General features: G+C 68.0%; 56 protein-coding genes (2 of these 56 cut by a window edge). 26 read left to right on the forward strand and 30 right to left on the reverse strand.

Going from position 1 to position 54942, the window contains the following annotated elements; all coding sequences use genetic code 11:
• Positions 1–87, forward strand: the 3' end of a protein-coding gene (rnk, locus tag OCH7691_RS10640; RefSeq protein WP_085883340.1) for a nucleoside diphosphate kinase regulator. It extends 348 nt beyond the left edge of the window; 87 of the gene's 435 nt are visible here — the last part of the coding sequence; the start codon falls outside the window, past its left edge; its stop codon occupies positions 85–87.
• A 57-nt stretch (positions 88–144) separates the two neighbouring features.
• Here the strand turns inward: rnk and OCH7691_RS10645 are convergent, their stop codons facing one another.
• From OCH7691_RS10645 to bcp, 4 genes are all read right to left on the reverse strand, one after another.
• Positions 145–630, reverse strand: coding sequence for a bactofilin family protein (locus tag OCH7691_RS10645; protein WP_176244995.1), 486 nt, complete (start codon positions 628–630; stop codon positions 145–147).
• On the reverse strand, positions 599–2353 hold the full coding sequence (locus OCH7691_RS10650; RefSeq protein ID WP_085883342.1) for a M23 family metallopeptidase: 1755 nt from the start codon (positions 2351–2353) through the stop codon (positions 599–601). Before OCH7691_RS10650 ends, OCH7691_RS10645 begins: the two co-directional genes overlap by 32 nt.
• A 117-nt stretch (positions 2354–2470) precedes the next feature.
• Complete coding sequence (locus OCH7691_RS10655; protein ID WP_085883343.1) at positions 2471–3292, reverse strand: ferritin-like domain-containing protein; 822 nt, start codon at positions 3290–3292, stop codon at positions 2471–2473.
• A complete protein-coding gene (gene bcp / locus OCH7691_RS10660; protein WP_085883344.1) occupies positions 3289–3759 on the reverse strand; it encodes a thioredoxin-dependent thiol peroxidase in 471 nt (156 codons plus the stop codon). Before bcp ends, OCH7691_RS10655 begins: the two co-directional genes overlap by 4 nt.
• A gap of 218 nt (positions 3760–3977) precedes the next feature.
• Between bcp and OCH7691_RS10665 the strand changes: the two genes are divergently transcribed.
• Together OCH7691_RS10665 and OCH7691_RS10670 are read left to right on the forward strand one after the other, a co-directional pair.
• Positions 3978–4796 (forward strand): c-type cytochrome, encoded by an 819-nt coding sequence (locus tag OCH7691_RS10665; RefSeq protein WP_245826533.1) that lies wholly within the window; start codon positions 3978–3980, stop codon positions 4794–4796.
• A 106-nt stretch (positions 4797–4902) separates the two neighbouring features.
• Positions 4903–5280 carry a VOC family protein gene (locus OCH7691_RS10670; protein WP_085883606.1) on the forward strand — a complete coding sequence of 126 codons (378 nt, stop codon included), beginning with the start codon at positions 4903–4905 and terminating at the stop codon, positions 5278–5280.
• Between the two features lies 1 nt (position 5281).
• On the opposite strand, the gene OCH7691_RS10675 is transcribed toward OCH7691_RS10670, so the two are convergent.
• Entirely contained in the window at positions 5282–5914 is a 633-nt protein-coding gene (locus tag OCH7691_RS10675) for a cation efflux transmembrane domain-containing protein (RefSeq protein ID WP_085883346.1), read from the reverse strand.
• 133 nt (positions 5915–6047) lie between these two features.
• Here OCH7691_RS10675 and OCH7691_RS10680 point away from each other — a divergent pair, with 133 nt between their 5' ends.
• Together OCH7691_RS10680 and OCH7691_RS10685 are read left to right on the forward strand one after the other, a co-directional pair.
• On the forward strand, positions 6048–6515 hold the full coding sequence (locus OCH7691_RS10680; protein ID WP_085883347.1) for a MerR family transcriptional regulator: 468 nt from the start codon (positions 6048–6050) through the stop codon (positions 6513–6515).
• Between the two features lie 111 nt (positions 6516–6626).
• Positions 6627–8216 carry a GMC family oxidoreductase gene (locus OCH7691_RS10685; protein ID WP_085883348.1) on the forward strand — a complete coding sequence of 530 codons (1590 nt, stop codon included), beginning with the start codon at positions 6627–6629 and terminating at the stop codon, positions 8214–8216.
• Between the two features lie 6 nt (positions 8217–8222).
• Here OCH7691_RS10685 and OCH7691_RS10690 read toward each other — a convergent pair whose 3' ends face one another.
• Positions 8223–11201, reverse strand: coding sequence for a bifunctional [glutamine synthetase] adenylyltransferase/[glutamine synthetase]-adenylyl-L-tyrosine phosphorylase (locus OCH7691_RS10690; RefSeq protein WP_176244996.1), 2979 nt, complete (start codon positions 11199–11201; stop codon positions 8223–8225).
• Between the two features lie 103 nt (positions 11202–11304).
• Between OCH7691_RS10690 and OCH7691_RS10695 the strand changes: the two genes are divergently transcribed.
• Complete coding sequence (locus tag OCH7691_RS10695) at positions 11305–14466, forward strand: YhdP family protein (RefSeq protein ID WP_085883350.1); 3162 nt, start codon at positions 11305–11307, stop codon at positions 14464–14466.
• A gap of 6 nt (positions 14467–14472) precedes the next feature.
• Here the strand turns inward: OCH7691_RS10695 and tyrS are convergent, their stop codons facing one another.
• Positions 14473–15726, reverse strand: coding sequence for a tyrosine--tRNA ligase (gene tyrS, locus OCH7691_RS10700; protein ID WP_085883351.1), 1254 nt, complete (start codon positions 15724–15726; stop codon positions 14473–14475).
• 77 nt (positions 15727–15803) lie between these two features.
• Between tyrS and OCH7691_RS10705 the strand changes: the two genes are divergently transcribed.
• Positions 15804–16886, forward strand: a complete 1083-nt coding sequence (locus OCH7691_RS10705) for an anhydro-N-acetylmuramic acid kinase (protein ID WP_085883352.1) — start codon at positions 15804–15806, stop codon at positions 16884–16886.
• On the opposite strand, the gene OCH7691_RS10710 is transcribed toward OCH7691_RS10705, so the two are convergent.
• Positions 16883–17545 (reverse strand): alpha/beta hydrolase, encoded by a 663-nt coding sequence (locus tag OCH7691_RS10710; RefSeq protein WP_085883607.1) that lies wholly within the window; start codon positions 17543–17545, stop codon positions 16883–16885. The two genes, OCH7691_RS10705 and OCH7691_RS10710, sit on opposite strands and share 4 nt — an antisense overlap.
• Positions 17546–17760: 215 nt before the next feature.
• Here OCH7691_RS10710 and cysE point away from each other — a divergent pair, with 215 nt between their 5' ends.
• The 4 genes from cysE (at position 17761) to tenA (ending at position 20820) form a co-directional block, all read left to right on the forward strand.
• Positions 17761–18513, forward strand: coding sequence for a serine O-acetyltransferase (gene cysE, locus OCH7691_RS23760; RefSeq protein ID WP_085883353.1), 753 nt, complete (start codon positions 17761–17763; stop codon positions 18511–18513).
• Between the two features lie 52 nt (positions 18514–18565).
• Entirely contained in the window at positions 18566–19702 is a 1137-nt protein-coding gene (locus tag OCH7691_RS10720; protein WP_085883354.1) for a cysteine desulfurase family protein, read from the forward strand.
• A 98-nt stretch (positions 19703–19800) separates the two neighbouring features.
• Entirely contained in the window at positions 19801–20130 is a 330-nt protein-coding gene (locus OCH7691_RS10725) for a ferredoxin family 2Fe-2S iron-sulfur cluster binding protein (RefSeq protein WP_085883355.1), read from the forward strand.
• 6 nt (positions 20131–20136) lie between these two features.
• Positions 20137–20820 (forward strand): thiaminase II, encoded by a 684-nt coding sequence (gene tenA / locus OCH7691_RS10730; RefSeq protein WP_139839622.1) that lies wholly within the window; start codon positions 20137–20139, stop codon positions 20818–20820.
• A gap of 21 nt (positions 20821–20841) precedes the next feature.
• Here the strand turns inward: tenA and OCH7691_RS10735 are convergent, their stop codons facing one another.
• The 6 genes from OCH7691_RS10735 to paaX form a co-directional block, all read right to left on the reverse strand.
• Complete coding sequence (locus tag OCH7691_RS10735) at positions 20842–21924, reverse strand: serine hydrolase domain-containing protein (protein ID WP_085883356.1); 1083 nt, start codon at positions 21922–21924, stop codon at positions 20842–20844.
• 55 nt (positions 21925–21979) lie between these two features.
• Positions 21980–22738 (reverse strand): SDR family NAD(P)-dependent oxidoreductase, encoded by a 759-nt coding sequence (locus OCH7691_RS10740; protein ID WP_085883357.1) that lies wholly within the window; start codon positions 22736–22738, stop codon positions 21980–21982.
• 76 nt (positions 22739–22814) lie between these two features.
• A complete protein-coding gene (ppa, locus tag OCH7691_RS10745; protein ID WP_085883358.1) occupies positions 22815–23363 on the reverse strand; it encodes an inorganic diphosphatase in 549 nt (182 codons plus the stop codon).
• Positions 23364–23426: 63 nt separating this feature from the next.
• The gene (locus OCH7691_RS10750; protein ID WP_085883359.1) at positions 23427–24050 is read right to left on the reverse strand and encodes a DUF938 domain-containing protein; all 624 of its coding nucleotides are present in this window, start codon (positions 24048–24050) and stop codon (positions 23427–23429) included.
• Positions 24047–25336, reverse strand: a complete 1290-nt coding sequence (locus OCH7691_RS10755) for an FAD-dependent oxidoreductase (RefSeq protein WP_085883360.1) — start codon at positions 25334–25336, stop codon at positions 24047–24049. The genes OCH7691_RS10750 and OCH7691_RS10755 overlap by 4 nt, the downstream gene beginning before the upstream one ends.
• Positions 25333–26277: a phenylacetic acid degradation operon negative regulatory protein PaaX gene (gene paaX / locus OCH7691_RS10760; RefSeq protein ID WP_085883361.1), complete on the reverse strand. Its 945-nt coding sequence runs from the start codon at positions 26275–26277 to the stop codon at positions 25333–25335. Before paaX ends, OCH7691_RS10755 begins: the two co-directional genes overlap by 4 nt.
• A gap of 345 nt (positions 26278–26622) precedes the next feature.
• Here paaX and OCH7691_RS10765 point away from each other — a divergent pair, with 345 nt between their 5' ends.
• Positions 26623–27576 carry an MBL fold metallo-hydrolase gene (locus tag OCH7691_RS10765; protein ID WP_085883362.1) on the forward strand — a complete coding sequence of 318 codons (954 nt, stop codon included), beginning with the start codon at positions 26623–26625 and terminating at the stop codon, positions 27574–27576.
• 106 nt (positions 27577–27682) lie between these two features.
• On the opposite strand, the gene OCH7691_RS23250 is transcribed toward OCH7691_RS10765, so the two are convergent.
• Positions 27683–27838 carry a hypothetical protein gene (locus tag OCH7691_RS23250; protein ID WP_176244997.1) on the reverse strand — a complete coding sequence of 52 codons (156 nt, stop codon included), beginning with the start codon at positions 27836–27838 and terminating at the stop codon, positions 27683–27685.
• A gap of 242 nt (positions 27839–28080) precedes the next feature.
• Between OCH7691_RS23250 and OCH7691_RS10770 the strand changes: the two genes are divergently transcribed.
• Positions 28081–28797 (forward strand): Crp/Fnr family transcriptional regulator, encoded by a 717-nt coding sequence (locus OCH7691_RS10770; RefSeq protein ID WP_139839623.1) that lies wholly within the window; start codon positions 28081–28083, stop codon positions 28795–28797.
• Between the two features lie 32 nt (positions 28798–28829).
• Here the strand turns inward: OCH7691_RS10770 and OCH7691_RS10775 are convergent, their stop codons facing one another.
• On the reverse strand, positions 28830–29264 hold the full coding sequence (locus OCH7691_RS10775) for an SRPBCC family protein (RefSeq protein ID WP_085883364.1): 435 nt from the start codon (positions 29262–29264) through the stop codon (positions 28830–28832).
• Positions 29265–29474: 210 nt separating this feature from the next.
• Here OCH7691_RS10775 and OCH7691_RS10780 point away from each other — a divergent pair, with 210 nt between their 5' ends.
• The 7 genes from OCH7691_RS10780 (at position 29475) to OCH7691_RS10810 (ending at position 36906) form a co-directional block, all read left to right on the forward strand.
• Positions 29475–30980: a sigma-54 interaction domain-containing protein gene (locus OCH7691_RS10780; protein ID WP_085883365.1), complete on the forward strand. Its 1506-nt coding sequence runs from the start codon at positions 29475–29477 to the stop codon at positions 30978–30980.
• Between the two features lie 184 nt (positions 30981–31164).
• Positions 31165–32349 carry a substrate-binding domain-containing protein gene (locus OCH7691_RS10785; RefSeq protein ID WP_085883366.1) on the forward strand — a complete coding sequence of 395 codons (1185 nt, stop codon included), beginning with the start codon at positions 31165–31167 and terminating at the stop codon, positions 32347–32349.
• 131 nt (positions 32350–32480) lie between these two features.
• Complete coding sequence (locus OCH7691_RS10790; RefSeq protein ID WP_085883608.1) at positions 32481–33257, forward strand: ABC transporter ATP-binding protein; 777 nt, start codon at positions 32481–32483, stop codon at positions 33255–33257.
• A complete protein-coding gene (locus OCH7691_RS10795) occupies positions 33250–33975 on the forward strand; it encodes an ABC transporter ATP-binding protein (protein ID WP_085883367.1) in 726 nt (241 codons plus the stop codon). Before OCH7691_RS10790 ends, OCH7691_RS10795 begins: the two co-directional genes overlap by 8 nt.
• A gap of 34 nt (positions 33976–34009) precedes the next feature.
• A complete protein-coding gene (locus tag OCH7691_RS10800) occupies positions 34010–35041 on the forward strand; it encodes a branched-chain amino acid ABC transporter permease (protein ID WP_085883368.1) in 1032 nt (343 codons plus the stop codon).
• Positions 35042–35050: 9 nt separating this feature from the next.
• On the forward strand, positions 35051–36115 hold the full coding sequence (locus tag OCH7691_RS10805) for a branched-chain amino acid ABC transporter permease (protein WP_085883369.1): 1065 nt from the start codon (positions 35051–35053) through the stop codon (positions 36113–36115).
• A 71-nt stretch (positions 36116–36186) separates the two neighbouring features.
• The gene (locus tag OCH7691_RS10810) at positions 36187–36906 is read left to right on the forward strand and encodes a class I SAM-dependent methyltransferase (RefSeq protein ID WP_085883370.1); all 720 of its coding nucleotides are present in this window, start codon (positions 36187–36189) and stop codon (positions 36904–36906) included.
• Here the strand turns inward: OCH7691_RS10810 and OCH7691_RS10815 are convergent.
• Genes OCH7691_RS10815 through metC form a run of 5 tightly spaced genes read right to left on the reverse strand, consistent with a single transcriptional unit; the run spans position 36903 to position 40988 of the window.
• Positions 36903–37529: a glutathione S-transferase family protein gene (locus OCH7691_RS10815; RefSeq protein ID WP_085883371.1), complete on the reverse strand. Its 627-nt coding sequence runs from the start codon at positions 37527–37529 to the stop codon at positions 36903–36905. The genes OCH7691_RS10810 and OCH7691_RS10815 overlap by 4 nt on opposite strands.
• Before the next feature lie 37 nt (positions 37530–37566).
• Positions 37567–38673: a molybdenum ABC transporter ATP-binding protein gene (gene modC, locus OCH7691_RS10820; RefSeq protein WP_085883372.1), complete on the reverse strand. Its 1107-nt coding sequence runs from the start codon at positions 38671–38673 to the stop codon at positions 37567–37569.
• Positions 38674–38677: 4 nt separating this feature from the next.
• A complete protein-coding gene (gene modB / locus OCH7691_RS10825) occupies positions 38678–39361 on the reverse strand; it encodes a molybdate ABC transporter permease subunit (protein WP_085883373.1) in 684 nt (227 codons plus the stop codon).
• Between the two features lie 15 nt (positions 39362–39376).
• Positions 39377–39775 (reverse strand): phosphoribosyl-AMP cyclohydrolase, encoded by a 399-nt coding sequence (hisI, locus tag OCH7691_RS10830; protein ID WP_085883374.1) that lies wholly within the window; start codon positions 39773–39775, stop codon positions 39377–39379.
• Positions 39776–39812: 37 nt separating this feature from the next.
• Positions 39813–40988, reverse strand: coding sequence for a cystathionine beta-lyase (gene metC, locus OCH7691_RS10835; protein WP_085883375.1), 1176 nt, complete (start codon positions 40986–40988; stop codon positions 39813–39815).
• 262 nt (positions 40989–41250) lie between these two features.
• Between metC and OCH7691_RS10840 the strand changes: the two genes are divergently transcribed.
• The 4 genes from OCH7691_RS10840 to OCH7691_RS10855 all read left to right on the forward strand — a co-directional run bounded on the left by OCH7691_RS10840 (position 41251) and on the right by OCH7691_RS10855 (position 45464).
• Positions 41251–42267, forward strand: a complete 1017-nt coding sequence (locus tag OCH7691_RS10840; RefSeq protein WP_085883376.1) for an amino acid ABC transporter substrate-binding protein — start codon at positions 41251–41253, stop codon at positions 42265–42267.
• Positions 42268–42360: 93 nt separating this feature from the next.
• Positions 42361–43551 carry an amino acid ABC transporter permease gene (locus OCH7691_RS10845; RefSeq protein ID WP_085883377.1) on the forward strand — a complete coding sequence of 397 codons (1191 nt, stop codon included), beginning with the start codon at positions 42361–42363 and terminating at the stop codon, positions 43549–43551.
• A gap of 4 nt (positions 43552–43555) precedes the next feature.
• Complete coding sequence (locus OCH7691_RS10850) at positions 43556–44659, forward strand: amino acid ABC transporter permease (RefSeq protein WP_085883378.1); 1104 nt, start codon at positions 43556–43558, stop codon at positions 44657–44659.
• Positions 44660–44672: 13 nt separating this feature from the next.
• Complete coding sequence (locus OCH7691_RS10855; protein ID WP_085883379.1) at positions 44673–45464, forward strand: amino acid ABC transporter ATP-binding protein; 792 nt, start codon at positions 44673–44675, stop codon at positions 45462–45464.
• 78 nt (positions 45465–45542) lie between these two features.
• Here the strand turns inward: OCH7691_RS10855 and OCH7691_RS10860 are convergent, their stop codons facing one another.
• The 7 genes from OCH7691_RS10860 to OCH7691_RS10890 all read right to left on the reverse strand — a co-directional run bounded on the left by OCH7691_RS10860 (position 45543) and on the right by OCH7691_RS10890 (position 51619).
• The gene (locus tag OCH7691_RS10860; RefSeq protein ID WP_085883380.1) at positions 45543–46349 is read right to left on the reverse strand and encodes a hypothetical protein; all 807 of its coding nucleotides are present in this window, start codon (positions 46347–46349) and stop codon (positions 45543–45545) included.
• 150 nt (positions 46350–46499) lie between these two features.
• Positions 46500–47054, reverse strand: coding sequence for a GNAT family N-acetyltransferase (locus OCH7691_RS10865; protein ID WP_085883381.1), 555 nt, complete (start codon positions 47052–47054; stop codon positions 46500–46502).
• A complete protein-coding gene (gene sseA / locus OCH7691_RS10870; protein WP_085883382.1) occupies positions 47051–47905 on the reverse strand; it encodes a 3-mercaptopyruvate sulfurtransferase in 855 nt (284 codons plus the stop codon). Before sseA ends, OCH7691_RS10865 begins: the two co-directional genes overlap by 4 nt.
• A 13-nt stretch (positions 47906–47918) precedes the next feature.
• A complete protein-coding gene (locus OCH7691_RS10875; protein ID WP_085883383.1) occupies positions 47919–48647 on the reverse strand; it encodes an alanyl-tRNA editing protein in 729 nt (242 codons plus the stop codon).
• Positions 48644–49666 carry a cysteine synthase A gene (locus tag OCH7691_RS10880; RefSeq protein WP_085883384.1) on the reverse strand — a complete coding sequence of 341 codons (1023 nt, stop codon included), beginning with the start codon at positions 49664–49666 and terminating at the stop codon, positions 48644–48646. The genes OCH7691_RS10875 and OCH7691_RS10880 overlap by 4 nt, the downstream gene beginning before the upstream one ends.
• Positions 49667–49790: 124 nt before the next feature.
• On the reverse strand, positions 49791–50678 hold the full coding sequence (locus tag OCH7691_RS10885; RefSeq protein WP_217807901.1) for a DMT family transporter: 888 nt from the start codon (positions 50676–50678) through the stop codon (positions 49791–49793).
• A complete protein-coding gene (locus OCH7691_RS10890; protein WP_085883385.1) occupies positions 50675–51619 on the reverse strand; it encodes a bifunctional helix-turn-helix transcriptional regulator/GNAT family N-acetyltransferase in 945 nt (314 codons plus the stop codon). The genes OCH7691_RS10885 and OCH7691_RS10890 overlap by 4 nt, the downstream gene beginning before the upstream one ends.
• 188 nt (positions 51620–51807) lie before the next feature.
• Between OCH7691_RS10890 and OCH7691_RS10895 the strand changes: the two genes are divergently transcribed.
• A complete protein-coding gene (locus OCH7691_RS10895) occupies positions 51808–52257 on the forward strand; it encodes a DUF4864 domain-containing protein (protein WP_217807902.1) in 450 nt (149 codons plus the stop codon).
• A gap of 19 nt (positions 52258–52276) precedes the next feature.
• Here OCH7691_RS10895 and OCH7691_RS10900 read toward each other — a convergent pair whose 3' ends face one another.
• Both OCH7691_RS10900 and OCH7691_RS10905 read right to left on the reverse strand, forming a co-directional pair.
• Positions 52277–52918, reverse strand: a complete 642-nt coding sequence (locus tag OCH7691_RS10900; protein ID WP_085883386.1) for a response regulator — start codon at positions 52916–52918, stop codon at positions 52277–52279.
• 124 nt (positions 52919–53042) lie between these two features.
• Positions 53043–54152 carry an S-(hydroxymethyl)glutathione dehydrogenase/class III alcohol dehydrogenase gene (locus tag OCH7691_RS10905; RefSeq protein ID WP_085883387.1) on the reverse strand — a complete coding sequence of 370 codons (1110 nt, stop codon included), beginning with the start codon at positions 54150–54152 and terminating at the stop codon, positions 53043–53045.
• Between the two features lie 194 nt (positions 54153–54346).
• Here OCH7691_RS10905 and OCH7691_RS10910 point away from each other — a divergent pair, with 194 nt between their 5' ends.
• On the forward strand, positions 54347–54942 hold the 5' portion of the coding sequence (locus tag OCH7691_RS10910) for a GlxA family transcriptional regulator (protein ID WP_085883388.1). 370 nt of this gene lie beyond the right edge of the window; the window shows 596 of its 966 coding nt (coding positions 1–596); its start codon is at positions 54347–54349; its stop codon lies beyond the right edge, outside the window.

Below are 54942 nucleotides of genomic sequence, written 5' to 3' on the forward strand. Positions count from 1 at the left end.
TGGACGACACGGGACGGCCGTTCCAAGGAACTGACCGTCGTCAAGGTTGTCTACCAGCCAGAGGCGGACGGCCGCTTCGATCTCTGAAACGGTCGCTGGCCGGCTTCGCAGGCGCGTCGCGATCGCGGCGTCCCGGCGGGCCGGTCAGATCCGCGCGGCGATCGAATCCTTCGCGGCGAGCCCGTTGCCGGCGTCGTCCTGCGCCGCCGGCCTGTCCGCACCGTCGGCCGGCTTCGACGGCTGCGGCGCCTCGATACGCTTGGTCTCGGCGGCCTTCTGCGAGTTGCGGCAATGACCGTCAAGCGTCGCGCCTGCCTCGATCGCGAGGCTCTCGTGATGGATGTCGCCGGTGATCCGCGCGGTCTTCGTGAGCGCGACCCGGCCCGCGCGGACGCAGCCCCGGACCTCGCCATGGATGGTCACGTCGTCGGCGCGAACCTCGCCCCGGACACAGGCTGTCTGCCCGATGGTCAGCTTGCGCGCGGCGATGTCGCCGTCGACCTCGCCATCGACATGGAGCTCGCCATCGGTCTCGAGATTGCCGAGGACCTTCAGGTTGGCGCTGATGATGGACGGCGGCGCGTTGCTCGTCGTCCGTCTAGCCGTCGTCTTTTCCGCCTTTGAAAACATAGCGTCCTGCCTCGAAAAAGTCGGATGGGTCGTAATTCTTGCCCTGGAAGAGGACCTCGTAATGGACATGCGACCCGGTGCTCCGCCCGGTCGATCCCATGAGTCCGATTTTCTGCCGGAACTGCACCTTCTCCCCGCGCTTCACGAGGGTCTTGTAAAGATGCGCGTAGCGGGTCTTGAAGCCGGCCCCGTGGTCGATCTCGACCAGCCGACCGTAGGGACCCTTGCTGCCGACATAGGTGACCGTGCCGGCCGACGTGGCCAGTACCGGGGTCTTCTTCGGTGCCGCGATATCGACACCCGAATGGTAGGCCTTGCGCTTAGTGAACGGATCGCGCCGCTTGCCGAACAGCGACGAGATGTAGCCATTGTCCGAGGGGCGGGCGAGCGGCATCTGCGACAGCGCCGCCTGCAGGCCGCTCCAGCGGGCAAGGATCAGCTCGATCTGCCCGGCATCCGACATGACGCTGCCGAGATCGTCCGCGGCACCGGCCGACACGCCGGTCAGGGTCAGCGGCCCGCCCTGGCCGATCGTTTCCGCCGGCGGTTCGGTCACGAAACTGTCGGGGTCAAGCCCGGCCAGCCGGATCGCGTCCTCAAGGACCGCGACCCCGGCCAGGGTCTGTTCCTGCACCCGGGCGAGCAGATTGGTCTGCGAGCGGCGGATGATATCGACGGTATCCTCGAGCTCGGCGACGGCGCGACGCAGCCGGTCGCGTTCCTGCAGGATGCCTTCCTGGCGCGCCCGCTCGGCGGCGAGCCGGCTCTGGTTCGCATGCAGCGCGTCGCGCGCCAGCGCCGCCGTCTCGGTGGTCCGGGCGAGTTGGGTCAGAAGCTCCGACGCCCGGCTGCTGACATCGCTGCTGGTATCGGCGAGCCGGTCGCGCTGGGCGATGACGCCGGCCAGGGTCGCCTCGCGCTCGGTCAGCTCGGCGGTCAGCGCGGCGCTCTTCCGCTTGGCGGACTCGTAGGCGGCTTCCAGGTTCGCCAGCCGGCTGCGCAGGCGCTCGCCGGCGGCCGCCTCTTGCGCGGCGAGGCTGCGCTTGGCTTCCAGTTCGCCGGCCAGCGTGGCCAGCCGGGCATCGCGCCGCCGGTTGTCGGCAAGCGCCGTCTGCAGCTTGTCGCGCAGTTCGGTGAGGTCGCGGAGCGAGGCGGCGAGCCTGTTCCGTGTCGTGTCGCGATCCTCGCCGGCGGCCGCGACCTCCAGCTCGAGTTTCGCGAGCTTGCGGGCGAGGTCGGCGGACCGTTGCTCGGCCGCCTGCAGCTTGCGGCGGAGCGTCGCGTTGTCGGAGGCGAGCCGCCCGCCGCGCTGCTCGGCCTTCTGCCGGCGCGCCGTTTCTGCCTCGAGGATGCTCGATGTGGCATCCAGGTCGGAACGGAGTTTCGACCTGAATTCAATGAGTTCCTGCAATTTGCTGTAGCCGGAGGCGAGCTCGTCGTTGGCCCGGACAAGCTCCTGCCGGGTGGTGTCGAGCGAGTCGGCAAGATGGTGCCGCTCGGTCCGGAGGATCTCGATCTCGATCCCGCGCGCGTCGAGCAGGCTGTCCTGGAAGACCACCTCGTAGGCACCACGGGCAAGCCCGGCGAGGCCGAGTACGAGCAGGGCGACAAGGCCGATCTGGTGACCCAGGCGTAGTGTCAGGAAGCGCACGCGCCCCCTGCTGCGCAGGTAGATCTGGCGCTCGGGAAAGAATCGCTCGCGCCAGTTTGGCCGCTGGTTCACCGTCCTCGCCCCCCAGGGTTCCGCTTCGGCTATGGACGCCGAAAGATGTGAAGAAATCGGTAATGCCGATTATGCGAAAGCGCGGCCAAGAGTCCATCGCGCTGCACGCGAGCCCGGTCAGGATGCCGCCGGCGGCCCCCAGAAGCGTTCGGGGAAACCGGCGCGATCGCGGGCCTCGGCGTTGAACGGCGGCTTCAGGCCGCCCCGGAAACGTTCGCGGACGAGGGCCTGCCAGGTCTCTTCGGGCGGCAGACCGCGATGGCCGGCAATCACTTCGAACCAGTGCCGTCCGGCCGCGACATGGCCGATCTCGTCCTCGTAGATCACCCTGAGCACCGCCGCGCTCCCGGTATCGCCGGCGGCATCGAGGCGTCGGATCATGTCGGGCGTGACGTCGAGGCCGCGCGCCTCCAGCACCATCGGGACGATGGCGAGCCGGGCCAGCAGGTCGTCGGCGGTCGATGCCGCCGCTTCCCACAGGCCGTCGTGGGCCGGCAGGTCGCCATAGCCGCCACCGAGCGCCCTGAGTCGGGATTCGACCAGCATGAAATGCCGCGCCTCGTCGTCACCGACGGCGATCCAGTCGGCAAAGAAGCGATCCGGCAGCCCGCCGTCGGCAAAACGCCCGACCAGGTCCCAGGCGAGATCGATGGCGTTGAACTCGATATGGGCGACCGCGTGAAGCAGGGCGAAACGGCCGGCCCGCCCCCGGCCGATCCGCCGTCGCGGCATCCGGCCGGGCGGCAACAGTTCCGGGCGTTCCGGCCGGGCAGGGCGGTCCGGCATCGGCGGCCCGCCGTTCTCGACGGCCAGCTCGCCGGCCCGCCACAGCGACGCCATGCGGCGGGAGCGCTCCGCCTTGGTCGCGGGCTCGGCACTGCCGAGGACCGCGGCGGCGGCCTCGGTGACGGTACGGACCGGCCCGAGGTCTCCGCTCAAAGCGCCTTCGCCGCGGCCAGCACCGCGTCGACATGGCCCTTGACCTTGACCTTGCGCCAGACCTCGCGGATCACGCCGCCGCCGTCGACGAGAAAGCTCGCCCGCTCGATGCCCATGTATTTGCGGCCGTACATGGATTTCTCGACCCAGACCCCGAATGCCTCGCAGGTGCTGCCGTCCTCGTCGGCGGCAAGCGTCACGGCAAGGCCGTGCTTGGCCTTGAAGCGGTCATGCTTGGCGACGCTGTCCTTCGAGCAGCCGATCACGGTGACACCGAGGGCGGCGAAATCGGCCGCCCTGGCGGTGAAGTCGATCGCCTCGGTGGTGCAGCCCGGGGTGTCGTCCTTGGGGTAGAAATAGAGCACGAACGGCGTGCCCTTCAGGGCCTCGAGGCTGACGTTGCCGCCGCCATCGGTCGGCATGGAGAAGCGGGGCGCGGGATCGCCCGCGCCGGGAGCAGCAGTCATGGATCGGTCATTCCTTCTCGTCTGGCCATCTTGTCGGGAGGGCGCGTTCTGTGAACGCGCTCACAAAACAGGGTAAAGACGCGTGTTTCCCTGTCAATCCGCGCGATTCCGAGGATTGCCGGGGGCACGATCTGCGGCTAGCGTCTTGCGCGATAAAGTCTCTCCTCATGGAGGCAGCCATGCGCGCAGCTCCCGTATTAATCGCGTTGTTGTTGTCTGTGTACCCGTTTGCCGGGTCGGCTTCCGAAACGCCGCTCGAGCGCGGAACCTACCTGGTGCGGGCGATCGTCGCCTGCGGAAACTGTCATACCCCGCAAGGACCGGACGGGCCCGTCGCGGGCCAGGAACTGGCCGGCCAGCTGGTCATCGATTTCCCGGAATTCACCGCCTACGCGCCGAACATCACGTCCGATCCGGTGTCCGGCATCGGCAACTGGACCGACGAGCAGATCATCGCCGCAATTCGCGAGGGCATCCGCCCGGACGGTACGATCATCGGCCCGCCGATGCCGATCGATCTCTATCGCGGCATGTCGGACGAGGACGTCCGGGCGATCGTCGCCTATCTGCGCACTGTCGCGCCGGTCCGGAACGAGGTCCCGAAGTCTGTCTACCGGATTCCCCTGCCGCCGAGCTGGGGCCCTCCGGTCGGCACCGTTGCCACGCCGTCGCGTGAGGACAAGGTGGCCTACGGCGCCTATCTCGCCGGGCCGCTCGGCCATTGCGTGGAATGCCATTCGACCTTCGTGAACGGGGTTCCGGATACCAAGGGCCATCTTGGCGCCGGCGGCAATCGCTTCGAGGGGCCGTGGGGAATCAGCGTGTCGGCCAACATCACGCCGCACGCGGACGGCATCGGCCATTACAGCGACGCCGACCTCCGCACGATCTTCAAGACGGGCGCGCGCCCGGACGGCACGCCGATCATGCCGCCGATGGGAACGGCATATTACCGCAACATGACGGACGCCGATATCGACGCGCTGATCGCCTATCTGCGCAGTCTGCCGCCGCTGCCCTCTCCGGCAGGCGACTGACGGCAAGACATTCCGTCATTATCGGGCTATACCGGTTTCCGGCCGAATACAAACCGTGAACATGTACGTCGGCCGGAACCGGTTCCGCCATCAGGAGAAGGGAAACATGCACAAGAGCCGCCTCGGCGCCATCGTCATCGATTGCCGGTCCGACGATATCGACCGCGAAGCCGCCTTCTGGACGGAAGCGCTCGGTCTCTCGCTCGCGCCGGGCAGCGATGATCGCTACCGGGCGCTTGTCGGCCCGGACGACGAGGTCAAGGTCCTGCTGCAGAAAGTCGAGCATGAAAGCCGCGTCCATCTCGACATCGAGAGCGACGATATCGCGGCCGAGGTCGCGCGGCTGGAGAAGCTGGGCGCGAAGCCTGTCGGCGAGGTCAAGCGCTGGGTGGTGATGGAGGCGCCGAGCGGTCACCGCTTCTGCGTCGTCCGCCCGCAGCGCAAGGATTTCGCGGCCCGGGCCAGGGCCTGGAACGACGCCTGAACTATTCCGCGGGAGCGGTCGTTCTGGCCTGCGCGATCTCGTCCATCGCCTGGCCGATGATCCGCACGGCTGACCAGAGGAACAGGCTCGCCATCACCGCCGCGACGATCAGGTCGGGCCATGCCGATCCGGCGGCGAAGACGCCGGTCGCCGCGATCACGACGGCGACGTTGCCGATCGCGTCGTTGCGGCTGCACAGCCAGACCGAGCGGACGTTGGCATCGCCGTTCCGGAAGCGCAGCAGCAGCAGCGCCGAGGCCACGTTGGCGACGAAGGCGAGCGTGCCGATCGTGCCCATGCTGAGCGCATCCGGCGTTTCCAGTATGAAGACCCGGTAGAGCGTCGAGCCGAGCACCCAGCAGCCGAGCAGGCCGAGCGAGACGCCCTTGAACAGCGCCGCCCGGGCACGCACGGCGAGGGCCCGGCCGATGACCGCCAGGGACAGCGCGTAGGTCAGACTGTCGCCGAGAAAGTCCAGCGCATCGGCCTGCAGCGCCATCGAGCCGGCACTGATCCCGGCGACAAGCTCGACCACGAACATCGTCGCATTGATCGCGATGACGGCGAACAGCACGCGCCGGTAGGCGGTCGAGGCCCCGTCGAAACTTCCGTGATCGTGATGGCAGCCGGCCATAAAAGTACTCTCTGTCTGGTTGCATTCCGAAGGCGTATCTTGTCCCTCGCCATCAAGGTAGTATCTACAAGGCTTGTAGCTTCAAGAGGTATTCGCCGATTCTCCGTCGGCCGGTACCGGGACCGGAGAAACGATGGCAAAGAATTACTCGATCGGCGCGCTGGCCAGGCGGACCGGGGCGAGCGTCCAGACGATCCGCTACTACGAGGAACAGGGACTGATGCCGCCCGCCGAACGCACGGCCGGCAACCAGCGCCGCTACGACGAGCGCACCCTGGACCGGCTCGGTTTCATCCGCCATGCCCGGGAACTGGGCTTCCCGCTCGAGCGGATCCGGATCATGCTGGATCTCGCCGATGAACCGGATCGGAGTTGCGCCGATGTCGATCGAATCGCCGGTCGCCAGCTTGCCGACGTCGAGGCGCGGATCGCCCGTCTCGAGGCCTTGCGGGCGGAACTTCAGCGGATGGTCCGGCAATGCCAGGGCGGCCGGGTTGCCAACTGCCGGATTATCGAGGTCCTGAAGGATGCCCGGCACGGCCATTGCCTGGACGCGGATCATGGTCGTCCGACCGCCGTCGCCGAGGATTCCATTGCCTGACGCAATGATTGTATAAAGACGCTATAAAACACCAATAAGAGAAACCGGTCGGAGGTGCAGGGACTGCCGCCGCGTCGGCGATGCCGGCGCGGGGCGATCGGGAGGGGACACATGTTCGACTTTGACTACGTGATCGTCGGCGCGGGTTCGGCGGGTTGCGTTCTGGCGAACCGGTTGAGCGAGGATGGCAGCCGGCGCGTCTGCCTCATCGAGGCCGGCAAGAGCGACGACAGCCTGCTGGTCCGGATGCCGGTCGGCGTCGCGGCCATTCTGCCGACGAGGATTCGCAACTGGGCCTTCCAGACATTACCGCAGCCGGGGCTCGGCGGACGCCGGGGATACCAGCCGCGCGGCAAGATGCTCGGCGGCTCGAGCTCGATGAACGCGATGATCTATATCCGCGGCCAGCGCGAGGATTACGACGGCTGGGCGGCTGGCGGCTGCACCGGCTGGGGCTGGCACGACGTGCTGCCCTATTTCCGCAAGGCCGAGCATCAGGAGCGCGGCGACGACGACTTCCATGCCGTCGGCGGCCCGCTCAACGTCGCCGACCTTCGGAGCCCAAACCCGCTCTCCCGGGCCTTCGTCGAGGCAGCCCGGGAACTCCAGGTGCCGGTCAATCCGGATTTCAACGGACCGGTCCAGGAAGGCGCCGGTTTATACCAGGTCACCCAGAAGGACGGCGAGCGGTGCAGTGCCGCCCGCGCCTATTTGGCGCCGGTGCATGACCGTGCCAACCTGCGCGTGATCACCGGCGCCCGGGTCTCGCGAATCCTCTTCGACGGTCGCCGCGCGGTCGGCGTCGCCTATCGCCACGGTGGCACCACCCGCGTGATCCGGGTCGGCGCCGAGGTCATCCTCGCGGCCGGCGCCTTGCAGTCGCCGCAGCTCCTCCAGCTGTCGGGCATCGGCGACGGCGCAATGCTGCGTCGCCACGGAATCGAGGTGTTTCACGACCTGCCGTCGGTCGGGCAGCATCTGCAGGATCATATCGACTATGTCACGTCCTACCGCTGCCGGACCCGGGATGCCTTCGGTATCTCCCTTGGCGGAATGCCGATCCTGCTTCGCGCGATCGGCGAGTACCGGCGCGAGCGCAAGGGCCTGCTGACCAGCAATTTCGCCGAGGCCGGGGCCTTCCTCCGGAGCGATCTCGCCATCGAGCGGCCGGACCTGCAGCTGCATTTCGTGGTCGGGATCGTCGACGACCACAGCCGGAAGCTCCATCTCGGGCACGGCTACAGCTGCCATGTCTGCCTGCTGCGGCCGAAGAGCGAGGGGTCCGTGTATCTGCAGAGCGCCGATCCCTTCTCGGCGCCGGCGATCGACCCGAACTATCTGGGCGAGGAGGAGGATCTCGACACCCTCGTCAAGGGCTTCCGGATCATGCGCCGGATTCTCGAGGCGCCGGCCCTGGCGCCCTACCGGGGGCGCGAGTTCTATACCGCCGACGTTCAGGACGACGCGGCGATCCGGGCTGCGATCCGGGCCCGCGCCGACACCGTCTATCATCCGGTCGGCAGTTGCCGGATGGGCACGGGCGAGGACGCGGTGGTCGATCCGGAACTGAAGGTCTGGGGGGTCGAGCGACTGCGCGTGGTCGACGCCTCGGTCATGCCGCGGATCGTGTCGGGCAACACCAACGCGCCGACGATCATGATCGCGGAGAAGGCGGCCGAGATGATCCGCGTCGCCGCCTGAACGGCCTCAGGTTCCGTCGCCGGCCGACGCCGAGGCGGTCTCGGCCGCGGCCGCCGCTTCGGCCGGCACGGTGATGATATCCTCGAAGATCTCCCGCACTTCGCCCTCGGCGCGCAGCAGCGCGTCGGTCAGGCCGGCGAAATCGGTCGCGCCGCCGGCCCGGACCAGCTTGTTGCGCAGCGCCAGCGGCGAATTCTCTTCCGAGAAGCGCCCGATCTGGCCGGTCTGCAACAGGAACTGGAGATTGCGGTAGAGGGTGAGCGCCCGCAGCAGGAGCCTGGCGCTGCCTTTGGCGAGCACGCCGGCATCGCGCAGCGCGGACAGCACGTCGGCGGTGTTGCGCTTGCGGCATTCGGGATGCCTGGACAGATGGACGAGCTGCAGATACTGGCAGACGAATTCGATGTCGATCAGGCCGCCCGGCACCAACTTGATGTTCCACGGATCGTTGCTGCCCTTGCCGGCGGCGATGCGCCGCCGCATGTCGGCGATATCGACGGCGACCCGGCCGGCGTCGCGTGGCAGGGCGAGAACCTCGTCGATGATCGTCTCTAGGCGCTCCCGGAGCGGCTGCGGCGCGACCACGACCCGGGCCCGGGTCAGCGCCATATGCTCCCAGGTCCAGGCGTCGCTGCGCTGGTAGCTGTCGAAGCGCTCGACATGGACGGCGACCGGGCCGGCATTGCCCGACGGTCGCAGGCGCATGTCGACCTCGTAGAGCGCGCCTTCGCCGGTGAGCGAGGAGATCGCTCCGATGATGCGCTGTCCGAGGCGGGCGAAATAGGGGCCGGGCGCCAGCGGCCGCGGGCCGTCCGACTGTTCGGCTTCGGGGTCGCAGTCATAGACGAAGATCAGGTCGAGGTCGGAGCCCGGGGCCATTTCCCGGCTGCCGAGGCGGCCGAGCGCGATCACCGCGAGCGCGCCGCCGGCGACCCGGCCATGGGCCTCGGCGAAACTCGCCTCGACATGGGGCAGCAGCCGGCCGAGCACCGCGTCGGCGAGATCGGACAGGGCGCCGCCGAGCGTTCCGGCCCGTTCCGGCGCGTCGAGGATCTGGGCGCCTATCTGGAATTTCCGGTCGTTGGCGAAGCGGCGGCAGATATCGAGCACGTCCTGGTAGTCGCGGGCGAGCGCGAGGTCCTCGTCGAGCTCGGCAGCGAGCGCCTCCCGGTCGCCCAGCGGCTCGAAGAAGCCGGATTCGAGAACCCGGTCGAGCAGCAGCGTGTTGCGGCTGAGCTTCGCCGCGAGCTTCGGCGCGGAACCCATTATTTCCGCGACCAGTTCGAGAAGTTCCGGATGGCTCTTGAAGAGCGAGAAAAGCTGGATGCCGGCCGGCAGCTTGCTGAGGAAATCGTCGAAGCGGATGAAGGCGACGTCGGGGCTGACGGTCTGCCCGAAGGTTTCCAGCAGACGGGGCATGAGCTCGGTCAGCAACTCGCGCGCCCGCTTCGACTGGGTCGCCCGATGGCGGCCGTGATGCCAGCCGCGCACGATCGTCGAGACCTTCGCCGGTTCGGCGAAGCCGATCGTCGCCAGGGTCTCGATGGTCGCCGGGTCGTCGTCGCCGCCGGTGAAGACCAGCCGGCCATGGGCGCTGCCGAGCGCCGGCGAGGCCTCGAAGAGCTGGTCGTAATGGCCCTGGACCGTCTTGAGCACGGTTTCCAGCGCGTCCCGGAAGGCGTCCGCGTCGGCTGCCCCGAAGAAGATCGCCAGATGTCGGAACGGCTCCGGATCGGCGGGCAGGGTCTGGGTCTGCTCGTCGTTGATCATCTGCAGCCGATGCTCGAGCCGGCGGAGGAATTCATAGGCCTCGATCATCGCGGTTTCGACCGTGCCGTCGATGCGCCCGGTTTCGGCGAGCGCCCGGATCGCGTCGCAGGTCCGCGGTTCGCGCAAGTTGGCGTCGCGGCCGCCCGCGATGAGCTGCTGGGTCTGGGCGAAGAACTCGATCTCGCGGATGCCGCCGCGGCCGAGCTTGATGTTGTGTCCTTCGAGACGGATTTCGCCGAAGCCCTTGTGGGCATGGATCTGGCGCTTGATCGACTGGATGTCCTCGATCGCCGCGAAATCGAGATACTTGCGCCAGATGAACGGGCGCAGTTCGGCGAGAAAGGCGTTGCCCGCCTCGAGGTCGCCGGCCGAGGCGCGGGCCTTGATCATCGCCGCCCGTTCCCAGTTCTGGCCCATGCTCTCGTAATAATGCATGGCGGCGAGCGTCGAGATTGCCAGCGGCGTCGAGGCCGGGTCCGGTCGCAGCCGCAGGTCGGTGCGGAAGACGTAGCCGTCGGCGGTCCGTTCCTGCAGCAGCTTCACGAGGTCTCGAGCGATGCGCACGAAGATCTCGCCGGGATGGCGGTCGCCGAGGCATCGCGTCCGCTCCGGATCGTAAAGCAGGATGATGTCGATATCGCTGGAATAGTTCAGCTCGCGTGCGCCGAGCTTGCCCATTCCGAGAATAGCGAGGCCGGATTGCCGGCCCGGCTCGTCGCCGTCGGGCAGTTCGATCTGGCCTCGTGACGCCGCCTGGGCGAGCAGGAAGGCCGCGCCCCGGTCGAGCGCCAGGTCGGCGAGGTCGGAGAGCGCGCCGGTGACCTGGTCGAGCGCCCAGACCCCGGCAATGTCGTAGATCGCCGCCGCCAGTGCGACCCGACGCTTGGCGATGCGCAATGCCCGCATGACCGCGGCCTGGCTGTCGGCGGCGCGGATCTCGCGGTCGGCCTCGGCCAGGAAGGCCCCGGCGTCCGCCGGCACCGGGTCGGCGGCAAGGCGGGCGACGAAGGCGATCTCGCGGAGCGCCGCGTGGCTGAGAAACGGGCTGTTACCGAACAGCGCACGGAGCAGGCGCTGCCCGGTCGCGTCGCCGGCGAGCGCCAGCGCCGCCTCGCGCGCCGCGCCCTCGAGGTTGTCTGCCCCCTCGCGCCAGCGGGTCAGGCCGTCGGTGGCGCGTTCCCCGTCATGGGCTTCGGGAATTCCATCGGTTTGCACTAGCAGCGAGGCTTCGGGCATTGATATTAGTGGTCCCAGTTGGTCAACATCCGTTGGCGATGCCGTGCCCGGGCGATCGCGATGAAGGTGGCAGTGTAAGCGCGTGATCCTCTCCTTTGCCAAGTTCTTCCTGCGCATGCTCGGCGGCGTCCTCGCCGGCATCATGATCGCCGCGATGCTGATCGGCGTTCGCCTGGCGCTTGGACCGATCGAGGTCGACTTCCTCGGGCCCTATCTCGAGGAAGCGCTGACCGAGAACGGCTCGCCCTTCCAGGTCGCGCTGGGCCAGACCAGCCTCGGCTGGGAGCCGGGCGAACGCGCGCTCGTGGTCGAGGCCGGCGACGTCGCGGTGCGCGACGATCACGGCCAACCCGTTCTGCAGGTGCCGAAATTCTCGGTATCGCTGGCCGCCTCCGGCCTCATGCGCGGCCGGATCGTGCCGCGGAGCGCCGCCCTGGTCGGGCTCGATCTCAACCTGCTGCGCGACCGCGAAGGGCGAATCGCCGTTGCCGTCGCCGGGTCGGGGCGGCGCGCCGATTTCGCCAGAGGCGCCGATGACGGGGCGGACGGGGACGATGCCACGGCGTTCCTGCGCGAACTGGTCGGGATCCGCGGCGACGGAAGCCTCGGGCCGGGCCTCGAGCGGCTCTCGATCCTGGAGAGCCGCGTGACCTTCACCGACCAGGCGAGCGAGAGCGTCATCTCGGCGCCGCAGGCCGACCTCCGCTTCCTCCGCGCCGGCGACGCGCTGCGGCTCGGCCTCGATGCGGAAATCGAGGCGGGCGCCGGGCTGGTGCCGTTCCGCGCGGACGCGGCCTGGGTGGCGGGCGAAAGCCACTATGACGTGACGCTGGCCTTCGGCGAGATCCGGCCGTCGGTTCTGCCGTTCGCGGATGCCCTCCCGGCGGTCGTCGCCGGCATCGATGTGCCGGTCTCCGGCGACCTGCGCTTCGCGATCGACCTTGACGGCCGCGTGGAAAGCATTGATTTCGCGGCCCACTCCGGCGCCGGGACGCTGTATCTCGAAACCCTCTATCCCGATCCGGTCACGATCCGGAACGCGAGCATCACCGGCCGCCTGTCCGGTGGCGGCACGTCGCTTCATGTCGCCCGCGCGGTGCTGGCGCTCGATGGTCCCCGGATCGCCTTTTCCGGCGACGTCGGGTTCGACGGCGACCGCTCGCCCTCGATCCGGATGGAGGCGACCGCCGACCGGGTCACGATCGACGAGGTGAAACGTTACTGGCCACCCGACGTGTCCCGCGACGGGCGCGACTGGGTGGTGGGCCATCTCGACGCCGGCGCTGCGCACAACGTGGTGCTGAAACTCGATCTGCCGGCCGGCGCCATCGACGACCCGCAATCGCTCGCGCCCGACGCGGTCGCGCTCGATTTCGATTTCGACGGTATCGCCGCGCGCTATTTCGACCCGCTGCCGCCGATCGAGCAGGGCCGCGGCCATGGCCGGCTCGATATCGACCGGCTGGTCCTCGCCGTCGCCGGCGCGACGGCCGGCGGGCTCGAGGTCGGCGAGAGTGAGGTGGTGATCCGCGATTTCCGGCGCGAGGACCAGCGTGCTGTGATCCGCGTCCAGGTCGCCGGACCGGTGGAGACCATGCTGGCCGCGCTCGACCGGCCGCCGCTCGGCCTGCCGTCCCGGATCGGCCTGGAGGCCGGCATCGTCACCGGCCGGGGCGCGGTGACGGTCAATCTCGATTTCCCGCTGATCGACGAACTGACCGACGAGATGCTCGGCATTTCGGCGACCGCGACGCTCGAGGGCATCGATGCGAAGGGCGTCGCGCTCGGCCACGATATCGCCGACGGCGCCTTCACGCTGGACATCGGGGCGAGCCGTATCGGCCTCTCGGGACGGGCCGCCATCCTCGGCGTGCCGATGGACATCGTCTGGGAACAGCCCTTCGTCGCGACCGGCGAGGTGGCCGCGCATTACCGGCTTGCCGGCGAGGTGCCGACCGATCGCTTCGCGGCCTTCGGGTTGCCGCTCGCCCCCTATGCGGGCGGTTCCGTCGGCCTCACGACCAGTATCGACGACCGGGTCGACGGCAATGTCGCTGTGACGGTCGATCTGGATCTCGCGAATACCGTTCTTGCGGTCGACCAGGCCGGCTGGGGCAAGCCCGCGGGCACCCCGGGCAAGGCGGCATTCTCGCTGTTGCGGACGCCTGACGGGGCGCTCGCCGTCGAGGGGCTCGCCGTCGAGGCCGGCGACCTTCAGGCCGAGGGCCGCTTCCGGGTCGAGGATGCGACGCTGGTGATGATGCAGCTTCCGAAACTCCGTTTCGGTGGCTCCGACCTGGCCGTCGACCTGATCCGCAAGAACGACGCCTACGTGATCGACGCCGCCGGCGCGCGGCTTGACCTGAAGCCGGTATTTGGGCCGGACGAAGGCGGCGAGGCGGCCAGCCCGCCCGCGGCGGAAGAGCCGGCCGGCGACGGCCCCCGCTATCTCCTCGCGGGACGCTTCGCGCGCGTCGGACTGGCCGAGGATATCGACGTCACGGCGCTCGACGTGGTGCTGCACGGACAAGGCGAGATCATCGATTATGCGCGCGTCCGGGGCACGCTGGAGGGTGGCGCCGAGGTCGCGCTGGGCGTCGTCTCACGGGACGGCAAGCGCTATCTGAACATCGATTCGGGGGACGGCGGCGGCGTGCTCAAGGCAATCGGCGTCGCCGAGAACGTGGTCGAGGGGCGGCTCCGTCTTCGCGCCGTCAAGGACGATACGGCGCCGGAAGAGCCGCTGACCGGCCGGCTCGAGATCAAGGATTTCCGCGTCGTGAAGGCGCCGGTGCTGGCGCAGGTCCTGACCGTGGCGAGCCTCGGCGGCATCGCCGACCTGGTGAACGGGGACGGCGCCCGGTTCCGCATCGCCGAGGTGCCGTTCAGCTATGGCGACGGGGTCATCACCGTCAACGACGCGCGCGCGGTCGGCTCGATCGGGATCACCGCCAAGGGGACCTTCACCCGCGACGGCCAGCGGCTCGCCATCGAGGGCACGATCATTCCGTCCTACACGCTCAATTCGGTGCTGGGTGCCATCCCGCTGATCGGCGACCTGCTGGTCGGCCGCCAGGGCGAGGGCATCTTCGGCATCACCTACGTGGTGAACGGGACGGCCGACAACCCGGAGATCGAGGTCAACCCCCTGTCCGCGCTGGCGCCCGGCATCCTGCGGCGGATGTTCTTCGAGCCTCGCGACGGCAAGATCGTCGAGCCGCCGACCCTGCAGCAGCGCAACTGACGGCCGTCAGACCGGGCGGATCAGGACGTGCCGCTTCTTGCCGGCGGAGAGCTTGATCACGCCGTCGCCGGTGACGTCGTCGAGGCTGACCGCCTGCAGTTCGTCCTCGATCCGGCGGTCGTTGAGGCGCGCGCCGCCGCCCTTGATCAGGCGCCGGGCCTCGGAGTTCGAGGCGGCGAGGCCGGCCTCGACCATCAGCACGAAGGCCACCGCTCCGTCGCGAAGCTGGTCGGTCGGGATCTCGATGGTCGGCAGGCCGGCCGCCAGCGCGCCCTGCTCGAAGGTCTGGGCCGCGGTTTCCGCCGCCGCCGCCGCCGCCTTGTCGCCGTGGCAGAGCCGGGTCGCCTCGGTGGCGAGGATCTTCTTGGCCTCGTTCAGCTCCTGGCCCTGCAGCGTTTCCAGCCTGGCAATCTCGTCGAGCGGCAGGGTGGTGAAGAGCTTCAGGAAGCGGCCCACGTCGGCGTCTTCGGTATTCCGCCAGTACTGCCAGTAGTCGTAGGGCGAGAGCCGCTCGGCATCGAGCCAGACGGCGCCGGACGCGGTCTTGCCCATCTTGGCGCCCGACGCGCTCTGCAGGAGCGGCGTGGTCAGCCCGAAGATCTGCCGGCTCTCGACCCGGCGGGCCAGTTCGACGCCGTTGACGATATTGCCCCACTGGTCGGAACCGCCCATCTGCAGCCGGCAGTCGTAGCGGCGCAGCAGCTCCACGAAGTCGTAGGCCTGGAGGATCATGTAGTTGAATTCGAGGAAGGTGAGCGGCTGCTCGCGGTCGAGACGGAGCTTCACGCTGTCGAAGGAGAGCATGCGGTTGACGGAGAAATGGCGGCCGAAATCGCGCAGGAAGGGGATGTACTGAATGGCGCTCAGCCAGTCGTCGTTGTTGACCATGACGGCATCGGTCTTGCCGTCGCCGAACGTGACGAAGCGGTCGAACACCTTGCGGATACCCGCCATGTTGGTGGCGATCGTCGCGTCGTCGAGCAGCGGCCGGCTCTCGTCCTTGAACGAGGGGTCACCGATCTTCGTGGTGCCGCCGCCCATCAGGACGATCGGGCGGTGCCCGGTCTGCTGCAGGTGATGCAGCATCATGATCTGGATCAGGCTGCCGGCATGCAGGCTGGTGCTGGTGCAGTCGAAGCCGATATAAGCGGTGAGCGGACCCGCCATCAGCGCCTCGTCGAGCGCCTCCAGGTCGGTGCACTGGTGCAGGTAACCGCGTTCGGTGATCACGCGCAGGAATTCGGAGCGAATCTTGGACATCGACAGGACTGCAGTCTTGACAGGGGAAATGAGCCGGTCGTGTAGCACAAAGACCCTTCTCGCGGAAGGCTCGCACGATGGCTGAGCGGGAGAGCCAGGTCCGGGTCGCCATGGGGTTGATGAGCGGGACCTCCATGGACGGCATCGATGCGGCGATCCTGGTCACCGACGGGGAGCGCATCGTCGAGCGCGGCCCGACCCTCGGCCGCCCTTATGACGACGACTTTCGCGACAGTCTGCGCGCGGTGCTCGGCGCCCGCGGCGATGTCGGCGACGCCGGCCGGCTGCTCACCCTCCGCCATGCCGAGGTGGTGGACGAATTGCGTCAGGTCGCGGCGGGCCGCTTCCCCGACATCGACGTCGTCGGCTTTCACGGTCATACGGTGCTGCATCGCCCGGACGAGCGGCGGACCCTGCAGATCGGCGATCCCGACCTGCTCGCGCGCCTGACCGGGATCGACGTGGTCGGCGACTTTCGCCTCGCCGACGTCGCCGCCGGCGGCCAGGGCGCGCCCTTCGCGCCGCTCTATCACGCGGCGCTGGCCCGGGAGCTGCCGCACCCGCTCGCGGTGCTCAATCTGGGCGGTGTCGGCAATGTCACCTGGATCGGCCGGGACGGGGCGATGCTCGCCTTCGACACGGGGCCGGGCAACGCGCTCATCGACGACTGGGTCGCCGCCCATGGCGCCGGCCGCATGGACGCCGACGGCAAGCTCGCCGCGGCCGGCCGGATCGACCGGACGATCGTCGACGGCTATCTCGACAAGCCCTATTTCGAGGCGCCGCCGCCGAAAAGCCTCGATCGCGACGATTTCGACATCGCCGCCTGCCGGGGCCTGGGGCTGGCCGATGGCGCGGCGACGCTCGCCGCCGTCACGGCAACGACGGTGGCGCGCGCTCTCGAGCATTTCCCGGCTCCGCCGACACGCTGGCTGGTGAGCGGCGGTGGGCGGAAAAATCCCTTCATTCTCAAAATGCTGCGGGAAAAACTTCGGGTTCCGGTCGATCCTGTCGAGGCGGTCGGCTGGGCCGGTGACGATGTCGAGGCCGAGGCCTTCGCCTTCCTTGCCGTGCGCTCGCTTCGCGGCCTGCCGCTCAGCCTGCCCGGCACCACCGGGGTGCCGGAGCCGATGCCGGGCGGCAGGCTCTATCGCGCCTAGGCTTCGACCGGCGGCTCGGCGCGGGCGTTGCGGCGATCGAGATAGCCGATGACCGTGCGCACCAGTTCGTCCTGCTGCTTCTCGAAGAAGTGATTGGCCCCCTCGATGCGCTGGTAGGTGATCTCGATCCCCTTCTGGGTCTTCAGCCGCTCGGCGAGCTTCACCGCGTCGGCTTCCGGCACATGCTGGTCCTTGTTGCCCTGGATGATGATGCCGGAGGACGGGCAGGGGGCGAGGAACGAGAAATCGTACATGTTGGCGGGCGGCGCGATCGAGATGAAGCCCTCGATCTCCGGCCGGCGCATCAGCAGCTGCATGCCGATCCAGGCGCCGAAGGAGAAGCCGCCGACCCAGCAGCTCGGCGCGTTGGGGTTGTGCATCTGCATCCAGTCGAGCGCGGCGGCGGCATCGGAAAGCTCGCCGACACCGTTGTCGAACTCGCCCTGGCTGCGCCCGACGCCGCGGAAATTGAAGCGGAGTACGGAATAGCCGCGCGCCTTGAAGATGCTGAAGACGTTGTAGACGATCTTGTTGTTCATGGTGCCGCCATATTGCGGATGCGGGTGCAGCACCAGGGCGATCGGGGCATTCGGGACGCTCGAATGAAAGTAGCGTCCTTCGAGCCGTCCGTCGGGGCCGTTGAAGATTACGTCGGGCATGGGGAACTCGTCTTCCACTTGGTTGGCGGCATGGACCGCGGCCGGCAATTGAAGCCTCTGGGCGCAAGGCTCCCGTGTCGTATCAGGTCAGGCGTCCGGGCGCCCGCCGCTTGACTGTATTTCGCTTCCCTCTATATGAAACTTCTCGGGGCGCAAAACAGGACCCAATCTCGCGGTGCCGCAGAGGGCCGGGAGAATACAGAAATGGTGCGCGAATGTTCAAGCATATCCGCGACGATCTCGACGCCGTCATGGAACGCGACCCCGCAGCGCGATCACGCTTCGAGGTCGCCTGCCTCTATCCCGGCTTCCACGCGATCGCCTTTCATCGCCTCGCCAACGGGCTCTGGCGCCGGAATCTCCGCTTTCTCGGACGGCTGGTTTCGCAGATTGCCCGCTTCGTGACGGGTATCGAGATCCATCCGGGCGCGACCATCGGCCGTCGTTTCTTCATCGATCACGGCAACGGCGTGGTGATCGGCGAGACCGCCGAGATCGGCGACGGCGTCACGCTGTACCAGAACGTCACCCTCGGCGGTGTCGCGCCCTCGGTCGATTCAGCCAGCCAGATCAACGTCAAACGCCACCCGACGCTCAGGGACAACGTGATCGTCGGTTCCGGCGCCCAGGTGCTCGGACCGATCACCGTCAATCGCTGCGCCCGGATCGGTGCCAACGCTGTCGTCGTGAAGGACGTCGCGGAAGGCGTCACGATGGTCGGCGTCGCCGCCCGCGAGGCCGGCCGCAAGCTCAGCGAGACCGAGCGCGAGCGGTTCGCCGCATACGGCATCGGGGCGAATGATCTGTCCGACCCGGTGACCCGCATGATCGATGCGCTGATGGACAAGGTGCAGAGCCTGTCGATGCGTGTCGAGGAGCTGGAGCGGGAGCACGAAGACCCGGAAGTCGGCGATTCGGCCGAGAACGGCGCGGGCGAAAGCGAATCGCGGACCCGTATCCCGTTCTGATCCGACCGGCGCCGCCGGCAGCCCTTTCCGAAACCCGAGCGACGACCCTCTCATGAGTTCGACCAGGCGGGTTTATCTCGATTACAACGCCACCGCGCCGATCCGGCCGGAAGCGGCGGCCGCCGTCGCCGAGGCACTCGGAGCTGTCGGCAACCCCTCTTCGGTCCATGGCGAGGGGCGGGCGGCGCGCGCCAGGCTGGAAGCGGCCCGCCGCGCGATCGCCGCCTCGGTCGGCGCCGAGGCCCGCCATCTTCTGTTCACCTCGGGCGGCACCGAGGCCGATCACCTGGCCCTTGCCGGACCGGCGCGGGAACGCCTGCTGGTTTCGGCGATCGAACATGACGCGGTGCTCGCGCCGGCGACGCGCCTCGATCCCGACGTCGAACGGATTCCCGTGACGGCGGACGGGGTGATCGATCTCGCCGCGCTCGAACGGTCCCTCGATGCCGCGGACGGGGTCCGGGTGCTGGTCTCGGTGATGCTCGCCAACAACGAGACCGGGGTCATCCAGCCGGTCGCCGAGGTCGCCAGGCTGGCGAAGGCGCGCGGCGCGCTCGTCCATTGCGACGCGGTGCAGGCCTTCGGCAAGATCGCGATCGATATCGGCGCGCTCGGCGTCGACCTGCTGTCGCTCTCGGCGCACAAGATCGGCGGCCCGCAGGGCGTCGGCGCGCTCGTGCTCGGCGGCGATCTCGATCTCGCGCCGCTGCAGGTCGGCGGCGGCCAGGAGTTTCGCCGCCGCGCGGGAACGGAAAACCTGCCCGGGATTGCCGGTTTCGCCGCCGCGGCCGGGGCCGCCCAGGGCGATCTCGACCGCATGGCCCGGATCGCCGGGATCCGCGACGATCTGGAGGCCCGCCTGCGGCGTCTCGACCCGGCGCTGCCGATCTTCGGCGAAACGGCCGAACGCCTGCCCAATACCACCGCCTTCGCGCTCGCCGGCATGCCGTCGGCGACCCAGATCATGGCCCTCGACCTCGACGGCATCGCGGTCAGCGCGGGCGCCGCCTGTTCGTCCGGCAAGGTGCAGTCGAGCCATGTCCTGGAGGCGATGGGGGTCGATCCGGAACTCGCCGCGTCGGCGATCCGGGTTTCCTTCGGCTGGGCGAGCGAGCCCGGCGATGCCGCCCGGCTGGCCGAGGCCTGGGGCGCGCTCCGCGAGCGGACGGGCCGCCGGGGCGCGGCATGAGCGCGGCGCCCCCGTTGATCGGCGGCACTGGACAGGGGGCGTTCCGGACGATAGGAAAGCCCGTTTCCGATCCCTTCATTACCGGATAGCAGCGCGTCATGCCCAAGGTCACCTTCGTCACCCCGCAAGGCAAGCATATCGAGGTCGTGGCCCAGCTCGGCGAGACCCTGCTGGAGCTCGCGCATCGCAGCAATATTGATATCGAGGGCGCCTGCGAGGGCTGCCTCGCCTGTTCGACCTGCCATGTCATCGTCGCCGCAGACGATTACGACCGCCTGCCCGAGCCGTCCGAGGACGAGGAGGACATGCTGGATCTCGCCTTCGGGCTGACCCCGACCTCGCGGCTCGGCTGCCAGATCGTGGTGACCGAGGAGATCGACGGCCTCGTCGTGAACCTGCCGACCGAAGTCCACAACATGATGGCCTGAGCGGCCATGGCCGGTCCTTCGACGCATGGCCTGTTCGCCCGTCTGAAAGCGGCCGCGGCAGACGACTGGCGGGCCTATGTCGAGCATGATTTCGTGCGCGCGCTCGCCGACGGCACGCTCGCCGAGGCCTCCTTCCGCCATTATCTGGAGCAGGATTACCTGTTCCTCATCCAGTTCGCCCGGGCCTATTCGCTGGCCGCCTACAAGGCCGATGACCTGGCCGGCATGCGGGCCGCCACGGCGATCGCCGACGGCCTGCTGAATGTCGAGATGCGCCTCCATGTGGACTATTGCGCGGGCTGGGGTGTATCGGCCGCCGCGCTGGAGGCATTGCCGGAGGCAACGGCGACCATCGCCTATACCCGCTATGTCCTCGACAGGGGGCAGTCGGGCGACCTGCTCGACCTGATGGCGGCACTGGCGCCCTGCGTCGTCGGCTATGGCGAGATCGGCGCCCGGCTGGCCGCCGACCCGGCGACGAAGCGTGACGGCAATCCCTACCTGCCCTGGATCGAGATGTATTCCGGCGCCGACTATGGCCCGGTCGCCGAGGCGGCGGTCGCCGAGCTCAACCGGCTCGGCGAACAGCGCGCCACCGGGCCCCGGATGCCGGCGCTGGTCAGGACCTTCCGCACCGCGACCCGGCTGGAAGCGGGCTTCTGGCAGATGGGCCTCGACCGCGCGATGTGAGGCGGGTGCCGGGCGCGGGCGTTATTGGGCGCCCAGTCTCTTCTCGATTGCCGGCACGACATGTTCCTCGATCAGTTTCACCGGCAGGCGCCAGCCGTCGGGATCGTTGTAGTTTCCGGCGAACACGACGATCGTCAGGTCGATTGCCGGCTGCACGGTCAGGCGTTGCCCGCCGTTGCCGAAGCCGGCCGCCCAGGCTGGCGGCTGACCCCACGGCGCGAGCCAGAACAGGTAACCGTATCGGAGGCCGTCGCCGAGCGTGGCGCGCGGCGTGAATGTACGCTCCAGCCAGTCGGCGGGCACGACCTGGCGACCGTCGAATCGACCGTTCCCGTTGAGCATGCGGCCGATCCGGGCGAGATCGCCGATCCGGAGCCTGAGCCCCGAGGCGGCGGACGGCACGCCATCCGCGCCCTTGACCCACTCGAACGCGGTGATGCCGAGCGGCCGGAAGAGTTTCTCGCGGGCATATGCGTCGAGCGCCATGCCGGTTCCATCGGCGATCAGCCTGCCGATGATGGCGACGGCGCCGCCATTGTAGCGCCAGGCGGCTCCCGGGGCATCGACCATCGGCCGGTCCAGCACGAAGCGATAGCGATCGGCGGCCCGTTCCATGGCGATCTCGCTGTTCCGCGGATCGCTGTAGGGCAGATCCTCGTTCCACGCGGTGCCCATCGTCATCGAGAGCGCATGCCGGATCAGGATATCCCGGCGTCCGGGCTGGTCGGCGAGGTCGGTGTATTCGGGAAACTGCGCGATCAACGGCTGGTCGACTTCCGGCACCTTGCCCTCTGCGAGCGCGATGCCATAGAGCAGGCCGACGATCGGCTTTGTCACAGAGCGCAGATCGTGCAGGGAGTCCGGGTCGAGCGTTCGGTTGCCGAGTGGCTCGCCCCAGCGCTCGTCGGCGCCCTCGAAAAAGGCCTCGGCAAGGGTCTCGCCGCGATGGATGACGACGATGCCATGCAGCCCGGCAAGCTCGCCGGCGGCGAAGGCCGCGTTCAACCCGCCGTTCAGCACCGGTTCCTCACCGTGTACCGTGTCCGTGCCGAGGGCGAACGGCAGGAGTGCCGTTGCGACCGGGATCCTGAAAGCTCCGGACATGGTGAGCGCCCTTTCGAGAGGCCGGTGAATTCGCGGCGCGGTCCGCGCGCCGGCGCTACAGCATCACCGTGCCGCCGTCGACGGCGATGGTCTGGCCGGTGACGAAGGCGGAACCGGGCCCGGCGAGATAGAGCACGGTACCGACCAGGTCCTCGGTCGTCAGGTTCTTCTGCAATGTCTGGTTGCCGGCGATGGCGCCGAGCGCCTTCTCGTACTTGTCGCCGAAGAATTCCCGCGTGCCCTCGGTCAGCACGGCCGAGGGGGCGATCGCGTTGACGCGGATGTTGTCGCGGCCGAGTTCCCGGGCAAGGCCCCGGGTAAGGCCGATCACCGCGCCCTTCGACGTCGTGTAATGCAGCGCATAGGCGAGCCCGTATGTCGCCGCCAGCGAGGCGATGTTGATGATCGAGCCGCCGCCCTTCTCGCGCATCAGCGGCACCGTCGCCTTGCAGGCGTTCCAGATGCCGGTGACGTTGACCGCCATGCAGCGGTTCCAGTCGTCCTCGGATATGGCGTCGAAGCGGCCGCCCTTGAGCCCGCCATAGAGCGCGGCATTGTTGACGAGGATGTCGGCGCCGCCGAACCGCTCCCGGACCGCCGCCGCCATGGCCGCGGTCGAGGCGGCGTCGGCGACGTTGCAATGGAGCGCCAGGCATTCGCCGCCGGCCTCGGCGACCAGGGCGGCGGTGTCCGCGCAATCGGCGACGTCGGTCGCCACCACGTTCGCGCCGGCGCCGGCGAAGGCGACGGCATAGGCCTGCCCGAGGCCGCGCGCGGCCCCCGTGACGATGGCGGTCTTGTCCTTGAGACTCATGGCGGCTCCCCCGAACTCCTGTCTGGTTGTCCGGGGAGTCTAGAGCAGCTTCCGGGCGATTGGAATCGCCCGGCGGTCAGGCCGAGGTCGCGGCCCGGACCTTCGCTTCCGCCTCCATCGCCGTGCGGATCATCTCCTCTGCCTCGCCGGATTCGCCCCAGCGCAGGATCTTGACCCACTTGTCCTTCTCGAGATCCTTGTAGTGCTCGAAGAAGTGCGAGATCTGCTGCAGCAGGATCTCCGGCAGGTCCCGGTAGCTCCCGACGTTGGTGTAGTAGGGGTGGAGCTTGTCCACCGGCACCGTCATCAGCTTCTCGTCGCGGCCGGCCTCGTCCTCCATGATCAGCACGCCGATCGGCCGGGCCCGGATGATGCAGCCCGGCACCACCGGCGTCGAGCCGGCGACCAGCACGTCGACCGGATCGCCGTCATCGGCGAGCGTGTGCGGAATGAAGCCGTAGTTGCACGGATAGAACATCGCCGTATGCAGGAAACGGTCGACGAACATGGCACCGGAGGCCTTGTCGACCTCGTATTTGACCGGCATGCCGCCGAGCGGGATCTCGATGACGACATTGACGTCCCACGGCGGGTTCATGCCGACCGGGATGGCGTCGAGGTTCATGGTATTGCCTCGGTTACGGGGGTATCTGGAAGTGCCGGCACTATGACCGCCGACGCCCAAATATCAAGACGCTTTCCGGAAAACCACGATCGAATTGTTCGCCGGCATGGCGATATCCGCCTCCGGCACCAGGCCCGCCGCGCGCGCCGCCGCCGTGACGTCGGCAAGATCGCGAACGCCCCATTCGGCATCCTGTGCCCGCAGGCTGGCGTCGAAACGGGCGTTGCTCTCGGCCGTATGACGGCCATCGCGCCTGTAGGGGCCATAGAGAACCACAAGGCCGCCTTCGCGCAGTTGCCGGCCGGCGCCGGCCATGATCCCCTCGCAGACCCGCCAGGGCGCGATATGGATGACGTTGGCCGCGAAGACGGCGGCCAGCCCGGCCGTTTCCGCCGGCCATTGCGGCGCCGCCGCGTCGAGCAGGATCGGTGGCCGCAGATTGTCGGCCGGCTGTTCGGCGATCCAGGCGGCGACGCTCGCGTTCAGCGCCGGGTCCGGATTGCTCGGCTGCCAGACCAGGCCGGGCAGGCGGGGGGCGAAATAGACCGCGTGCTCGCCGCTGCCGCTGCCGATCTCGAGGACCGTCCCGTTCGCCGGCAGCGTGCGCGCGAGCACCTCGAGGATCGCCTCGCGGTTCCGCAGCGTCGCCGGTGCGTGGCGTCTGTCCGTTTCGTTCGCCCCGCTCATGGCGCCCTGTCCCCGGCCTCGCGGGCCGCTGCCAGCATGGCCCTGGGATCGGTGAGCTTCCGCCGTGGCGCGCCCTCCGGCGCCCCGGCGGTCTCGGCCCGGTCGATGGCCCGCCAGCCGTCGCGGCCGACGATCTCGACGCCACGGCCGGCCAGAAGGCCGTCGAGGCCGTCGGGCCCCGACGCGCCACGGCCGGCGTCGATGGTGGCCAGCAGACGCTCGACGACCGCCTGCGAATCCGCCCGGTTGGTCGGGATCGTGCCCGACGGGCCGCGCCTGGCCCAGCCGACCACATAGAGGTTGTCGGCGATCCGACCGCCGTCGTTGGCGTAGATCCCTGCCGCGTCGGGGATGACCCCGTCCAGCGGTGGCGCAGAATAGCCGATGCAGGTGACGACGAGGCCGCAGGCGAGATCGACGGTGCCGCTGCCGGCCGCGAGGCGGAGGCCGGTGACCCGGTCGGTGCCGAGGATCGCAACCGGGCTGGCATGGAAGCGGAAATCGATGACCTTGCCGGCGGGCGAGGCGGTCCGGCCGGCGAATTCCCGAAGCGTCGCCAGGTTGGCCTCCTTCACCCGGCGCTCGGGTTCCGCGACCGCGCCGATCCCGGCCGGCAGGTCGGCCCTGTCGACGCGCGGCGAGGCGCCTTCGAGGCGGCCGAGTTCCGCCAGTTCCGAGTTGGTGAAGCTTGCCTCGACCGGGCCGCGCCGGCCGATCATGTGCAGGCGCCGGAGCGGGCTCGCGGCGATCCGCGCCCGGGCGTCGTCGGCGATGTCGGAAGCGGCCAGCTCGGCCGGCGTGCGGGCGAGCACCCGGACCACGTCGATCGCGACATTGCCATTGCCGATGACCGCGGCCGCCTCGACGTCGAGATCCGGCGCGTGCCCGGCGTGGTCCGGATGACCGTTATACCAGCCGACGAAGGCGCCGGAACCGTGGACGCCGGGCAGATCCTCGCCCGGGATGCCGAGCCGGCGATCGGTGGGGGCGCCGGTGGCGAGGATCACCGCGTCGTAGAGCGTGCGAAGCTCGTCCAGCGCGAGATCGCGGCCGAGCGCCACGTTGCCGAGGAAGCGGACGCCGGGCTTGTCCAGCACGCGTTCGAAGACACGGCTGACCGCCTTGGTTCCCTGGTGGTCGGGGGCGACACCGGCCCGCACCAGGCCGTGCGGCGTCGGCAGCCGGTCGATGATGTCGACGGTGACGCCCGGGGCCTTTCGCAGCAGGCCGTCGGCGGCATAGAAGCCGGCCGGGCCGGCGCCGACGATGGCGATGGTGGGACTCATACGGCCTTCTGCTCCCTCGCTTCGTCCAGCAGCCCGCCGAAACGGTCGTAGACGCTCTCGTCGGCCGGCGGCAGTGGACCGTCGGCGGTTTCCAGCACCCGCATCAGATAGTGCTCCGAGGCCGGCCAGGTGAGCCGGTACAGGTTCCGGCAGAGCAGGCGCACCGCCGCGCCGCTCCAGTTGTGCGGCAGCAGTTCGTCCGGCAGGCCCGGATCGCGCAGCAGGACGCGACGATAGTCATGTACCAGCAGGCCGCGGATGACGAAAGCGGTCTCCGGGTCGAGACGCGCGGTCTTCTCGAGCGTCCGGTAGACCGGCCGGAAGCGGGCGAGGAACTGCTGGTAGGCCTCGTCGAGGGCATCGACGTCCCACGACTGCCGCACCAGCGCGCGCAGCGCCGCCGGATCGTCGTCCGTCGCGGCGTCGGTGAAGACGACGCTGTCGGCGGCAACCCCGGCCTCGCTCAGCAGGTTGCGCAGCGCACCCTCGTCCGGGCCCGGATGGGCGTGCACGCCGGGCGCCAGTGTGCCGAAGCCCTGCAGGGTGAATTCCCGTTTCAGCCGTTCGCGGGCAGCCGGCTTCAGCGGCGCCGCGCTGGTCACGACGATGCGCCAGCGGCCGTCCCAGGCCGGCGGCCGGTCGGCATAGATCCGGCGGCTCGCCTCGGCCACCCGGCGCAGGCCCGCCGCGCTCAGGCTGTAGTAGCTGCGCCGCCCGACCTGTTGCGAGGTCAGCCATGAATCCTTCTGCAGGCGGAAGACCGAGGTCCGGACGACCCGCTCGCCGAGGCCGAGGGGGGCCATCAGGGCGATCAGGCTGCCGAGCCAGACGGTGCCGCCATGGGCGGTGATCGCATCGCCCCAGACGGTGACGATCAGCGATTTCGCGCGCAGTTCGAGCGTCTCAAGCAGGCTCGCCGCGAGCGCGGCCTGTCCGCTCATGCGGCGCCCGACCGGTTTCGTCGCCTGGCCGGGTCCGCGAGCCCGCCCGGTGGCCGCTCGCCGGCCCGTCGTTCCTGCACTTCCGTCATCGTCGTACCCGGTACCGAATTCCCACCGACTGCTTCCGAACTGTAACATATCCGGGACCGGCCTGGGCAGGCGGAGCGGGCCAACCGGCCCGGGTGCCGGATGGTTGCGTTCCGCTTTCCCGATCGGCCGGGCAATATCTGTATCGCGATACCCCGCCGTCGCCGGGGCCCGCCGGGCTTTCCGCTTGGTGGACCTGCCGGGGTCGGCTATGAAACAGGGAACTGGTTGCAGACGAAACTGATCGGGAGAGCCGTGATGAGCAGGCAATTCGCTTCCAAGGGCGATCTGGCGCCGAAGAAGGTGACCTTCGAGAAGCTGACCGATAATGCCTATTCCTACAGCGCCGAAGGCGATCCGACCTCCGGCGTGATCGTCGGTGACGATGGCGTGATGGTGGTCGACACCCGCTCGACGCCGGTCGCGGCGGAGGACCTGATCGCGCGTGTCCGCACGGTGACCGACAAGCCGGTCCGCTACGTCGTGCTGACCCATTATCACGCCGTCCGCGTGCTCGGGGCGAGCGCCTACGGGGCGGAGCAGGTCATTGCCTCGGAAATGACCCGCGAGATGATCGCCGAGCGCGGCGAGGCCGACTACAAGTCCGAGGTCGAGCGCTTCCCGCGGCTGTTCGAGGGGGTCGAATCGGTGCCGGGCCTGACTTGGCCGACGATCACCTTCCGCGACCGCATGACGATCTGGCTGGGCGGGCTGGAGGTGCAGTTGATGCATCTCGGGCGCGGCCATACGAAAGGCGATATCGTCGCCTGGCTGCCGGAGAGCCGGGTGCTGTTCTCAGGCGACCTGGTCGAGAACGGCGCGACGCCCTACACTGGCGACGCGCATCTCAAGGACTGGCCGGGGACGCTCGCCCGGGTCCGCGCCCTGAAGCCCAAGTTCCTGATCCCGGGCCGCGGCGACGCGCTGAAGGGCGCGGCCGCTTGCGAGGCGGCGATCGCCGGCACACAGGGGTTCCTCGAGCAGCTCTACAGCACCGCCGAGGCCGGGGTCGCGGAAAAGGCGAGCCTGAAGGAGGTCTACGGGCGGGTGACCGGCGCGCTCCGGCCGAAATACGGCCACTGGGCGATCTTCGATCATTGCATGCCCTTCGACGTCGCCCGTGCCTATGACGAGGCGAGCGGCATCGACCATCCGCGAATCTGGACCGCCGAGCGCGACATCCAGATGTGGAAGGACCTGGAAGGCGCCTGAGCGGTTCCCGATCCGGCAAAAAAACGCCCCGGCGTTGAGGCCGGGGCGAAGTTGCGATCGTCATCGCGATCACAGGGAGGGAAACCCGAAAGGGCATGAGACACATCTAGGGCGCCGCCGCCCCGGCAGTAGTGATCGCGATCACTACCGGGCTCTCGCCGGGCTGGCCTGTGACAGCGGTCACCCGCCGGTGCCGCCCGGCGCCCGGCGTCGCGGCGAAGGTGACGCCGGTCACTGCCGGACGGCGCGGAACCGTCATCATGGGCTCATCCGATAACGGAGGAGGAACGACAATGATGATGCGGATCGAACGAAGCGGCCTTGTGGATCTTCTCTCGCTCGTCATGAATGCCGGGATCGCGGTCGCGATCGCGCTCACCGTCCTCGGCTGACCGACGCTCTCCACGCCCCGCCGGCGGCCGGCGCCAGCAATACGTTGCCGGATGCCGCAATTAGTCACTAATATTCGCCCCCGAATGCAACGGATCGGGAAGTGGGGTGGATGTGAGCGCGGCAACCGGGGACACTCTCGACAGGATCGACGTCCTGAAGGCGCTGGACCAGGGCGAGCGAACGGAACTCGCCAAGCAATGCGGCTGGCGGCGCTATGGCGCCGGCGAGCAGATAATCGCCCGCAGCAGTACCGCCCGGGACGCCATCTTCGTCGTCACGGGCAGTGTCGCGATCGTCAATCACGCCCCGAACGGCCGCGAGATCGCCTATGCGACGGTCCGCGAGGGCGGCTATTTCGGCGAGCTGGCCGCGATCGACGGTGAGCCGCGCTCGGCCACCGCGGTGGCGCTCGAGAAATGCCTCGTCGCGACGATGTCGCCCCAGGTCTTCCGTCGCCTGCTGCTCGCCCACCCGGAAATCACCATCCAGATCGTCGAGCGGCTGGCCCGCATCATCCGCACCTGCGACGACCGGATCATGGACCTGTCGACGCTCAGCGCCGTGCAGCGGGTCTGCCGGGAAGTCCTCCGGCTTTCCACGCCCGATCCGCTCAACGCCGGTTCCTGGATGATCTATCCGGTGCCGACCCAGGCGCAGATCGCCGCCCGGGCCTCGACGACCCGCGAGACCGTCGCCCGGGTGCTCGGCCAGCTCGGCCAGGACGAACTCGTCCATCGCAAGGGCAAGACCCTCTATCTGCGCAACAAGCAGGCGCTCGAACTGCTGACCGAACAGCTCAATTCCGGCAGCCAGGGCGACGCCCGCTAGGCGGCACGCTGCCGGGGAAGGGACGAGGGGCGTCAGCCGTCCTTGCGGATGGCTTTCTCCATGACGGCGAGGCCGCCGCGGAACATGCTGTCGATGATCTCGATGGCCTTTTCCTCGGGGACACCGTCGGCGGGGTCGAACTCGGCCGACCAGGTGACCGTCGTGCTGTTCGGCCCGGCGGGCTCGGCGCCAAGTCGGCCGACGTAGTTCTGTACCGGAAGCGGCGCCTCGACGATGCTGTAGCGGTAGGCGCGGCCGGCATTGTCCTCGGCCTCGAGCCGCTCGCTGATGCTGCCGCCGTTGGCGAGCGTGAGGACGCGGATGGCGCCAACGCCTTCGCCGTCCATGCGGCTCTCGCTGACGCGCGGATTCCACCGGGGCAGATCGTTGAAACCGCCGATGAGCCCCCACACGGTGTCCACGTCCGCCGGCATCACCGCCGTCACCGAAACCTTTGCCGTCGCCATGGACTTGCCTCCCTGTGCATTCTTAGATGTCGAAAATACCGGTTTTGACACGAACCGTTCCGTCGCGCCACGGGAAATTGCGGCGCTCCGGGGCTGCCGCGGCCGTCATGGACTGTCCGGAAATCTGGACAGCGCGCGAAAGGCTGATACCCTTCCGCCACCGAAAGGCGCCGGTCAAGGCGCCGGCGGCGGGAGGGCGCGGTCGCGATCATGAGCGGCGATCTACTCGAATTCGGTGGTGAGGCGGCGATCCGCAGCCAGGCGCAGCGGACGCTGGTCACGCTGTTCGACAGCCTCTACGAGGGGGCGGTCGTCATCGATCGCGCCGGGCGCGTCGTCTGGATGAACGACAAGTACAAGGCGCTGATCGGCTGGAACGGCCTCGAACGCCTGGAAGGCCGCCCGGTCGAGGAGGTGTTGCCCGAGAGCCAGATGCGCCGGGTCGTGGAAAGCGGCAAGGCGGACCTGCTCGACATCTTCCGCATCGGCGAGCGTGACATGGTCGTCTCGCGGTTGCCCCTGTTCGACGACGGCGGGACGGTGACCGGGGCGCTCGGTGTCATTCTCTACGACCGGATCCAGGCGCTCCGGCCGATCGTCACCCGCTTCCAGACCATGCAGCGCGATCTCAACCGGGCGCGCAAGGAACTGGCCGAGCAGCGGCGCGCGAAATACAGCTTCAGCCAGTTCGTCGGGGCCTCGCGTACGGTCATCGAGCTCAAGGCCCGGGCCCGCCGGGCGGCCGCCAGCGAGGCGACGGTGCTGCTGCTCGGCGAGACCGGGACCGGCAAGGAGCTGCTGGCGCATGCGATCCACGCGACCAGTCCGCGTGCCGCCGGACCGATGGTCCGGGTCAACGCGGCGGCGATCCCCGAGGCGCTGCTCGAAGCCGAGCTGTTCGGTGCCGCGCCGGGCGCCTATACCGGCGCGGCGAAGGGCGGTCGCGTCGGCAAGTTCCAGCTTGCCGACCGGGGCACCCTGTTCCTCGACGAGGTCGGCGACATGCCGCTGTCGCTTCAGGTCAAGCTGCTCCGGGTGCTGGAGGAGAAGGAACTCGAGGCGCTCGGTTCCGACCGGCTGGTCCCGGTCGATGTGCGGGTCATCGCCGCGACCAGCCGCGACCTGCCGGCGATGGTCGAGGCCGGCGCGTTCCGCGCCGACCTGTTCTATCGCCTGAACGTGCTGCCGCTCGAGATCCCGCCGCTGCGCGAGCGGCTGGAGGACCTGCCGCTGCTTTGCGAGTCGCTGCTCGAACGCCAGTCGCACGAAAGCGGCCAGCCGCAGAAGGATATCGCCGCCGCCGCGCTTGTCCGGCTCGCCGGACATGACTGGCCCGGCAACGTGCGCGAGCTCGCCAACATCCTGCAGCAGGCGACGGCGATGAACGAGAGCCCGACGCTGCGGGTTGCCCATTTCGAGCCCTTGCTGCCGGAGCAGGGCGATGCCGGCAGGGGCGGGGCGGCACAGCCGTTCAGGCCGCTCCGCGCGCGTCTGGCCGAGGCCGAGGCGACGATCATTGCCGAGGCGCTGGCGGCAAGCGGCGGGGTCAAGACGCGGGCCGCGAAACTGCTCGGGATCAGCCGGGCGCAGCTCTACGAGAAGCTTGCCGCCTATCACATGCTGTCCGGGGATCCGGACAGTTCGGCCGATGTCCGGAAATCCGGACAGCATGAAAAGCGTAATCAAAACAGCCTGTTGCGGCGGTTCCGCGCCTGATTTGTCCGGAAAGTCGGACATTTTCCGGCCGGAGCGCGCCGGCGATCCATGCGTGATGCCGCGAAAGGCCGCGGAAACCCGGGCCTTTTCGTCGCTGGCACGGCGATTGCTAATGTTGTGGACGGGAGCTTGCCGCCGGCAATCGCAAGGACCGGACGGCGAACGTCAAGGAAGGGAACGCATCATGAAGTTCACATTTGGCGCGGCCGCCGTCGCGCTCGGCGTGCTGCTGGCCGGCGGCGCGCAGGCGGCGGATCCGATCAAGATCGCCCACGTCTATGGCAAGACGGGGCCGTACGAGGCTTATGCCAAGCAGAGCCATGTCGGCCTGATGCTCGGTCTCGAGTATGCGACCAACGGCACGATGGAGATCGGCGGCCGCAAGATCGAGGTCATCGAGAAGGACACCCAGCTGAAGCCGGACCAGGGCCGCGCCCTGCTGGCCGAGGCCTATGGCGACGACAATGTCGACCTGGCGATCGGCCCGGTATCCTCGGGCGTCGCGCTCGCCATGCTGCCGATCGCCCAGGAATACGAGAAGGTGCTGATCGTCGAGCCGGCGGTCGCCGATTCGATCACCGGCGAGAACTTCAACCGCTACATTTTCCGCACCGGGCGGAATTCCTCGCAGGACGCGATCTCCAACGCCGTCGCGATCGGCGCCAAGGGGACCTATGTCGCGACCCTGGCGCAGGACTATGCCTTCGGCCGTGACGGCGTCGCCGCCTTCAAGGAGGCGCTGGCAGGAACCGGGGCCGAGCTCGTCTTCGAGGAATATGCCCCGGCCGACACCAAGGATTTCACCGCCTCGGCGCAGCGGCTGTTCGACGCCCTGAAGGACAAGCCCGGGCGCAAGATCATCTGGGTGATCTGGGCCGGCGGCGGCAACCCGATGAGCAAGGTCAACGACCTGGAACCGTCGCGCTACGGCATCGAGCTGTCGACCGGCGGCAATATCCTGCCGGCGCTGGTCGCCTACAAGGCCTTCCCGGGCATGGAGGGCGCGACCTATTACTACTACGAGATCCCCAAGAACCCGGTGAACGACTGGCTGGTCAAGGTCCACCAGGAGCGTTACCAGGGCCCGCCGGACTTTTTCACGGCCGGCGGCATGGCCGCGGGGATCGCCGCCGTGCGGGCGATCGAGAAGGCCGGCTCGACCGACACCGAGAAGCTGATCTCGGCGATGGAGGGGATGTCCTTCGAGACCCCGAAGGGCACGATGATGTTCCGCAAGGAGGATCACCAGGCGCTGCAGTCGATGTATCATTTCAAGGTCCGCGTCGACCCGAAGGTCGACTGGGCGGTGCTTGATCTCGTGCGCGAGCTCAAGATCGAGGACATGAACATTCCGATCCGCACAAAGTAAGTCCGGGTGAACGGGCCGTGCCGGCATCGTCCGGCGCGGCCCCGCTTCGGGGCAGGCGATCCTTCCTGCCGCCGGTCGGCCGCGCATGGCGGCCGGATCCGGACGGCGCCGGGCTCGCGCAGAGCGGAGAAATGATGATGCAGGGCGACGCTGCGCTCGCGACCGAGGGGCTGACGATCCGCTTCGGCGGCCATGTCGCGGTCAACAACGTGACCTGTTCGTTCCGGCCGGGCACGCTGACCGCGATCGTCGGTCCGAACGGGGCCGGCAAGACGACCTATTTCAACCTGATTTCGGGCCAGCTCCGGGCAAGCGCCGGACGGGTGCTGCTGAACGGCCGGGACGTCACCCGCGAGGGGGCGGCCGCGCGCACGCAGGCCGGCATCGGCCGGGCCTTCCAGCTCACCAACCTGTTCCCGGAACTGAGCGTGCGCGAGAATATCCGCCTCGCCGTGCAGGCCCGCCATCGCCGCGGCCTCAACCTGCTGTCGATGGCCGAATCCCATGGCGACCTGATCGCCGAGGCGGACGGTTACCTGGAGGCGGTCTCCATGGCGCATCGGGCGGATGCCACCGTCGCCCTGCTGCCGCACGGCGACCAGCGCAAGCTCGAGGTCGGGCTGCTGCTCGCGCTCGAACCCGAGGTCATGATGTTCGACGAGCCGACCGCCGGGATGAGCGTCGACGAGGTGCCGGTGATCCTCGACCTGATCGCCCGGATCCGCGCCGAGGGGAAACGCACGGTCCTGCTGGTCGAACACAAGATGGACGTCGTGCGCTCGCTCGCCGACCGGATCGTCGTCCTGCACAACGGATACCTTGTCGCCGACGGCGATCCGGCCGAGGTCATCGCCTCGCCGATCGTGCAGGAGGCCTACCTGGGCGTCGGAGCCTCGCAACATGTCTGAGCCGCTGCTGACGCTCGACGGCGTCCATACCCATATCGGCCACTACCACATCCTCCAGGGCGTCGATTTCAGCGTGCCGCGCGGCGGCCTGACGATGCTGATCGGGCGGAACGGCGCCGGCAAGACGACGACCATGCGGACCATCATGGGGCTGTGGCGGGCGAGCCGGGGCGCGATCACGCTCGACGGCCGGGACATCACCGGCCTGGCCACGCCGGACATCGCGCAGGCGAATGTCGCCTACGTGCCCGAGGACATGGGGATCTTCTCCGATCTCACCGTCCGCGAGAACATGATCCTCGCGGCCCGCGACGGCGAGCCGAAGGACGACCGGCTGCGCTGGATCTTCAGGCTGTTCCCGGCCCTGGAGAAGTTCTGGAGCCTCGAGGCCGGCGCGCTGTCCGGCGGGCAGAAGCAGATGCTGGCGATCGCCCGGGCGATGATCGAGCCGCGCAAGCTGCTGCTCGTCGACGAGCCGACCAAGGGGCTCGCGCCGGCCATCGTCGGCGCCCTGATCGAGGCCTTCGGCGAGCTCAAGAAGACCGACACGACGATCCTGCTGGTCGAGCAGAATTTCCATTTCGCCCGCGCCCTCGGCGACGACGTCGTGGTGATGGATGACGGGCGGATCGTGCATCGCGGCCTGATGGCCGATCTCGCCGCCGACGAGGAACTGCAGCAGAACCTGCTCGGCCTCAGCCTGGAGATGCACCAGTGAGCCGCCAGGCCGCCTTGATGGGGGAGAGAACCAGATGAGCCCGGTTCCCGAACGCAGTGCCGGCACCGGCCTGTCCCACCCGCTGGTCGAGCGCCTGCGGGCCGCCGCGCCGATCCTGACCGTGCCGGTCCTGATGCTGCTGGCGCTGCCCGCGACCGGCGATCCGTCGGCCTGGGTGACGCTGACGCTCGCCGGGCTCGCCATGGGCATGATGATCTTCGTCATGGCGTCCGGCCTGACCCTCGTCTTCGGTCTGATGGACGTCCTGAACTTCGGCCATGGCGCCTTCGTCTCGATCGGCGCCTTCGTCGGCGCGAGCGTCATGCTCTGGCTCTCGGGCCTGCTCGATCCGGGCGGGGTGACGCTGCACCTGGCGGCGATCCTGCCGGCGATGATCGCGGCGATGGTGGTGACCGGAGCGCTCGGCGTCGGCTTCGAGAAGATCATCATCCGCCCGGTCTACGGCCAGCATCTGAAGCAGATCCTGATCACCATGGGTGGGCTCATCGTCGCCGAGCAGCTCATCTATGTCTTCTGGGGACCGGACGAGATCCCGCTGCCCCGGCCCGACGCGCTGCGCGGCGCACTCGTCTTCGGCGACGTCGCGGTCGAGAAGTACCGGCTCTTCGCGGTGGTTCTCGGGCTGGCGATCTTCCTCGCCATGCATCTCCTGCTGGCACGCACCAAGATCGGCCTGCTGATCCGCGCCGGCGTCGAGAACGGCGAGATGGTCGAGGCGCTCGGCTATCGCATCAAGCGGCTGTTCGTCGGCGTCTTCGTCGTCGGCTCGGCGCTCGCCGGCCTCGGCGGCGTGATGTGGGGTCTCTACCAGGAAGTGATTACCGCCCAGATGGGCATGGAGATCATGGTGCTGGTCTTCATCGTCGTCATCATCGGCGGGCTCGGCTCGGTCGAGGGCTGCTTCCTCGGCGCCCTGCTGGTCGGGCTGATGGCCAACTACACCGGCTTCCTGGTGCCCAAGCTGGCGCTCGGCTCGAACATCTTCCTCATGGTGCTCATCCTGATGTGGCGGCCTCAGGGGTTGATCCCCGTGGCCAAGCGATAGGAGGCGGGAATGGTCCGCTGGCTGCTATCCGGCGATTACCCGCGCGGTCTCGCGCTCAATCTCGGCATTGCCGCGATCGTCCTCGCACTCCTGTTCGCGCCGTTCCTGTTTCCCGGCACCCGGGCGCTGAACACGGCGGCGACGATCTGCATCTTCATCGTGCTGGTGGCGAGCTACGACCTGCTGCTCGGCTATACCGGCATCGTCTCCTTCGCGCACACCATGTTCTACGGCATCGGCGCCTACGGCGTGGCGATCCTGCTGCAGCGCTACGGCGCGAGCTGGGGCGCGGTCTTCGCCGGGCTCGGGTTCGGGCTTGCCGTCTCGGTCCTGCTCGCCTTCGTGATCGGGCTGTTCTCGCTCAGGGTGAAGGCGATCTTCTTCGCCATGGTGACGCTCGCCGTCGCCTCGGCCTTCGCGATCCTGGCGTCGCAGCTTTCCGGCCTGACCGGAGGCGAGGACGGCCTGACCTATCGCGTGCCGCGGATGCTGACGCCGGCCTTCCGCCTGATGGACGAGCAGCTCCTGGGCGTCACGATGAACGGGCGGATCATTGCCTATTACCTGGTCTTCGTGGTTTCCGCGGTGGCGTTCCTGGTCATGATGCGGATCGTCAACTCGCCGTTCGGCCGGGTTCTCGCCTCGATCCGGGAGAATGCCTTCCGGGCCGAGGCGCTCGGCGTCCGGACGGTGGTCTATCGCAGCCTGGCGAGCTGTCTCGCAGCCGGGTTCGCGACCCTTGCCGGCGCCCTGATGGCGCTCTGGCTGCGCTATACCGGTCCGGACGTGACGCTCTCCTTCACGATCATGGTCGACATCCTGCTGATGGTGGTGATCGGCGGCATGGGAACGATGTACGGTGCGATCGTCGGCGCCGCCGCCTTCATCCTGGCGCAGAACTACCTGAAGGACCTGATGGGGCACATGGCCGAGGCGACGGCCGGGATCCCGGTGCTGCCCGACCTGCTGCATCCCGACCGCTGGCTGCTCTGGCTCGGCCTACTGTTCATCCTGAGTGTCTATTTCTTTCCGACCGGCATCGTCGGGCGATTGCGAAAGTCGCGGCAGGCCTGAAGCGCCGGCCGGCGGCTATCGCCCGCCGTCGCTTCGCACTACACTCGACTTCGGTCCGGGAGGTGCCGGCGATGGCGATGACCAGGATCCCGAGGCGCAGGCTGGAACGAGGCCGGGCGGTCGATCGCGACCGGTTCGTCGTGCAGGCCTGCCGCGCCCGCAGGGTCCTGCATGTCGGCTGTGCCGACCATCCCTTCACCGAGGCAAAGTTCGAGACCGGCGACCTGCTGCACCAGAAGCTGATGGCGGTCGCCGCCGACGTCGCCGGCATCGATCGCAACCGGGCGGCGGTCGACTGGCTCGGTCAACGCGGTGTCGGCAACCTGCATGTCGCCGATGCCGAGGCCGGCGCCGAACTGGTGCAGGCGATCGGTTTCCGGCCCGAGGTGGTCGTCGCCGGCGAGATCCTCGAGCATCTCTCGCGGCCGTTCGACTTCCTGCTCGCCATGCGCGACCTGCTTTCGGACGGGGCGGAGCTGATCGTGAGCGTGCCGAACGCCTTCTGCATCGAGCGTACGCTGATGGTGCTGGTCGGGATCGAGAAGACCCATCCGGAGCATGTCGCCTACTACAGCCCCTATACCCTGCAGGAGCTGCTTCGCCGGGCCGGGCTGGCGATCGTCGAGATCGCGCCCTGCCACTATCCGACCTCGGGCCATGCGGGCGCCGGATATCGTCTCCAGCGCGCCGTCACCGAGGGCCTCCAGCAGCCGCTGCGCTGGGCCTTTCCCCATCTGGCGCCCGGCTATGTCCTGCGTGCCATCCCGGCCGCCAGTCCGCCGCCGGTCTAGGCGGGCGCCGCGCCGGTATCGGGAAAGGGATGGGCGGCGAAGGCCGGCAACGCTTCGGCCGCACGGTTCTGCGCCTCCAGCGCCGGATAACGCGCCTCGGCGAAATGCGCCGGCGGCTTGCGCTTGAGAAAGGTGACGGCGACGGACGTGATCAGATCGTCGGCGGCGAAGGTCTCGCCGAACCATGGCGCCGGCGCCGCCGCCTCCAGCCAGGCAAGGGCCGAGCCGACCTGGGTCGTCAGTCGCTCGACCGTGTCCGCGTCGCGGCTGCCGTCGGCGCGCCGGTAAAGCTCGTTGCGGAGCGCGATCGCCTTGTCGGCGAGGCCGAGGGCGACGGCGCTGCGGCGAAGCACGGCGCGGCGGCGCGGGCCCAACGGCGGCATCAGCGCCCGCTCGGGACCGGCCAGTTCATCCAGATGGTCGAGGATCATCTGGCTGTCGAACAGGAGTTCCCCGTCATCGAGCGCGAGGGCCGGCACCTTGCCGAGCGGATTGCTCTCCAGCAGGGCCGCGAAATCGCCGAAGGCCGACAGCGGGGCGTGCTCGAACTCGATGCCGTAGAGCGTCATGGTGATCGCGACGCGGCGGACGAAGGGGGAATCATATTGACCGATCAGGCGCATGGGGGTTCCTGCTCTTCCGGGGATGGCGAGGGGGCGTTCAATCGCGCGCCGGCCCGGCCCGCCCGAGGCTGCGGCGGTCGATGGCGACGCTCTTGATCATCGCCCAGACCTCGGTGCCGGGAGCGAGCGCCAGCGTGCGGATCGAACGATGGGTGACGCGGGCCCAGATGCGGGCGCCGTCGCCGGCAAGGATCTCGACATCGCCCTGCGCGCCTTCCTCGTCGTGGATCGCCACGACCCGGCCGCGAAAACGGTTGAGGATCGAGTTCGCGCCCGGTTCCTCCAGCGACAGCGAGATGTCGCGGGAACGGAGCCGGACCCGGATCTCGGCGCCGATGGCGAGGTCCATACGCGGCACGAAAAGTTCGCCGGCGGCACTGGTCAGGCGGGTCAGCCGGTCGACCGGGTCATGCTCGGCGACCCGCGCGACAAGCACCGCGCCGGCATCGTGGCGGCCGATCAGCGGGCGCAGGTCGAGCCGGCTCATGACGTCCTCGACCGGGCCATGGGTGACGATCCGGCCGCGGTCGATCAGCGCCACGTCGTCGGCGAGGCGGATGATCTCGGCCATGTTGTGGCTGACATAGACGATGGCGATCCCGAGCTGGTCGCGCAGCCGTTCGATGAAGGGCAGGATCTCGGCCCGGCGTGGCGGGTCGATATTGGCCAGCGGCTCGTCCATCAGCAGCAGGTCCGGGCTGGTCAGCAGGGCCCGGCCGATCGCCACCCGCTGGCGCTCGCCGCCGGACAGCCGGCGCGGCCGGCGTTCGAGCAGCGCCTCGATGCCGAGCAGCCCGATCACCTCGTCGAGCGAGATGCGGCGGGCGGCGGCGGGCACCAGGCCGAGCCCGTATTTCAGGTTGCCGGCGACCGTCATGTGCGGGAACAGCCGGTCCTCCTGGAAGACATAGCCAAGGCGCCGCTTCTCCGGCGCGACGTCGATGCCGCGCGCGCTGTCGAACAGCACCCTTTCGTCGATCGCGATGCGGCCGCTGTCCGGGCGGAGCAGGCCGGCGAGATGATTGATGGTCTGGGTCTTGCCGGCGCCCGAGCGGCCGAGCAGGGCGGTGATGCCGCTGCCCGCCTCGAAACGGATGTCGAGCGCGAAGTCGGGCAGGGCGCGGCGGAAGTCGACCCGGAGCATGGCGTCAGGATTCCAGCGCCCGGCCGTAGCGGCGGGCGATCAGTTCGGAGGCGGCGATGGCGGCGAAGGCGAGGATCACGGAGAGGATCGTCAGCCGCAGCGCGGCCGCCTCGCCGTCGGGGCTCTGCAGGGCCGAATAGATCGCCAGCGGCAGGGTTCGCGTCTGGCCGGGGATGTTCGAGACGAAGGTGATGGTCGCGCCGAACTCGCCGAGCGCCCGGGCGAAGGCGAGGACCACGCCGGTCAGCAGGCCGGGCACGATCAGCGGCAGCGTCACCGTGGCGAAGACCCGGAGGCGGCCGGCGCCGAGCGTGCGGGCGGCGGTCTCGAGGCGCTCGTCGACGCTTTCGAAGGACAGGCGCACGGCACGGACATAGAGCGGCAGCGCCATCACCCCGGCGGCGATGGCCGCCCCCTGCCAGCTGAACACCAGGGTGACGCCGAACAGGTCGTAAAGCGCCGCGCCGAGCGGTCCGCGCCGGCCCAGCAGGACCAGCAGCAGGTAGCCGACGACCACCGGCGGCACGACCAGCGGCAGATGGACGAGGGCGTCGAGGACCGCCTTGCCGGGAAAGTTGCGCCGGGCCAGCAGCCAGGCGAGCGCGGTGCCCGGCAGCAGCACGCCGAGCACGCTCCAGAGCGCGACCTTGAGCGAGAGCGAGAGCGCCTCGATCTCGAGCGGGGTCATGGTCGGGTGGTCGGCTCAGGCGCCATCGCCGTAGATCGCCTCAGGCGATTTCTCGACCGGGGCGATTTCCTCCAGGCCCCCGTCGGCGACGGCGCGGAAGAAGCAGCTGCGGCGGCCGGTATGGCAGGCGAGGCCGATCTGGTCGACCAGGAGGAGGATCGTGTCGCCGTCGCAGTCGATGCGGAAATCCTTCAGGTGCTGGACATGGCCGGAGCTTTCGCCCTTGCGCCAGAGCGCCTTCCGCGAGCGCGACCAGTAGCAGGCCCGGCCCTCGGTCAGGGTCGCGGCGATCGCATCGCGGTTCATCCAGGCCATCATCAGCACTTCGCCGCTGTCATGCTGCTGGGCAATCGCGGGCACGAGGCCCGCCGCGTCGAAGCGGATCTGCTCGAGAAGCGGTTCGATATCGTTCACGTCATGTCACCCGGTTCCGCCCGGCGGTCGACCCGCCTCAGAGCGCCTTGTTCAGCCGGTCGAAGCCGGCCGCGAGATCGTCCTTGAGGTCCTCGACCGATTCCAGCCCGATATGCAGGCGGACCAGCGGGCCCTCGTGCGGCCATTCGGTGGCGGTGCGCAGGCCGGCGAGCCGCGCCGGCACGGCCAGGCTCTCGTAGCCGCCCCAGGAATAACCCATGCCGAACAGTTCGAGATCATCGAGGAAGGCGGCGAGCGCAGCCTTCGGGCAGGGCTTCAGGCGGATCGAGAAGAGCCCGCTCGCGCCCTTGAAATCGCGCTGCCAGAGATCGTGCCCCGCCGAGCCCTCGAGTGCCGGATGCATGACCGCCTCGACCTCGGGCCGGGCGGCGAGCCAGCGGGCGATGTCGAGACCCGACTGGAAATGCTGGCGCAGCCGGACCGCCAGCGTGCGGATGCCGCGCTGGGCGAGGTAGACGTCGTCCGGTCCGACCGCCTGGCCGAGCAGGTCGAAGGCGCTCTGGATCGCGGGCCAGTGTTCCTCGGTCGTCGTCACGGTGCCGAGCATGATGTCGGAATGACCGCTGTAATATTTCGTGCCGGCCTGGATCGAGATGTCGACCCCGTGATCGAGCGGCTTGAAGAAATAGGGCGTGGCCCAGGTGTTGTCCATCAGCACGACCGCGCCACGCGCCTTCGCGGCCGCGGCGATCGCCGGGATGTCCTGCATCTCGAAGGTCAGCGATCCGGGCGCCTCGGTGAAGACGGCGGCCGTGTTGTCGCGCATCAGCTCGGTGATGCCGGCACCGATCGCCGGATCGTAATAGGTCGTCTCGACGCCCATGCGCGGCAGCATGTTGTCGCAGAAGCGCCGGCTCGGGCCATAGACGCTGTCGACCATCAGCAGATGGTCGCCCTGCTTGAGAACGCCGAGCAGGGCAATCGAGATGGCGGCGAGGCCGGACGGGAGCAGCGCGGTGCGATAGCCGCCTTCGAGCTCGGTCACGATGTCCTCGAAGGCGCGCGTGGTCGACGTGCCGGAACGGCCGTAATAGGTTCGCCGTTCGCCCGATAGCCGTGCCTTCGCCATCTCCTCCATGGCGGCGACGGTCGGGTAGAGGATGGTCGAGGCGTGGTAGACGGGCGGATTGACAACGCCTTCATTCTTTTCCGGATGACGGCCGGCAACGACCAGCCTAGTTTCGTCTTGCATCGTTACTCGCTCGAGTTGGTGTGACAGTAGACCCGTGCCGGTGTGATCCGGTCGGGATCCGTTTCAGCAATACCCCGCCGGCGCCCGACTGTCATGGATGATCGCACTGATGTGAAGAGTTGCGGTTCCAAGCATAGTACCGCTCGGGCTTGAGGCTCGTGACAAGTATGTGCTAGCGTCAAGTCTTGTTCAAACTAAGCATGGTTGTCAGACGGTCGGGTAAACCGGAAGTCCAAAAGACCAGCAGGGAGAGGCTACAAACATGAAATATACCAGCATTTTTGCGACCGCATCGGCGGCTGTACTGATGTCGACCGCCGCGTTCGCGGGGACGTTGGACGACGTGAAAGCAAAGGGCTTCGTCCAGTGCGGCGTGACCACCGGACTTGCCGGCTTTGCCGCGCCGAACGACAAGGGCCAGTGGGAAGGCTTTGACGTCGACTTCTGCCGCGCCATGGCGGCCGCGATCTTCGGCGATCCGGAGAAGGTCAAGTATACGCCGACCACTGCGAAGGAGCGCTTCACGGCGCTGCAGTCGGGCGAGATCGACGTGCTGGCGCGGAACACGACCTGGACCCTCAGCCGCGACGTGAGCCTCGGCTTCGAGTTCATCGGCGTCAATTTCTACGACGGCCAGGGCTTCATGATCCGCAAGGCGATGGGCGTGAAGAGCGCCAAGGAACTCGACGGCGCCTCGGTCTGCATCCAGACCGGCACGACGACCGAACTCAACCTCGCGGACTACTTCCGCTCCAACAACATGAAGTTCACCTCGGTGGTGTTCGAGACCTCCGAGCAGATCCGCACCGCCTACGAGGGCAACCGCTGCGACGTCTACACGACCGACCGGTCCGGCCTTGCCGCGCAGCGCGCCGTGCTGGCCAACCCGGACGAGCATGTGGTGCTGCCGGAAGTCATCTCGAAGGAGCCGCTCGGGCCGCTCGTCCGTCACGGCGACAACGCCTGGGGTGACCTCGCCCGCTGGACGCTGAACGCGATGATCGTCGCCGAGGAACTCGGCGTTACCTCCGCCAACGCGGCCGAGATGAAGTCCACCTCGACCAATCCCGAGGTCCGTCGCCTGCTCGGTGCGGAAGGCGATCTCGGCTCCCAGCTCAACGTGAGCAACGACTGGGCCTACAACGTCGTCACGATGGTCGGTAATTACGGCGAGGTCTTCGACCGCAACATCGGCCCGGACACGCCATTGCAGCTCGACCGCGGCATCAATGCGCTGTGGAACAAGGGCGGTATTCTCTACGCCCCGCCGATGCGCTGATCAGCGTACCGGACTGACGCAAGCAAATGGCGCATGCTCACCCGAGCATGCGCCATTCTGCTTTGAAGTCCATTCCGACGGAGGAGGTGTAGAATGGCCACTGAACTGCACGCGGTAGAGGCAGAGCGCCCGACTGCGTGGCGGGATCCGAAGATCCGCGCCATCATCTATCAGGCAATCGTCGTCATCCTTTTCGTTCTGTTTGCCGTCTATATCGTTCACAACACGGCGGTCAATCTCGAGCGCTTGGGAATTGCCTCAGGCTTCGGCTTCCTCGAGCAGACTGCCGGTTTCGATCTCCAGAACGACGTCACCGGCTACGTCACCGGCCAGGGCACCCATCTCGACGTCCTGATCTCGGGCGCGATCAACACGCTCCGGGTTGCGGCCGTCGGCATCTTCCTGGCGACCCTGCTCGGCTTTATCGTCGGCGTGTTGCGACTGTCCTCAAACTGGGTCGTCAACCGGCTGGCCTATGTCTATATCGAGATCGTGCGGAACATCCCGCTGCTGCTGCAGCTCCTCGTCTGGTACATCGTCGTCATCCTGAGCCAGCCGAATGTCCGCCAGGCGATCAATGTCGGCGACGGGGTCTATCTCTCCAATCGCGGGCTCTATGTCCCGGCCGTGGTACCGGAGGCCGGCTTCGCAGCCATTCCGATCGCGCTTGCGGTCGGTCTTGTGCTCGCCTGGGGCTTTGCCCGTTTCGCGCGCAAGCGCCAGGAGGCGACCGGCCAGATCCTGCCGGTCATCCCGGTCAATCTCGCCTTGGTCATCGGCCTTCCGGTGATCGCCGCGCTGGCGACCGGGTTGCCCTACAGCTTCGATTATCCGGAGCTCAAGGGCTTCAACTTCCAGGGCGGCTGGTGGCTGACACCCGAATTCACTGCGCTGGTGCTGGGCCTCAGCGTCTATACTGGGGCCTTCATCGCGGAAACCGTCCGGGCCGGCATCCAGTCGGTCTCGAAGGGCCAATCCGAGGCGGCCCATGCGCTCGGCATCAAGCCGAGCTGGACGATGCGGCTGGTCATCATCCCCCAGGCCCTCCGGGTGATCATTCCGCCGCTGACCAGCCAGTATCTCAACCTGACCAAGAACTCCTCGCTCGCGGTCGTGGTTGCCTACGGCGATATCGTCGCCCTGTTCTCGGGCACGTCGCTCAACCAGACCGGTCAGGCGGTCGAGATCATCGCCATCACGATGTTGTTCTACGTGACGATATCGCTGCTGATTTCGCTCTTCATGAACTGGTACAACAAGCGCATGGCGCTGGTGGAGAGGTGACGCCATGACATCGCAAGTCAAAACGGAAGCCCATCCCGACCTGCCGCCGCCGGCAACCGAGGTCGGGGTCATCGGCTGGCTGCGGCATAACCTTTTCTCCACGCCGCTCAACACGATCCTGACGCTGCTGTCGCTCTATGCGGTCTATCTGATCGTCCCGCCGGTCATCAACTGGGCCTTCCTGGATGCCAACATAGCCGGCGATTCCAAGGATGCCTGCGTCGATGGCGGGGCCTGCTGGACCTTCGTCAAGGTCCGTTTCTCGCAGTTCATGTACGGCTTCTACCCGGAATCGGAGCGCTGGCGGGTCGACCTGGTCGCGATCGCGATCATCGTTGCCTCGCTGCCGCTGTTCATTTCGGCCCTTCCCGGGCGGAAGGTCGCAGCGCTGTTCATGATCTTCGTGCTGCCGGTGCTCTGCTACGTGCTGTTCTACGGCGCGTTCGGGCTCGAGACGGTAGATACCGATCAGTGGGGCGGGCTGATGCTCACGCTGATCCTGGCCAGCGTTTCGATCGTGGTGGCGCTGCCGCTCGGCATCGTGCTGGCCCTCGGCCGGCGATCGGAGATGCCGATCGTGCGGATGCTCTGTGTCGGCTTCATCGAGCTGATCCGCGGCGTGCCGCTGATCTCGGTGCTGTTCATGTCCTCGGTCGTGCTGCCGCTGTTCCTGCCCGAAGGCACGAACTTCGACAAGCTTGTTCGCGCCCTTGTCGGTCTCTCCCTGTTTGCCGCCGCCTACATGGCGGAGGTCGTTCGCGGCGGCCTGCAGGCGATCGCGAAGGGCCAGTACGAGGCGGCCAGCGCGCTCGGCCTCAGCTACTGGAAATCGATGGCGTTCATCATCCTGCCGCAGGCGCTGAAGATCGTCATCCCGGGCATCGTGAATACCTTCATCGGGCTGTTCAAGGACACCACGCTGGTCGGCATCATCGGTCTTCTCGACCTGCTGTCGATCATCCAGTCCGCGGCGAAACATTCCAAGTGGATCGGCATGGAGACGGAAGGGTTCGTCTTCGCGGCCGTGCTCTACTGGTTCTTCTGTTTCGGCATGTCGCGCTACAGCATCCATATCGAGCACAAACTCGATACCGGCCACAAGTCCTGACGGGGGAAAGCATATGACGGACGTCAGCACCAACCAGACCGAAGCCCGCCGCGCCAGCGCGATGAGCGACGAGGTCGCGATCCAGATCGTCGGCATGCACAAGTGGTATGGCCAGTTCCACGTGCTCAAGGATATCGACCTGACGGTCGCCCGCGGCGAGCGGATCGTGATCTGCGGCCCGTCCGGTTCGGGAAAGTCGACCCTGATCCGCTGCATCAACCGGCTGGAGGAGCACCAGCGGGGCAAGATCATCGTCGACCAGACCGAACTGACCAACGACATCAAGAAGGTCGACGAGATCCGCCGCGAAGTCGGCATGGTGTTCCAGCATTTCAACCTGTTCCCGCACCTGACGGTGCTGGAAAACTGCACGCTGGCGCCGATCTGGGTCCGCAAGACCCCGAAGGCCAAGGCGGAAGAACTCGCCATGCAGTATCTGGAACGGGTGCGCATTCCGGAGCAGGCGAACAAGTTCCCCGGCCAGCTTTCCGGCGGTCAGCAGCAGCGTGTGGCGATTGCCCGCTCGCTCTGCATGAATCCCCGGATCATGCTGTTCGACGAGCCGACCTCGGCGCTCGACCCGGAGATGATCAAGGAAGTGCTGGACGTCATGATCAGCCTGGCGGAAGAGGGCATGACCATGCTCTGCGTGACCCACGAGATGGGCTTCGCCAAGACCGTCGCCGACCGCATCATCTTCATGGACGGCGGCGAGATCATCGAGCAGGCGCCGCCGGAAACCTTCTTCGACAATCCGAAGAGCGAACGGACCCGGCTGTTCCTGAGCCAGATCCTGGCCCACTGATCGGCACGGCAAACACCGGAAACGAGAGGAGGGGCCCGAATGGGCCCCTCCTTTTCCTGTCGATGGCCGGACGATGCCTCAGCTGCCGTTCCGCAATGCCTCCCAGTATTCGCTGTTCGACTTGCCGATCATGATGTCGTGATAGCTGCCGAGGCACTCGCGCAGTGTTTCCGATCCGCCCCGGGTGAGCGCGTGGCAGCGGTCATAGGTCGTCTTTGCCTTGCTTTTCGCATTGTCGCCATAACGGGCGGCGGCGGTTCCGCCGGTAACCCGGTGCCAGAGGCCGTCGCGCAGTGAAGGCTCGCCGCGGCCCTGCGGCGGCAGGGCGTTGATCATCCGGCTGGTCAGGCCGGCGGCGCCGGCATTGCCGTCCGTGCCCTCGAAATAGCGGCTGGCGATCGTCCGCCAGGGGCCGGTCGCAAGCGTCACCTCGAAATCCTCCTGCGGGTTCGGGTCGTCCGGGCGGGCGCGGGGCAGAAGCGAGACGCTCTTGCCGACGCGGATCGAGAAATCCCGGATGCCGAGCTGGCGGACGGTATCGACGTCCAGCGCGATCGCGACCGCGTTGTGGCCGCGGGCGGTCGTGATGCGGAGATGGCGCGTGCCGTCGAAGGTCATGACATTGCCGTCGTCGAGCGTGGCGATGATCTCGATACCCTCGCCGCCGGCGACGTCATAGCGCGTGCCCTCGACCGGGGAGGCGCGATGTTCCTGCAGGCAGATGCTGGTGAATTCGGCGCCGCAGAGACCCTGCGCGCATTGCGTCGGTACGGGCAGGTCGCTGGCCGCGACGGCGATGATCTGGGGCGCCGCGAGGGCGGCACCGGCGGGCAGAGAAAGGCAGAACGCGACGAGGGACGCAAGACGACGGGGGGAAACGGCCATCTCGGGGCTCCTTCCTGCGCCGGTCAGTCGCGCCGCCCGGCGCTTGCGGTATAGACGCTTCCACAGGGTTTCATTTCGCCGCGTCCCGGTCAAGCGGCGGCGATATTGCCCGACTTCACGATTGCGCGCGCCGGTGGGCCGGCCGGGGCTTCAGCGCGGCGGGTCGATCATCAGGTCGGCGCGGCGGTAAGGCACGAAGCCGAGCCGCTGGTAGAGCGGCAGCGCGCGCGGATGATCCAGCGTGCAGGTGTTCACGGTGACCCGTTCCGGGCCGCGCTGCCAGGCCTCGTCGATCGCCCAGTTGAGGAAATAGCCGCCGAGGCCGTGGCCGATGAACTCGGGCACCAGGCCGAAATAGGCGAGGTCGACGACCCCGTCCTTGCGGCAGTCGAGCTCGGCATAACCGGCCGGCACGCCGGCGACATAGAGCACGACGACTTCCACCTTCTCGTCCTGGATGATCGCGCGCAGCGCCGCGTCGGAGAGCCGCTTGCGTTCGTACCAGTACCAGGACCGGCCGACCGCGTCGTAGAGGTAGCGATAGAACGAAACGGTCGGCTTCTCGGCCCGCATCAGGGCGATCCGGACGGCCGGCCGCGGGACCGTCGGGCGCTGCGGCCGTTCGCGCATTTCCAGGTAGGTGACCGTGACCGGCCACTTGCCGTCGACCGCCCGGGGCGGTGTCGCGCGATCGGCCCCGGTCATGCGCCGGTCTCGACCGGGGTATCGTCGCGGCCGCCCCATTCGGTCCAGGAGCCGTCATAGACGGCGGTGTCGCGATGGCCGAGAAGATGCAGCCCGAGAGCCAGTACGCAGGCCGTAATGCCTGAGCCGCAGGTCGTGACGACCGGTCGGCCGAGGCCGATGCCGGCCTGCTCGAAACGGGTGCGGAGGGCGTCGGCCGAGAGGAAGGTGCCGTCCGGGTTGAAAAGCTCGCCGTAGGGAAGGTTCTTCGCCCCCGGCATGTGGCCGGAGCGCAGGCCCGCCCGCGGTTCGGCCTCGATCCCGGCGAAGCGGCCGGCCGAGCGGGCGTCGAGGATCTGCTCCCGGTCGCTGCCGACAAGGCCCTGAACCTGTTCGACGTCGCGTACAAGCATGGTGTTGAAGCGGGCCGAGAAGTGCCGTTCTCGGGGCAGCGTCGGCCGGTTCTCGGTCGGCCGTCCTTCCTCCAGCCATTTCGGCAGGCCGCCGTCGAGCACGGCGACGTCGCTGTGGCCGAAGATCCGGAACATCCACCAGACCCGGGCGGCACTGACGCAGCCGTTGCTGTCGTAGACAACGATCCGGTTGCCGTCGCCGAGGCCGAGGCGACGGACCCGGCTGGCGAACTTCTCCGGCGAGGGCAGCATGTGCGGCAGCGTGCTGTCGCTGTCGGCGATCTCGTCGATGTCGAAGAAGACCGCGCCGGGGATGTGCTCGGCCTCGTATTCGGCCCGGGCATCGCGCCTCAGGTGCGGCATGTGCCAGCTGCCGTCGACGATGCGGATGTCGGGGGCGTTCATGTGTTCCGCCAGCCAGTCGGTGCTGACCAGGGCGGACGGGTTGGCGTAACTCATGAGCGGGCGTTCCTCAGGCGGATGGTGACGGATCGGCGAAGACGACGGTGACGCGACGGTTCTGGCGCCCCTTCTTCTCGATCTTGCGGACTTCGACGGGGCCGATTTCGGCGGTGTTGGCGACGTGGGTGCCGCCGCAGGGCTGCAAGTCCAGGTCGGCGACCCGGATCAGCCGTACCCGGCCGACGCCGCGCGGCGGCTGCACCGACATCGTCTTGACGAGTTCCGGACGGGCGTCCAGCTCGGCGTCGCTGATCGAATCGGCGGTCACCGGGTGGGCCCCGGCGATCAGCCGGTTGAGCGCCTCCGAGATCTCTTCCTTGCCGGTCTCGAGTTCCGGCAGGTCGAAGTCGAGCCGGCCCTTGCCATCGGAAACCTGCCCGCCGGTCACCGGATAGGGCATCACGGCGGAGAGCAGGTGCAGGCAGGTATGCATCCGCATGAGCCGGTGTCGGGGCTCCCAGTCGATCTCGGCGGTGACCGTTGCGCCGACCCCGGGCGCGGTCTCGCCCTCGGCCGGCACATGGACGATCTCGGTCGGGCTGTCGCCCTTCACCGTGGTGACGATCCGGATCTCGCGGCCGTCGCCGAGGCGCAAGCGGCCGGTGTCGCCGGGCTGGCCGCCGCCGGTCGGATAGAACACCGTGCGGTCGAGGACGATGCCGCCGCGCTCGTTGACGGCGGTCACCGTGGCCTCGCAGCTTCGCAGGTAGGAATCCGCGCGGAACAGGTCCTCGGTCATTCGGCGGCCTCGCCGGCGTCCTTCAGCCAGGGCGCGGGCGGCAGGCCCTTCTCGCGCAGCATCGCGACGTCGAACATCTTGCTGTGATACTTGGCCGAGGTGTCGCAGAGGATGGTGACGATCCGGTGACCCGGGCCCATCTCGCGGGCCATGCGGATCGCGCCGGCGACGTTGATGCCGGTCGACAGGCCGAGCGCCAGGCCGTCGTAGCGGACCAGGTCGTAGAGCACCTCGAGCGCCTCGGCGTCGGGAATCTGGTAGGGGAAGTCGACCTCCAGGCCTTCCAGGTTGGCGGTGATCCGGCCCTGGCCGATGCCTTCGGTGATCGAGCTGCCTTCCGACTTCAGCTCGCCGTTGGCGTAGTAGTTGTAGAGCGCCGCGCCCATCGGATCGGCGAGGCCGATCTTCACGCCGGGCTTCTTCTCGCGCAGTGCCATCGCGGTCCCGGCCAGCGTGCCGCCGGTGCCGACGGCGCAGATGAAGCCGTCGATGGTGCCGTCGGTCTGGGCGTAGATCTCGGGGCCCGTGGTCCGGTAATGGCCGGTCCGGTTGGCGACATTGTCGAACTGGTTGGCCCAGATCGCGCCGTGCGGCTCGCTCTTGGCGAGTTCCTCGGCGAGCCGGCCGGAATATTTGACGTAGTTGTTCGGGTCCCGGTAGGGGAGCGCCGGGACGAGCCGGAGATCGGCGCCGCAGATCGTCAGGAGTTCACGCTTCTCCTTGGTCTGGGTGTCCGGCATCACGATGACGGTGCGATAGCCGCGGGCGTCGGCGACCAGCGCCAGGCCGATGCCGGTATTGCCGGCGGTGCCCTCGACGATCACGCCGCCCGGCTCCAGCAGACCGCGCTCCTCGGCATCGAGAATGATGGCCAGCGCCGCGCGGTCCTTGACCGAGCCGCCGGGATTGAGGAATTCGGCCTTGCCGTAGATCTCGCAGCCCGAAATTTCCGAAGCCCGGCGAAGCCGGATGAGCGGCGTATTGCCGATTGCCGCGACCATCCCGTCCTTAATATCCATGGGGGAGCGCACTTTCATATGAATGATGATTTCACGACAATGTACGAGGGCGCCTTGACCGGTTCAAGCACACTCGGGACCGTTGTCCCGCGCGGGAAGGAGCTTTCCGGCGAAGTTCGGGGTGTCAGGCGGCGCGGGGCCCGCGCAGCGCGAGCCAGAGCCCGGCGAGCAGGATGCCGAGGCCGGCGAGCGTTGCCCAGCCGAGCGGTTCGCCGAGCACCGGCACGCCGAGCAGCGCCGCGGTGATCGGGCTCAGGCCGAGAAAAACCGTGACCCGCGACGGCGAGGCATGGGTCAGCGCGTATAGCCAGAGCCAGTAGCCGATGCCGCTCGAGACACCGATGAAGAGCACGGCCCCGAGCGCCTGTCCGCTGTAGTCGGGAAGGCCCGCGAACAGGCCCTCGCCGGCGGCGAAGACGGCGAGAAAGGCGACCGAGGCGGCCATCGCGAAGGCGCTCACCTGAAGCGCCGGGTAGCGTTCCAGGTAGGGCCGGTAGAAGACCGCGCAGACCGCGCCGGTGAGCGTGCTGGCGAAGGCCGCGCCGTAGCCGAGCCAGGGCAGCGCCGCCGGCCCGTCGCCGACCGCCTTGCCGCCGAGCGCGGCGGCGACACCGGCCACGGTCAGCAGGACACCGAACTGGCTGAGGGGACCGAGGCGTTCGCGGCCGAGCATCGCGGCGATCAGCATCGTCAGCAGCGGAAAGGTCGCGAAGATCAAGGCCGCGCGCGCCGCGCTGATCGACTGCAGCGCGATGTTGAGCAGCACGATCAGGATTCCGAACTGGCCGATGCCGAGAACCGCGATCGGCAGGATGTCCCGGCGCGCGAACGGCACCCGGCGAAAGGCCAGCAGGGCCGGCACCAGGAACAGGAAGCCGATCCCGTAGCGCAGGAAGGCAAGGCTCGCCGGACCGATCTCGGCGATCGCGAAACGGGTGGCGACGATCGCCGCGCCGACCTGGAAACCGGTGCCGGCCGCGGCCAGTGCCGCCGCCACCGGCCGCCCGGTCAAAGCTCCAGGTCCCAGACCTGGCCGATCAGTGTCTTGCCGAAGCTTTCGTGCCGGTTCTCCTCGACCAGCCGGAAGCCCTTGTCCTCATAGATGCGCCGGGCGGCATGCAGGATGTCGTTGGTCCAGAGCATCATGCGCCGGTAGCCGGTCCGCCTGGCGAAATCGACCGCCTCGGTGACCAGCCGCTGGCCCACGCCGCGGCCGCGCGCCCAGGGTTCGACATAGAGCAGACGGAGCTGGGCTGTCCCGCCGTCCTTCCGCACGACGAAGACCGAGCCGGCGATCCGCCCGTCGATCTCGGCGATCCAGCAGCTTTCCTTCTCCGGGTCGAACTCGCGCAGGAACTGCGCGGCGATCTCGGCGACCATGATCTCGAAGCTGCCGTCCCAGTCATATTCCTCGGAATAGAGCGCGGCATGGCGATGGATGACCCAACCCATGTCGCCGATCCGGTGCGGGCGGAGCACGACCGAGGGATCCGTCCCGCCGGTCGCGCCGGCGCCGAGCACCGTCTCGATCGTCGCCATGGCATCGAGCAGGCGAACCTGGTCGGCGTCAGGGATCGTCTCGAGCAGGCGCCCGATGTCGGTCTTGGTCTTCTCCTCGAGCGGCCGGAAGGTCCGCCAGCCCTGCTCGGTCAGGCTGAGCAGGACGCGCCGCCCGTCCTCGGCCGACGGTGTGCCAGCGACGAGGCCGCGTTCGCGGAAACTGCGCAGAATGCGGCTCAGATAGGCCGGGTCGAGACGGAGGCCGGCGGCGAGCGCCGACGCGCTGATGTCCGGCGAGTGGGCGAGCTCGTAGAGCACCCGCGTCTCGGTCAGCGTGAAGGAGGTGCCCTGCAGGCCTTCGTCGAGGGCGCCGACCTGGCGGGTATAGAAGCGGTTGAAGCGCCGGATGCGGTCGACGGCGCTCTCGGCCTGGTGGTTCGGTTCTCCGGTCATGGGCTTGCCTGTATCGCTGGTCAGAAGATCAGCATGATCCGGATATTTGACTCAGTCAACTAAATCGGTCGCGACGTCGTTCATTTCCGCCCCTGGCGGAAGTCGCGGCGCCTGCGGTGATCCCGGTCACTTGATCCGGGACGCGGGGAAGCGCGTAATCACATTCAGGCAGCGAAGGAGGAGATCAGATGCTCAAGGCGTCACTCATGTTCGCCCTGGTGCTGGTCCTTGCCGTCCAGAAGCCCGCGGGCAGTCTGGCGGCCGAGGCGGGCGCCGTAGCGGTCAGCGAGACCGACAGGACGGCGATTCACGCGGTCATCACCCGGCAACTCGAGGCGTTCCGCGTCGACGATGGCGAAACCGCCTTCGCCCAGGCAGCGCCGAAGATCCGCTCTATCTTCCAGACGGTCGGCAATTTCATGGCCATGGTGCGCGGCGGCTATCCGCCGGTCTACCGGTCCCGAGACTACGACTTCCGCGGCATCGAGGTCATCAACGGGACGATCGTGCAGAAAGTTCTCGTCGTCGGCGCCGACGGCGCCGTCGTGCTGGCGATCTACGAGATGGAGCGCCAGGCGGACGGGCGCTGGCTGATCAACGGTTGCGTGCTGGTCGAGGCGCAGGAAGAGGCGGTCTGAGCCGGCCGCCGGTTGCGCCTCAGGATTGCCAGCCCAGTTCCCGGGCGATCTGGACCGCCTGGGTGCGGTTCTGCGCGCCGAGCTTGCGGAACACGCCGCGCAGATGGACTTTCACCGTGACCTCCTGAAGTTCCAGGCGGCGGGCGATATCCTTGTTGGCGCTGCCGCCGCAGAGCAGCGTGAGGACATCCTGCTCACGCGCGGTCAGGAGGTCGAGCGGACTGGACGAGCCCGCCGCACCGCCGCTCCGTTCACCGCTGGCTGTCCGGCCCCGGGGTGGCGGCAGGAAGGTCTGGCCATCCAGAATGGTCTCGATCGCGGCGAGGAGGTCGGGTGCTTCCAGGCTCTTCGGAATGAAGCCCCGGGCCCCGCGCTCGATCGCGCCCTGCTGGTAGAGCCGGCGCACATATGCCGAAATGATCGCCAGCGGCACGTGCGGGCAGGCGGCCCGGAAGCGGTCGATGCCGTCCAGTCCGTTCATCCCGGGCATGCGAAGATCGAGGATCGCGAGGTCGGGCGCGGAATCGAGCTTTCTGACGGCATCGATGGCGCCTTCGAGCGAATCCGCCTCGACAAGCTCGAGTTCCGGGCGGGCCATCTCGACGAACGCCCGGAATCCCTCCCGCACCATCTCGTGATCGTCCGCGAACAGAATTTTCATGATCCGTAACCCGATCCCTGGACCGACCCGCAGAACACGGCCCGAACCGGTCGGCGCGGCGGAACCTCAGTCCCGTCGCGCCGATAGCTCCGCGCCGCCGCGCAATCGTCGCGTAACAGTCCGCTCAGAACGTCACGACCGAGCGGATCGACTTGCCTTCATGCATGAGATCGAAGGCAGTGTTGATTTCGTCAAGCGGCATCACGTGCGTGATCAGGTCGTCGATGTTGATCTTGCCGTCCATGTACCAGTCGACGATCTGCGGCACCTGGGTCCGGCCCTTGGCGCCACCGAAGGCGGTGCCGCGCCAGACCCGGCCGGTGACCAGTTGGAACGGTCTTGTCGAGATTTCCTGGCCGGCACCGGCAACGCCGATGATGATGCTTTCGCCCCAGCCCTTGTGGCAGCATTCGAGCGCCTGGCGCATCGTCTTCACGTTGCCGATGCATTCGAACGAATAGTCGGCGCCGCCCTTCGTCAGGTTGACGAGGTAGGGCACCAGGTCACCCTCGACCTCCTTCGGGTTGACGAAATGCGTCATGCCGAACTTCTCGGCCAGCGCCCGTTTCGACTCGTTGAGATCGACGCCGACGATCATGTCGGCGCCGGCAAGGCGGGCGCCCTGGATGACGTTCAGGCCGATGCCGCCGAGGCCGAAGACCACGACGTTGGCGCCGGGCTCGACCTTGGCGGTGTTGATCACCGCGCCGATCCCGGTGGTGACGCCGCAGCCGATGTAGCAGACCTTCTCGAACGGCGCGTCCTCACGGATCTTGGCCAGGGAGATCTCCGGCACGACCGTGTAGTTGGCGAAGGTCGAGGTGCCCATGTAGTGCAGCACCGGCTTGCCGCCGAGGCTGAAGCGGCTCGACCCGTCCGGCATCAGGCCGGCGCCCTGGGTCTCGCGCACGGCTTGGCAGAGATTGGTCTTGCCGCTGGTGCAATAGTTGCACTGCCGGCATTCCGGTACGTAAAGCGGAATGACGTGGTCGCCGGGCTTGAGCGAGCGGACGCCCGCCCCGACCTCGACGACGACGCCCGCGCCCTCGTGGCCGAGGATGGCGGGGAACAGCCCCTCGGGATCGTCGCCGGACAGGGTGAAGGCATCGGTATGGCAAATGCCGGTCGCCTTAATCTCGACCAGGACTTCGCCCTCGCGCGGACCTTCCAGCTGCACGGTCTCGATGGTCAGCGGTTGGCCTGCCTGGTGGGCGACGGCGGCACGTACGTCCATGTCCTGCTTCCTTTCACACCTGTCTGAAACAACGTCGTCGCCGGGATTGTTACCACGCGAGGCCGACAAAACAATGCCCCGTGCCGAACAACGATCTTCGAAACCATGCAACGCGCTATTTTCAGGCCCGCTGTTCTCGCCTATCGTTTATGGCGTGAAACGCGACATGTGGGCATGAGGGGGCGAATCCCAGCATGACATACGGGTTCGCCAGTCCGGAACCGCGATGCTACGGCATCGTTCTGGTCGACCAGTTTCCAATGATGGACTTCAGCGCCATCATCGAACCGCTGCGCTCTGCGAACCGGCTCAGCGAGAGAACACTCTATGAATGGCGAATCATCTCCGTCGACGGAGAGCCGGTGGCGTCCTCCAGCGGGATCTCGATCATCGCCGACGCGGCGATCGGCGAGCCGTTGCGCGTCGACCGGTACCTGCTGCTGTCCGGCATCGTCGGGCCGCAGCTTGCCGACCGTCGGCTGATCGGCTGGCTGCGCCGGGCCGACCGGCAGGGTATTCCGCTCGGCGGAATATGCACCGCCGCCTTCCTGCTGGCCCGTGCCGGCCTGCTCGGCGACCGGCGCTGCACCATCCACTGGGAAAGCCTGCCGAGCCTGGCCGAGGAGTTTCCCGATCTCAACCTGACCGGCGAACTATTCGAGGTCGACGGGCACCGCTTCACCTGCTCCGGCGGGCTGGCGACGGCCGACCTGATCCTGCACCTGATCGCGGCCGAGCATGGCAAGGCGCTCGCCGACGCGATCTGCGACCAGTTCGTGCTGGAACGCAT

Origin of the sequence: Oceanibacterium hippocampi (assembly GCF_900172325.1) — a bacterium.
Classification (GTDB): domain Bacteria; phylum Pseudomonadota; class Alphaproteobacteria; order Sneathiellales; family Sneathiellaceae; genus Oceanibacterium; species Oceanibacterium hippocampi.

What these genes read in the sequence shown, in the direction of transcription:
- OCH7691_RS10645 (WP_176244995.1), bottom strand. Translation starts at nt 630, where the DNA reads ATGTTTTCAAAGGCGGAAAAGACGACGGCTAGACGGACGACGAGCAAC.
- bcp (WP_085883344.1), bottom strand. Translation starts at nt 3,759, where the DNA reads ATGACTGCTGCTCCCGGCGCGGGCGATCCCGCGCCCCGCTTCTCCATG.
- OCH7691_RS10670 (WP_085883606.1), top strand. Translation starts at nt 4,903, where the DNA reads ATGCACAAGAGCCGCCTCGGCGCCATCGTCATCGATTGCCGGTCCGAC.
- OCH7691_RS10675 (WP_085883346.1), bottom strand. Translation starts at nt 5,914, where the DNA reads ATGGCCGGCTGCCATCACGATCACGGAAGTTTCGACGGGGCCTCGACC.
- OCH7691_RS10680 (WP_085883347.1), top strand. Translation starts at nt 6,048, where the DNA reads ATGGCAAAGAATTACTCGATCGGCGCGCTGGCCAGGCGGACCGGGGCG.
- OCH7691_RS10685 (WP_085883348.1), top strand. Translation starts at nt 6,627, where the DNA reads ATGTTCGACTTTGACTACGTGATCGTCGGCGCGGGTTCGGCGGGTTGC.
- tyrS (WP_085883351.1), bottom strand. Translation starts at nt 15,726, where the DNA reads ATGTCCAAGATTCGCTCCGAATTCCTGCGCGTGATCACCGAACGCGGT.
- OCH7691_RS10705 (WP_085883352.1), top strand. Translation starts at nt 15,804, where the DNA reads ATGGCTGAGCGGGAGAGCCAGGTCCGGGTCGCCATGGGGTTGATGAGC.
- OCH7691_RS10710 (WP_085883607.1), bottom strand. Translation starts at nt 17,545, where the DNA reads ATGCCCGACGTAATCTTCAACGGCCCCGACGGACGGCTCGAAGGACGC.
- cysE (WP_085883353.1), top strand. Translation starts at nt 17,761, where the DNA reads ATGTTCAAGCATATCCGCGACGATCTCGACGCCGTCATGGAACGCGAC.
- OCH7691_RS10720 (WP_085883354.1), top strand. Translation starts at nt 18,566, where the DNA reads ATGAGTTCGACCAGGCGGGTTTATCTCGATTACAACGCCACCGCGCCG.
- OCH7691_RS10725 (WP_085883355.1), top strand. Translation starts at nt 19,801, where the DNA reads ATGCCCAAGGTCACCTTCGTCACCCCGCAAGGCAAGCATATCGAGGTC.
- tenA (WP_139839622.1), top strand. Translation starts at nt 20,137, where the DNA reads ATGGCCGGTCCTTCGACGCATGGCCTGTTCGCCCGTCTGAAAGCGGCC.
- OCH7691_RS10735 (WP_085883356.1), bottom strand. Translation starts at nt 21,924, where the DNA reads ATGTCCGGAGCTTTCAGGATCCCGGTCGCAACGGCACTCCTGCCGTTC.
- OCH7691_RS10740 (WP_085883357.1), bottom strand. Translation starts at nt 22,738, where the DNA reads ATGAGTCTCAAGGACAAGACCGCCATCGTCACGGGGGCCGCGCGCGGC.
- ppa (WP_085883358.1), bottom strand. Translation starts at nt 23,363, where the DNA reads ATGAACCTCGACGCCATCCCGGTCGGCATGAACCCGCCGTGGGACGTC.
- OCH7691_RS10750 (WP_085883359.1), bottom strand. Translation starts at nt 24,050, where the DNA reads ATGAGCGGGGCGAACGAAACGGACAGACGCCACGCACCGGCGACGCTG.
- OCH7691_RS10755 (WP_085883360.1), bottom strand. Translation starts at nt 25,336, where the DNA reads ATGAGTCCCACCATCGCCATCGTCGGCGCCGGCCCGGCCGGCTTCTAT.
- paaX (WP_085883361.1), bottom strand. Translation starts at nt 26,277, where the DNA reads ATGAGCGGACAGGCCGCGCTCGCGGCGAGCCTGCTTGAGACGCTCGAA.
- OCH7691_RS10765 (WP_085883362.1), top strand. Translation starts at nt 26,623, where the DNA reads ATGAGCAGGCAATTCGCTTCCAAGGGCGATCTGGCGCCGAAGAAGGTG.
- OCH7691_RS23250 (WP_176244997.1), bottom strand. Translation starts at nt 27,838, where the DNA reads ATGATGACGGTTCCGCGCCGTCCGGCAGTGACCGGCGTCACCTTCGCC.
- OCH7691_RS10775 (WP_085883364.1), bottom strand. Translation starts at nt 29,264, where the DNA reads ATGGCGACGGCAAAGGTTTCGGTGACGGCGGTGATGCCGGCGGACGTG.
- OCH7691_RS10780 (WP_085883365.1), top strand. Translation starts at nt 29,475, where the DNA reads ATGAGCGGCGATCTACTCGAATTCGGTGGTGAGGCGGCGATCCGCAGC.
- OCH7691_RS10785 (WP_085883366.1), top strand. Translation starts at nt 31,165, where the DNA reads ATGAAGTTCACATTTGGCGCGGCCGCCGTCGCGCTCGGCGTGCTGCTG.
- OCH7691_RS10790 (WP_085883608.1), top strand. Translation starts at nt 32,481, where the DNA reads ATGATGATGCAGGGCGACGCTGCGCTCGCGACCGAGGGGCTGACGATC.
- OCH7691_RS10795 (WP_085883367.1), top strand. Translation starts at nt 33,250, where the DNA reads ATGTCTGAGCCGCTGCTGACGCTCGACGGCGTCCATACCCATATCGGC.
- OCH7691_RS10800 (WP_085883368.1), top strand. Translation starts at nt 34,010, where the DNA reads ATGAGCCCGGTTCCCGAACGCAGTGCCGGCACCGGCCTGTCCCACCCG.
- OCH7691_RS10805 (WP_085883369.1), top strand. Translation starts at nt 35,051, where the DNA reads ATGGTCCGCTGGCTGCTATCCGGCGATTACCCGCGCGGTCTCGCGCTC.
- OCH7691_RS10810 (WP_085883370.1), top strand. Translation starts at nt 36,187, where the DNA reads ATGGCGATGACCAGGATCCCGAGGCGCAGGCTGGAACGAGGCCGGGCG.
- OCH7691_RS10815 (WP_085883371.1), bottom strand. Translation starts at nt 37,529, where the DNA reads ATGCGCCTGATCGGTCAATATGATTCCCCCTTCGTCCGCCGCGTCGCG.
- modC (WP_085883372.1), bottom strand. Translation starts at nt 38,673, where the DNA reads ATGCTCCGGGTCGACTTCCGCCGCGCCCTGCCCGACTTCGCGCTCGAC.
- modB (WP_085883373.1), bottom strand. Translation starts at nt 39,361, where the DNA reads ATGACCCCGCTCGAGATCGAGGCGCTCTCGCTCTCGCTCAAGGTCGCG.
- metC (WP_085883375.1), bottom strand. Translation starts at nt 40,988, where the DNA reads ATGCAAGACGAAACTAGGCTGGTCGTTGCCGGCCGTCATCCGGAAAAG.
- OCH7691_RS10840 (WP_085883376.1), top strand. Translation starts at nt 41,251, where the DNA reads ATGAAATATACCAGCATTTTTGCGACCGCATCGGCGGCTGTACTGATG.
- OCH7691_RS10845 (WP_085883377.1), top strand. Translation starts at nt 42,361, where the DNA reads ATGGCCACTGAACTGCACGCGGTAGAGGCAGAGCGCCCGACTGCGTGG.
- OCH7691_RS10850 (WP_085883378.1), top strand. Translation starts at nt 43,556, where the DNA reads ATGACATCGCAAGTCAAAACGGAAGCCCATCCCGACCTGCCGCCGCCG.
- OCH7691_RS10855 (WP_085883379.1), top strand. Translation starts at nt 44,673, where the DNA reads ATGACGGACGTCAGCACCAACCAGACCGAAGCCCGCCGCGCCAGCGCG.
- OCH7691_RS10860 (WP_085883380.1), bottom strand. Translation starts at nt 46,349, where the DNA reads ATGGCCGTTTCCCCCCGTCGTCTTGCGTCCCTCGTCGCGTTCTGCCTT.
- OCH7691_RS10865 (WP_085883381.1), bottom strand. Translation starts at nt 47,054, where the DNA reads ATGACCGGGGCCGATCGCGCGACACCGCCCCGGGCGGTCGACGGCAAG.
- sseA (WP_085883382.1), bottom strand. Translation starts at nt 47,905, where the DNA reads ATGAGTTACGCCAACCCGTCCGCCCTGGTCAGCACCGACTGGCTGGCG.
- OCH7691_RS10875 (WP_085883383.1), bottom strand. Translation starts at nt 48,647, where the DNA reads ATGACCGAGGACCTGTTCCGCGCGGATTCCTACCTGCGAAGCTGCGAG.
- OCH7691_RS10880 (WP_085883384.1), bottom strand. Translation starts at nt 49,666, where the DNA reads ATGGATATTAAGGACGGGATGGTCGCGGCAATCGGCAATACGCCGCTC.
- OCH7691_RS10890 (WP_085883385.1), bottom strand. Translation starts at nt 51,619, where the DNA reads ATGACCGGAGAACCGAACCACCAGGCCGAGAGCGCCGTCGACCGCATC.
- OCH7691_RS10895 (WP_217807902.1), top strand. Translation starts at nt 51,808, where the DNA reads ATGCTCAAGGCGTCACTCATGTTCGCCCTGGTGCTGGTCCTTGCCGTC.
- OCH7691_RS10900 (WP_085883386.1), bottom strand. Translation starts at nt 52,918, where the DNA reads ATGAAAATTCTGTTCGCGGACGATCACGAGATGGTGCGGGAGGGATTC.
- OCH7691_RS10905 (WP_085883387.1), bottom strand. Translation starts at nt 54,152, where the DNA reads ATGGACGTACGTGCCGCCGTCGCCCACCAGGCAGGCCAACCGCTGACC.